Source organism: Flavobacterium sp. CG_9.1, assembly GCF_015751645.1.
Taxonomy (GTDB): domain Bacteria; phylum Bacteroidota; class Bacteroidia; order Flavobacteriales; family Flavobacteriaceae; genus Flavobacterium; species Flavobacterium xanthum.
In genome coordinates, this window is sequence record NZ_JADOVC010000004.1 from 115,344 (window position 1) to 173,014 (window position 57,671).

The window sequence follows — 57,671 nt, forward strand, 5'->3', positions numbered from 1 at the left end:
GATCCCTTACCGATAACATGAAACGTTTTTTTATTATTTATCGTAGCATCTTTTACCTCCAGCGTGGCATAACCAGCATTTACTATTCCGTAATGGATTCTAAATTTGAACCACTCGCCAACAGCATAAGCATCTTCCTGGGGAGAATCAAAGCTACTTACAGTTATAATCAATAAAAAGAATAAGAATAGTTTTTTCATTATTTGATTTGTCTATTTATGGACTGTACTAGCAAATTTTATTCCAAATATATCAAAACAAAAAAACTCAGTCAAATAATGACTGAGTTTTTATGCTATTAACTAACCAAAAAACTATAAACTATGAAATTTATATGAAATCAGGAAGGAAACCACCCCTTCCCTTTTTGCGAGTGCAAAGGTAGTTAACAAAACTAGTTATATTTGTTAAAAATAAAGTTTAACACAACATTTACAAAAATACAGGTTGTTCATCGGTTATTTTTTCACAATGTGTAAAAATAACACCTATTTACAACGTTCCTCGCAATTGCTGTTCTCGTTCAATTGATTCAAAAAGCGCTTTGAAGTTCCCTGCACCAAAACCTTTGGCACCCATTCTTTGAATAATTTCAAAAAACAAGGTAGGCCTATCTTGTACCGGTTTAGTGAAAATCTGCAGTAAATAGCCCTCTTCATCCGCATCAACCATAATGGCTAATTTCTCGATTTCATTCAGGTCTTCTTTCATCATTTTCATGTGGTCACCCAATCGTTCTGGAATAGCTTGGTAATAAGTGTGCGGTGGAGCAGATAAAAATTCGATTCCTCTTGCTTTTAATTGCGACACTGTTTTGATAATATCATCCGTAGCAATAGCGATGTGCTGAATTCCAGGTCCACCATAAAAATCTAAATATTCTTCAATTTGTGATTTCTTCTTTCCTTCAGCTGGTTCGTTGATTGGAAATTTGATTCTACCATTTCCATTAGACATTACTTTACTCATCAAGGCCGAATATTCGGTATTGATTTGCTTGTCATCAAAAGATAGGAAATTCACAAATCCCATCACGTCTTCATAGAATTTCACCCAAGTATTCATTTCATTCCAACCTACATTTCCCACCATGTGGTCGATATATTTTAATCCTGTTGGCTCTGGATTGTAATCGGATTTCCATTCTTTGTAGCCCGGTAAGAAGACACCCGTATAGTTTTTACGCTCCACAAAAATATGTACCGTTTCTCCGTAGGTATAAATTCCGGAACGTACTACTTCTCCAAATTCATCTTTCTCAACCGTTGGCTCCATAAAAGAGCGCGCTCCACGTTTCATAGTTTCTTCGTAAGCGCTTGTAGCGTCTTCAACCCAAAGAGCCGCCACTTTCACTCCATCACCGTGTTTTTGCAAATGGTCATGAATAGGAGAATCCTGTGTTAAAGGCGTTGTTAATACAATACGAATCTTATCTTGCTTTAACACATACGAGGTTCTGTCTCGAACTCCGGTTTCTAATCCGGCGTACGCCAATGACTGATAACCGAAAGCGGTTTTGTAATAATGTGCCGATTGTTTTGCGTTTCCTACGTAGAATTCTACATAATCGGTTCCTAGTAAAGGAAGGAAATCTTGTGCTCCTTCAAATATTTTTTCTAGTCCGTATTCTACTGATTTTACTTCTTTGCTCATTGTAATTTATTTTTTGATTCGGCACTTCTAGTTTTGGAACGCGGATACCGCGGATAAAACTGATGTACACGGATTTATTAATTTAAAATTATGTTGTTGTTTACTCTAAATCCATAGCCCTGATAGCAGTGAAAATCCTTTTTTGAGGTTTTTTAACCGAAAAAAAGATTGCAACGAATAGCAGGAAATAGCTCCTTCCTTCGACTACGCTCAGGATGACAATTGTAATGCGATTACTTCGTCCCTTGCAATGAATTATTCTACCCAAGATTTATAGTACTGACCATCGTCTAGTCCCATCGCTTCTTCGGTGACCATCAACGGGCGAAACGTATCGACCATTACAGCTAATTCGTGCGTTTCTGTATGACCTATACTGCGTTCCATGGCTCCTGGTGCGGGTCCGTGGGGAATGCCTTTTGGGTGCAATGTAATGTGACCTTGCTCAATATTATTACGACTCATGAAATCGCCATCTACATAATACAAAACCTCATCACTGTCGATATTGCTATGATTGTAAGGCGCTGGAATAGATTTTGGGTGGTAATCGTACAACCTTGGAACAAAAGAACAAACCACAAAAGTTGCTGTTTCGAAAGTTTGATGCACCGGTGGCGGCTGATGAACGCGCCCCGTTATAGGCTCAAAATTATGAATGCTAAATCCGTAAGGGAAATTATATCCGTCCCAACCCACAACGTCAAAAGGATGCGTGGCATAAACCACTTCATGCATCATTCCTTCTTTCTTGATTTTGATCAGGAAATCGCCTTTTTCATCATGTGTTTCTAACTCGTTTGGCAAAATAAAATCGCGTTCGCAAAAAGGAGAATGCTCTAAATGTTGCCCTGATTCGTTTTTATAACGTTTTGGCGTGTAAAAAGGCGCAAAGGATTCGACGTAGAACAATCTGTTTTCCGAAGTTTCAAAATCAATTTGGTAAATCATTCCGCGAGGAATAATCAGATAATCTCCATATTCAAAAGGAATATTTCCCATCATGGTGCGCAATTTTCCTTTTCCTTTATGAATGAAAATCATTTCATCCGCATCGGCATTTTTATAGAAATAGTTGCGTAATGATTGTCTTGGAGCGGCTAATCCTATCGTACAATCCTTGTTGACCAACATCGCTTTCCGACTGTCTAGAAAATCATCTTCTGGTTTTAACTCAAAACCTTTTAACAGTAGTGATTTAATGTTTTTTCCAATGGCAATTTTAGGTTCAACCGAATAAGATTTTAGAATTTCTTTTACCTGTGTTGGTCTGTGAACGTGATACAACAATGAAGAATGACCATGAAAACCTTCTGTTCCAAAGAGTTGTTCGTAGTACAAACCGCCGTTTGGTTTTTCGAATTGTGTGTGTCTTTTTTGGGGAAAACTCCCTAATTTATGATATAAAGGCATGATTTTTTTTTTAAAGTGTAACAAATTAAAGTTTAGATTACTTTATTAAGTGCTATGCTAAATCAAAAAAAAGAGTCCTTATTCCGGATTTCTCTTGATAAGGAATTGAAGATACTCTAATAAACCTAGCCATTTTGTTTTCATTATAACAAATATCGGAATTATTATTGAAATAAATTAAATTTAAAACAAAAAGCCAATACTGAACCAGGTAAATCCTTTAGGCTGTTCTGGGGACCACGAATATTTTATTTCTACTGGTCCAATTACCGTTTCTAAACCGTATCCAACGGCATATCCAGAATATTTTGGGATAGAAATCCAATCCACGGTCTCAAAAATTCGATCTCCAATATTAGCAAAATTTGCTGAAAAGTTGATGTGATTCTTTTTATAAAACTCATAATCGACCGTGCCTGTTGATTTTATATAACTATTAGCGACCAAACTCAAATAATCATAACCATATAAATATTTGAAATTATTAAGTGGATTGTATCCGTAACCGCCCAGAATAAAGTTGAAAAAAGCAACACTTTCCTGACCAAAAGAAAAACCTGCATCAGTTTGGAATTTGACAGTAGCATTTTTAAATAAGGTTGCTGCTACTGCAAAGTCCCCTTTAGCAATAGAGAAGGGTTGAAAATCGCCCGTATAGTTAGAAGAAACCAAATAGGATTGGACATCACCTGCAAAATACCACCCTTTTTTGGGGAAATATTTGTTATCAAAAGAATCAAATTTCAAATAACCAAAAAGACTTAAATAGTTACTATTGTCAATTGTTGGATTCACATTGGCCAATGTTTCCGATTTTATCTTTAAATATTTGAGTTCCACGCCACCTCCAATCAAAAATTTCTGAACAAACAAAGACTGGAAATACACTTGATTAGTCATGTCGCTAAAATCAACATTGACAGCGTTGATATTGGGATTATTAAAAGCGATACTGCTTATTTCTTTCGCTACATTTCTATTAAACTGGTTGTAATGTGATTTAAAACCAAAACTCAAATTAAATCCGTTTTCAATGTAATAGTCTAAATTGTACCTGAAATTATCTCCCAAAATAATATCCAAAGAGGCGATGTCGTTTTTAAAAAGTGTTTTTTTACGAGTTAAATTTACTAGTACACCGCTTTTAAACAAATTATCATAGTGCATTCCGAATTTCAGATAAGTCTTTGTCTCGTTTTCCTTTAAATTAATATTTAAGTCTACCGCTCCTTGATTAGTTTCCAAGGAATAAGAGATAGCGCTAAAATTTTGTGAGGCATTGATATTATTAATCCCCTTTAATAAGTCATCATAAACAATTTTTGCTCCTGGCTTAAATCTTAATTTTCCACTGATATATTCTTTCGTATAATTATCTAAATCATTGCTGTTTATAGCACTAATTTGTAGGCTATCAGAATGTAGCTTCAGTTTAGGCTTGATGTAAGGATTAGATTCATCAACTAGTTTTTTTAGCTCCTCAAAAACAGCAAATGTAGCCTCTTCTCCTTTTTTAATTATTTCTTTGCCTTTATCAAATGAAATCACACCATATTGTGAAATATCGGGTTTTATGTAAATATCCGTATTCGCAATATTTTTCGTCATTCGTTCTATAGAATGAAGATTAGTGATTTGGACTAAAATTTTAGTAGCATCTTTAAGCTGCGTTCGATCTAGCAAACCATCTTGAACGTCAACACCTATAATGATGTCTGCGCCTAGTTTTCGTACCTCTTCAATGGGATAATTATTGACTACTCCACCATCTACCAAAATTTTTCCATTAATTTCCACAGGGGAAAATAAAGAAGGAAAAGCAGAACTGGTTATCATAGCCTGAGCCAAATTCCCTTTGTTTAAGAGTACTTCTTCACCGGTTTCAACATTGGTGGCAATACACAAAAAAGGAATGGACAGTTGGTTAAAATCCTTAACATCCCTCACGTTTCTGGTAATCCTACTTAATAAATTATAATTGTACATCCCTTTAGACAAGGCTTCCGGAATCCCAATTTTCATTTTGTTAAACGGTAAAACTAAAGCGTACAGCTCATCATTTCTTCTTTCGTAAAAATTCTTTGAAGATCTGGGAATAAAATCGTTGATTAACTCATTGAAATTTGTAGCTTGAAAAATAGAATCTATTTGGGATGCATTATATCCCGAGGCATAAAGACCCCCAACAACCGCGCCCATACTGGTCCCGCCAATGTAATCGATCTTGACTCCTGCTTCTTCTAGTACTTTTAAAACACCTATGTGAGCAAATCCCTTTGCACCACCACCACTTAAAACTAAACCTATTTTAGGTCTTTTTTGCTCTTGCGAAAATACCGTCAGACTGGTAAAAACAATCAATAATAATGCGATTTTCTTCATAAGCAGCAATTTGTCTCTTAGCAGAATTAGGTAGTATTAAATTTCATTTGTTGTCTTGTAAAATTCGACAATTTTTTTGGCTTTTGACATACCTATAACGTCCGAAATTTCTTTTTCTGTTGCTAATTTTAATCTTTTAACACTTTTAAAGTGCTGAATCAAAGCCAGCATTGTTTTTTCTCCAATTCCCGGAATAGACTCAATCGACGAATTCAATGCCGTTTTACTCCTTTTATCGCGGTGATGCGTGATCCCAAAACGGTGTGCCTCGTTTCGTAATTGTTGAATTATTTTTAAGGTTTCCGATCTTTTATCCAAATACAACGGAACAGAATCGCCGGGATAGAATAACTCTTCTAACCTTTTGGCAATCCCAATAACGGTGATTTTCCCTCTTAAACCCAATGCGTCTATACTCTTCAACGCGGATGACAGTTGCCCTTTTCCTCCATCAATAATAATCAATTGAGGCAAAGGCTGTTCTTCTTCTACTAATCGTTTGTATCTTCGGTAAACCACTTCGGTCATCGAAGCAAAATCATCTGGTCCTTCAACCGTTTTAATATTAAAATGACGGTAATCTTTCTTGCTTGGTTTTCCATCTTTAAAAACTACACAAGCAGCGACTGGATTCGTTCCTTGAATATTCGAATTATCAAAACATTCTATGTGTCTTGGCTCAACAGGCAACCTCAAGTCTTTTTGCATTTGTGCCATAATTCTTTTGGTATGGCGATCAGGATCTACAATTTGCAGTTGTTTGAGTTGTTCAATTCGATAAAACTTAGCGTTGCGAACGGACAAGTCCAGAATTTGTTTTTTATCTCCCAATTGCGGGATTGTAATTTTGATGTTTTCGCCCAAATCCACATGAAACGGAACAATCACCTCTCGAGACAACAATTGAAAACGTTCTCTCAGTTCTATTATCGCCAATTCTAGTAATTCCTCGTCACTTTCATCCAATTTCTTTTTGATTTCCATCGTATGAGAACGAATAATCGAACCATGGGAAATTTGCAAAAAGTTTACGTATGCCGCACTTTCATCCGAGACAATTGAAAACACATCGATATTGGTGATTTTTGGATTTACAATTGTGGATCGCGATTGGTAATTCTCCAGGATTTCTATTTTTTCTTTTATTTTCTGCGCTTCTTCAAAATGCATGTCGGCTGCCAGATTCGTCATGACTCGCTTAAAATCCTTCATACTTTCCTTGAAGTTCCCTTTCAAGATTTCACGAATCGCATCTACTTGTTTTTGGTAATTTTCCAAAGTCTCATGACCTTCACAAGGCCCCATGCAATTGCCAATATGGTATTCGAGACAAACCTTGAATTTCCCACTTTCAATATTGCTTTTACTCAAATCATAATTACAAGTTCGGAGTGGATACAACTCTTTAATCAGATCCAGAATAGTACTTACGGTTTTGAAACTGGTATACGGCCCAAAATATTCCGATCCATCTTTGACCATTCTGCGTGTGGCAAAAATTCGGGAAAAAGGTTCTTTCTTAATACACAACCAAGGGTAACTTTTGTCATCTCGCAGCAAAACGTTATAGCGCGGTTGCAGCGTTTTTATCAGGTTATTTTCTAACAAAAGCGCATCCGTTTCTGTAGGAACAACGATGTGTCTGATGGTTACAATTTTCTTTACGAGCACATTGGTTTTCGCCGTATCATGAATTTTATTAAAATAAGAGGAAACTCTTTTTTTAAGATTTTTGGCTTTGCCCACATATAAAATTTTCCCTTCCTTATCATAATACTGGTATACTCCAGGATTGTCTGGTAAAGTTTGGATTTGAAGTTCAAGAGTTGGGTTTTGCATGGTTTATTTATTTCAAAAAAAGTGTCGTTTTATGCGACTTTCCTTAGCAAGGCTGTTAATTTTACAAACCGTTACTTATTTCGTTTCAAATTTACGAATTCAAAATAATTATTTCTATTTTTAGCTTTTAATTCAATATGAAAAACTCAAAAACCATTAGTATTTTAGGAGAAACTATTTTGCCTGGACAAAGTAAAACTATTTACATGGAAATTGCGAAACTACACAATGCTACAAAACTCAAAATCCCTATAGTTGTTCAACGGTCAAAAATTGAAGGACCTACCATACTCTTTTCAGCAGGAATTCATGGTGATGAAATAAATGGAGTTGAAATTGTAAGGCAGTTAATCACCAAAAAAATAAATAAACCAAAAATAGGCACTATCATCTGTATTCCCGTAATCAATATGTTTGGTTTTGTAAATCAATCTAGGGAATTTCCAGACGGCAGAGACTTGAATAGAGTTTTTCCAGGAAGCAAAAAAGGTTCTTTAGCGAGTCGATTTGCCTATCACATTCTAACTGAAATAATGCCAATTATAGATTATGCCGTTGATTTTCATGCTGGTGGCGCCAGTCGATTTAATGCTCCGCAAATCAGGTTAGCTCCAAATAACGAAGCGCTTAAAGATTTAGCCGATGTCTTTAATGCTCCCTTCACTTTGTTTTCTAATAATATTGCTGGAAGTTTTAGAAATGCCAGTCAAAAGCTAGATGTAAAAATGCTCCTTTTTGAAGGTGGAAAATCACTAAATATCGATTATCCAGTAGCCCATGCTGGGGTTGAAGGCGCTAAACGCATTCTATCACATCTTAACATGTTAGCTGAGAATCATGTTGTCAAGAGTCCAGAAAAAAAGACCATTTACATTCAAAAATCAGCCTGGATCCGTGCAAAATGTTCAGGCTTACTGCACGACAACGGTTTTATAGGTTTATTTGTTGCAAAAGGCACTGTATTGGCAACAATAACAGATCCATTTGGGAAATTTGAACGCAAAATAAAAGCTCCAAATGACGGGTTTATCATCAACGGAAACCAAGCTCCAATCGTGTATCAAGGCGATGCCATTTATCATATTTCAAAGACCATTTTAAATGCAAAGCACTAAAAAAGAATTAAGAATAAAATACAAAAATCTTCGACAAAACCTTTCGGAAGATGAAGTGGAAGAAATGAGCTTGGCTGTTGCCAATAAACTGCTTACCATTCCGATTTGGGAAAAAAACTATTTTCATATTTTCCTGCCCATTTCCGAACACAAAGAAGTCAACACCGAATTTATTTTACACTTGCTATCTGGAAAAGACAAGGACATTATTATTTCTAAAAGTGATTTTACGACGAGAAACATGAGTCATTTTCTTCTGACAGACAACACAAAAATCAAGAAAAATGAATATAATATCCCAGAGCCTATCGATGGAATAGAAATTCCGTCAACTAAAATCGACGTTGTATTTGTCCCCCTTCTAACATTCGACAAAAAAGGACATCGTGTGGGTTATGGAAAAGGATTTTATGATAAATTTCTATCCGAATGCAAACCCGACACTATCAAAATAGGCCTTTCTTTTTTTGAAGCTGAAGAACTGATTGAAGGTATTTTTGAAGGTGATATAGCCCTAAATTATTGTGTTACTCCAGATAGAGTTTACTCGTTTTAACTTTTAATCTGTACTTTCGCACCAGATAAAATTTAATCAAGTTATGAGAACATTTAAAAATTCAAGAGTAGCGGTAAGTATCATGGTACTTCTTTTTGCAGTTTCCTTTTCAAACTGCAGCATTCACACTGGAACGAGCAGATCTACCTACAAAGCTAAAAGACTTCCACCAGGTCAGGCTAAAAAAATATACGGAGGAAAAAGCGCAAAACGTTACGCCCCGGGACATAATAAAAATTAACCAAAAAAGACCTGTTCAAATCATGAACAGGTCTTTTTTTGTATGTTATAAAAAACGTTGAATCTATTCGTGATGAAATGCTTTTTTATTAAAGAAAATCAAGATTCCAACTCCGGTAGAAATTGCCATATCGGCAATATTGAAGATGGCGTTGAAAAAAGTAAATTCTTTTCCGCCCCAAATTGGCAACCAACTTGGTAAAGTTCCGTGCCAAAAAGGAAAGTAAAACATATCTACTACTTGACCATGAAACCAAGTTCCATACGGTTGATCTGAGAACAAGGTAGCCAGTTGTTGTTGACTGTCATCAAAAATGACACCGTAAAAAACAGAATCGATAATATTACCAAAAGCACCTGCAAAAATTAAAGATATTGCTACAATTAAGTAATTGGAGCTGTGTTTTTTCTCCACAGAATCCCACAACCAATACCCAATTCCGCCTACGGCCACTAATCTAAAAAGCGTCAGGAACAATTTACCATAAGTTCCCGGGATTTTAGTTCCCCAGGCCATTCCCTCATTTTCAATGAATAGAATTTTGAACCATCTGAAGACTTCTACTTCTTCTCCTAAAATAAAATTGGTTTTGATATAAATTTTAGAAACTTGATCAACAAGCAATAAGATAAAAATAAGGAGATACGCTTTTCGTAATGACATTTTATAAATTTTAATGGCGCAAAAATAGCAATTTAATCAAAAAAAACGCTCCCAAAGGAGCGTTAAATCTTGTTTAACAGAAGGTTTATCGTTGCAAGTTCTTTGCTTCAATACTCATGGTAGCATGAGGAACGATTTTTAATCTTTCTTTCCCTATCAATTTTCCGGTCACTTTACAAACGCCGTAGGTCTTATTCTCTACACGGAATAGGGCGTTTTTCAAATCACGAATAAACTTCTCCTGACGAATCGCCAGTTGTGAGTTTGCCTCTTTTGACATGGTTTCACTACCTTCTTCGAACGCTTTGAATGTTGGAGACGTATCATCGGTACCATTATTCAAATCATTCATATAAGCACTTTTAATCAAATCTAAATCGGATTGTGCTTTTTGTATTTTACTCAGTATTATCACTTTAAACTCCGCTAAATCAGCATCAGAGTATCTTGTAGCTTCATCTACCATTTTATATTATTTAGAAATTAATAGCATTGTTTTTATATCGTCAAATTCTATTTCAGTACCCAATTCTAAGACATCAACAAAAACTAAATCACTCGTTAATGTTTCCGATTTAATATAGTCTTCATTTTTAAGAATCGCTTCTTCCAAGAGTCCATTTCTTTTCAATTGAACCTTGATTTTATCCGTAACTTCAAATCCAGAATCTTTACGGATATTCTGAATTCTATTTACCAATTCTCTAGCAATTCCCTCTTGTTTCAAGGCTTCTGAAATTGTAATGTCAAGCGCAACCGTTATTCCATTTGAGTTGGCAACCAGCCAACCTTCAATATCCTGTGACGTAATTTCTACATCTTCTACGGTTAAAGTTACGTTATTTCCTGCAATAACAATATCCAGGCTTCCTTCCTTATCTAATTGAGCAATTTGCTCTTTCGAAAAACCTTGTATTTCCTTAGAAATCAAGCCCATATCCTTTCCAAAACGGGGCCCGAGCGCTTTAAAATTAGGTTTAATCTGTTTTACTAAAATACCCGAAGCATCATCCAAAAGTACGATTTCTTTCACGTTTACTTCAGCTTTTATAAGCTCAGAAATGGCTTCAATTTCAGCTCTTTGATTGTTGTCAAGTACCGGAATCATTACCTTTTGCAACGGTTGACGCACCTTTATCATTTCCTTTTTTCGGAGTGATAAAACCAATGATGAAATGGTTTGCGCTTTCTCCATTTTACTCTCTAACATTTTATTAACATAGTTTTCAACCGAAATTGGAAACTCTGCCAAATGTACACTGTCGTACTTTTCTGACCGTGTTGTTAACGTTAAGTCTCTGTAAAGTTTGTCCATGAAGAACGGAGCAATAGGTGCACCGAGTTTACTTATGGTCAACAAACAGGTATATAAAGTTTGATACGCGGCGATTTTGTCCTGTGCATATTCCCCTTTCCAGAAGCGTCTTCTACACAAACGAACGTACCAGTTACTCAAGTTTTCCTGAACAAATTCAGAGATGGCACGAGCCGCTTTTGTTGGTTCGTAATCCGCATAAAAACCATCTACTTCTTTAATCAACGTATTCAATTCTGAGATAATCCACTGGTCAATTTCCGGTCTTTCGTTTACTGGAATCTCCGCTTCTTCAAATTTAAAACCGTCAATATTAGCATACAAACTAAAGAACGAATAGGTGTTGTATAATGTACCGAAAAATTTTCTACGGACCTCAGCTATTCCCTCTAAGTCAAACTTCAAGTTATCCCAAGGATTGGCATTGGAAATCATATACCACCGCGTCGCATCAGGACCGTATTCTTTTAATGTTTCAAATGGATCTGCGGCATTTCCTAGACGTTTAGACATTTTTTGTCCGTTTTTATCTAAAACCAATCCGTTTGAAACTACATTTTTGTACGCAACTTTATCAAAAACCAAAGTTCCAATGGCATGCAACGTATAAAACCATCCTCGTGTCTGATCTACCCCTTCAGCAATGAAATCAGCTGGGAAATCTTTGTTTTGGTCAATTTTATCTTTATTTTCAAAAGGATAATGCCATTGTGCATACGGCATGGAACCTGAATCAAACCAAACATCAATTAGATCAGCTTCCCGAGTCATCGGTTTTCCAGAAGGAGAAACCAAAATAATTTCATCCACTACATTTTTATGTAAATCAACCAAATCATAATTTGATTCGGCCATATTTCCAATTTCGAAGCCTTTAAAAGGATTTTCTTTTTGGAAGCCAGCAGTGATTGATTTTTCTATTTCGTTGTATAATTCTTCGACCGAACCTATTAGAATTTCTTCGGTCCCTTCTTCGGTTCTCCAAATTGGTAATGGAATTCCCCAGAATCTAGATCGGGATAAATTCCAATCATTGGCATTTTTCAACCAATTCCCAAAACGGCCTTCTCCAGTAGCTTTTGGTTTCCAGTTGATGGTTTCGTTCAAATCGAACATTCTATCTCTTACTTCGGTAATTTTTATAAACCAAGAATCTAAAGGATAATATAAAATAGGCTTATCTGTTCTCCAGCAATGCGGATAACTGTGCACGTATTTTTCTACCTTAAACGCTTTATTTTCTTCTTTTAACTGAATGGCAATTTCAACATCTACTGACCTTTCTGGAGCTTCTCCTTCGTTATAATATTCATTTTTTACGTATTTCCCAGACAAACCCCCAAGTCCTTGAACAAATTTACCTTGCAAGTCTACTAGAGGAACCGGAGTTCCATTTACGTCTAAAACTAACATTGGTGGGATTTCTGGTGATGCTTCTTTTGCCACTTTAGCATCATCTGCACCAAAAGTAGGCGAAGTGTGTACAATTCCTGTTCCATCTTCCGTAGTAACAAAATCACCTGCTATTACTCTAAAAGCATTTTCAGCATTCTGATATGGAAGTACCAATGGCATCAGTTGTTCGTATTTAATTCCAACTAAATCCGCTCCTTTGCATTCTGCTAAAACTTGATAAGGAATTTTTTTGTCGCCTTCTTTAAAATTTTCAAAGTCAGCAGGATCTGAACTTTCGAAGAACCCTTTTCCAAATTGTTTTCCAACTAAATTCTTAGCTAAAATCAATGTTGCCGGACGAAACGTATATTGATTAAATGTTTTTACTAATGCATATTCAATTTTTGGACCTACAGTCAAAGCAGTATTACTTGGTAAAGTCCAAGGTGTAGTAGTCCAAGCCAAGATAAAAACTTCGTCTAAATCCAAAGCTTCTAACTTATAATGCAGTAAATTATTCGAACTGATGTAATCGTAAAACTTGGAGAACAATAAGTCTTTGTGCGCATCAATCACTTTAAATTGTGCCACAACAGTCGTATCCGTTACATCACGGTAACTTCCTGGTTGATTCACTTCATGAGAAGACAATCCTGTTCCTGCTTTTGGAGAGTACGGCTGGATAGTGTAGCCTTTGTACATCAAATCCTTGTTATAGATTTGTTTCAAAATCCACCAAACCGTTTCCATGTATTTGGATTTATAAGTCACATACGGATCTTCCATATCTACCCAATATCCCATTTTTTCGGTCAAATCATTCCATACATCGGTATAACGCATCACGGTTTTTTTACACGCTTCGTTATATTCCTCGATAGAAATAGTTTTTCCTATATCTTCTTTAGTAATTCCTAATGCGGCCTCAGTACCTAATTCTACTGGTAAACCATGGGTGTCCCAGCCTGCTTTGCGCTTTACTTGAAACCCTTTTTGCGTTTTATACCGGCAAAAAATATCTTTAATGGCTCGTGCCATTACGTGGTGAATTCCTGGTAATCCATTTGCAGAAGGTGGCCCTTCAAAAAACACAAACGGTTGATTGCCCTCGCGTGTGGTTACACTCTTTTCAAATATATTTTCTTTTTTCCAAAAATCTAGTACTTCTGACGCTACAGTAGGTAAGTCAAGTCCTTTGTATTCAGTAAATTTTGTGCTCATTTTATCCTTTTCTTTAATCGAAGTGCGAAAGTAATAAATTAAAATCGAAAGTCGAAAGTCGTAGGTCGAAAGTTACGCTTTAAGGCAAAATCGATTTATTAAGCTGATAATTCAATGAAATAAAACAACCCGTTGACAGTGACTAGTTTTTAATGATTAGTATCCATAACTTAGATTGATATTTGAAAGAAAATCATATCAAGAACATTAAAAATTATCGCAAAAAACGGTTCTTGATACATTTTTTAACTTAATCTTGTTTCGCAAAAATACTTGAATTGACGTTTCTATCATTTCAGTCCACGCGTTACGATATCCTTCAAATACTTTCTAGGAAAAAACTTCCTTCAAAACATCCAAAGATTTTGGTTTTTTGAAACCATCCAAATGAAAACTATAATAATCAATAAGAATTCGTAAAACAATTTGTCTTTCGAGGACATGAAATGTTTTTTGATTGTTATCGAATTTTAAGTCAATCAGTTTTTTAAACAAATTACTTTCGTGTTCGGTGAGCGAACTGATTGCATGAAAAGGCGTGAAAATACCTTCATTCATTTCGAAAAAAGGCATATCCATATCCGAAGTGTCTGGATAAAAACCTAAATATTTTGTGGTTTCTAACAATAAAATTAAATGAAAATTAGCAATTTCGTCATGGTTGTCTAACCAATTTAAAGCGGCCTCAAGAAAATTAAAAAGTGCCTCATTTGTCTCTTCTTCATGAATGGAATGGTGCAGCATTTCGGAGATAAACATCACAATGGTACTTTTATAAATATCCGAGTGAATGGAATGAAAAGCCGAAGCGATTTTTATCTCCTTGAAATTTTCCAAAGTGCCTTTGTTTTTATGAACTGCCTCGATTTCGAGTATCGTCAATGGCTGGAAATAGGCTATTTTTTGATTGGCTTTTCGGCTCGAAAAAGCATCCCGAACAAAGTACGATTTCAACCCATGAGATAGCGTAAAACATTTTACAATCAAGCTTTTTTCCTGAAATTTTAAGGAGGAGAGAACTATCGCTTTTGTTTTAACTTGCATTTTAATCACGAATTAATAATTACGAAATTACGAATTGGAATTCGTAATTATTAATTCGTAATTTATCTTATTATCATTACTTTTTTTACTTTGGTTTCTACACCGTCTTGCGCCGAAATAAAAATCATATACACACCAGAGGTTACTTTATATTTACCAAAAGCGGTGGTATCCCATTCTATTGTGCCTCCTTGCGAAGTAGTTTCATAAACCAGATTTCCTCCAATATCCGTAATTTTCACATTCGCTCTATCTATTAAACCTGCAATCTTAACGGTTCCTGTATACTCGGGCCTTACTGGATTTGGATACACATACGCCTTACTTAAATCATCATTTGCCGAAGTTGCAGTGCCTTTAAAGGAAACCAAACCTTTAGCAGTTGCAATAAAAACTTCTCCGGTGGTACTGTTGATATCAATATCATTGATAACATTACTAGGCAAAGGAGAATTGTTTATCGTAAAATGGTATTTGGTTTCCTGTCCGTTAGGTGAAACTAAAAACAGCCCTGAGTCAGCGGTGCCTATCCACTTGTTATTGGCTCCATCTACAGCAATATCAGTAATGAACTGTTCGTATAATAATTCTTGAGCCAGATTATCATCTAAAATAATGATTGGATTAGCGGTCATTTGATCTTCCAATTGAAAACTCCCTACATTGGACAAAACCCGTAATCCCTTTGTAGTTCCTATCCACAGTTGGTTTCTGGCATCTACCGCAACTGTTCTGACATTAGATATCGGCAAATTCCCAGCATCTGGACCTGTTGTTATTTTCTTGAATTTAAACGTACTTTCATTAAAACCAATAACACCATCTCCACTAGTAGAGAGCCATTTTGTTCCATTTTTATCAATGGCGATTGTCCCAAAATTATTATCTATGGCTGATTCTAGAATAACGTCCATTGCATAGCTTTGCCATTGTCCATTTGTTTTCAATACTTTCAATCCGTTTTTTATTCGGCTGGTGGTAACCCAGAGATTTCCAGATTTATCAAACACGGTTCCATTGACTCTTATATCAATATAATTGGGACCTACAAACGTCAAAGACTCTAAACCGCTATTCGTTTGGTTATACAAAATTTTAGGTTCATCGTTTTCAATTTTTAATAATCCCGAAAAAAAAGAACTAGCGTACACTTGGTTTTCATCACTTGGATTTATTGTAATTCTGGTAATCGATTGCGCACCAAAAACTTTTTCATACGGAATATTCAACCATCCGCTTTCATTCAACTTACTCACTCCATAACTATTCAAAGGATAGGGATTATAATCAGCTGAATAATCTCCATATACTGCCCAAAGAACGTTAGGTGTAGTTTGAAGGGCAAATATGTTGTTTCTCGAAGGACCAATAGGCGTTATGTTCTCAAAACTTGAAGCTAAAGAAAGTGAGGCTGTAATCAATCCGTTTTCTTTTGTCCCAATAAAAATAGTATCCCCTACTATGGTGGCACAAGTGAATGCCACATTACTTTCCGGGATTTGGCCTGTATTTATCTGGCGCACTAAGTCCATTTGACTGTTGTAAATATAGATACTATTCAAAGTTGTTACAATCAAATATCCTGCTGTTGCTCTCAGGTCTAATGCAGGCTGAGAGAGCTGGATAATTCCACTGAAAGAATTAGAAACCGAATTAAATTTATGAATGAATCCAGAGTTATTTATGGCATATAAATCGGTACCAAAAGTGGTAGCGCTAGACCAGCTTCCTGTTGCTATGGTTGTCCACTGCTTAAAATCGATTAAATTTACATTGGAAACTGACGCTCTCCTTATTCCCTGGTTAGTAGCCGCATAAATAAACCCATTAAAAAGTGTGGTTTGATTTACTATTATTTCTGCACCATTATCCCCTATAAAATAAGTGTCTCCAAATTGCAGCGTATTCAGATTGAATTGAACAATCCCAAAGTCACAAGAAACATAAGCAATGCCTTCAAATTCCATGAAGTGATTGATTTTTTTTATATCTGATGGAAGTTGTTTGCTCACAATATCGACTACATTCAACAGGCTACCATCCAATTCATTAATTACAATTATCAGTCCATTTTCATAACCCACAATTGTTTTATTGAATTTCACGCTGTGGTACACCGCAGAAATGGTTTGCCCTGAAAGTCCATCAATAGTATTCGTTGTTTTAATTCCGTTTGTTGTTGTGTTTTTAGAGAATAATGCATTTTCAGATGCCGCAAAAACTGCGGTTGCTGATTCTGAGACATCTTTGATTTCGGTATAGGAGAAATAACCCTGCCATAACAAATTGTTTTGGCAAAACCCTATTTGCGTAGAAAGGAGCAGTAAAAAATAGAGTACATTATTTTTCATTATTTGCCTAAATATTAGTTTACAAATATAGAACAAACGAAAGTCTTAGCCTTTTGTTACATAATAAAAATGCCTTCGACCAATAACATTGGCTGAAGGCATTTTAAATTATAGATCTTGTTGATTTACACCACTCCTTGCGCTAACATAGCGTCAGCCACTTTTACAAATCCAGCAATATTTGCCCCTTTTACATAGTTCACATATCCTTCCTCGTCTGTACCGTATTTTTTACATTGATTGTGGATTCCAACCATGATTTCTTTTAATCTACCATCCACTTCTTCGCTAGTCCAGTTCAAACGAATCGAGTTTTGAGTCATCTCTAATCCTGAAGCTGCTACACCACCAGCATTTGCTGCTTTACCTGGTGCAAAAAGCACTTTAGCATTCAAGAATTGTTTGATAGCTTCTAACGTACAAGGCATATTTGCAGCTTCAGTTACACAAATAACACCATTTGCAATTAAGTTTATAGCATCTTCTTCGTTTAACTCATTTTGAGTCGCACAAGGAATTGCAATATCTACTTTAACTTCCCATACGCTTTTGCCTCTATGGAAAACTGCTTTTGGATATTTTTCTAAATAAGCTTCCGCTCTATTATCACCTCTTGCTCTCATTTCAAGCATAAAATCAATTTTATCGCCAGAAATTCCTTCTTCGTCATAAATATAACCATCAGGCCCTGAAATAGTAACCACTTTTCCTCCTAAATCGTTTACTTTCAGTGCTACTCCCCATGCTACGTTTCCAAATCCAGAAATAGCAACGGTTTTGCCATTTATACTTTGACCAATAGTTTTTAACATTTGTTCTGCAAAATAAACAACGCCGTATCCTGTAGCTTCCGGTCTAATTAAGGAACCTCCGTATGCCAACCCTTTACCTGTTAGAACTCCAGTAAATTCGTTTTTTATTCTTTTGTATTGACCAAATAAATACCCAATTTCTCTTGCTCCCACTCCGATATCTCCGGCTGGAACGTCTAATTGCGGACCAATATGTCTGCACAATTCTGTCATGAAAGACTGACAGAAACGCATTACTTCCCCATCCGATTTTCCTTGTGGATCAAAATCAGATCCTCCTTTTCCTCCGCCCATTGGCAAAGTGGTCAAACTATTTTTGAATACTTGTTCAAATGCTAAAAATTTAAGTACCGATAAATTTACGGTATGATGAAAACGAATTCCGCCTTTGTAAGGCCCAATTGCAGAGTTCATTTGAATTCTGAAACCTCTATTAACCTGGATTTCACCCATATCGTCTACCCATGGAACACGAAATATAATTGAACGTTCTGGCTCAGTTATTCTTAATAGCAAGTTTTTTCCGTCGTATTTTTTTTGCTCTGCAATAAATGGAATTACAGTTTCTGCAAATTCCCTAACAGCTTGAATAAATTCAGGTTCATTTGGATTCTTGGCTTCAACTTGAGCCATAAAATCATTTACTTTTAGTAACATAGATTATAAATTATTAATTAAGAAAACGATTTCGTTATTATGCACAAAGATACATTTTATAAAAATATTCGGCCGTAGTTTTTTTTATTTATCAATAGAATTATCTTTTTAATATCCATTCACAAACAATTCTGTTTAAGATATACCCTTTTAAAGCGAATTACCACCACTTTCGTAAGTAAATAAGATTTTGTCTGCTTATTTTTAATTTTTATTTTATATAATTAATAAATGATGTTTTTATATATTTGTCGGGATTTGAAAATTTTACCCCTAATGATCAAACAGATAATACCACTTTTACTACTCTTTATTGGGTTTTCTACTGATTCACATGCGCAATTCGGCGGGTTTTCGCATGAAGTTGGAGTAATTGCTGGGCCGGTTGCTTTTCAATCTGATTATGGTGAGCGTTATGACTTGTCAACTAATGCCGGAAATACGGGAATAGGTATTGGACTGATACATTATTTAAACTTTTCCTATAAAGCCAACTGCAATTGCTACACCCCTGAAACGTATTTTAATGACCACTTTAAACTTAGGTCCGAACTATCCTATAATAAAACCGAATTACACCATTTTGGAGAATACGTAGAAGGAAAACCTTCACTAGGAAAAGAGCAATTGAAAGCTATGACTGGAAGTACCGCAGTAACTAATCTTGGTATGCAACTTGAATTTTTCCCATGGAGCATTCGTGATTTTACAGCTAGAACAGGAAGTTTAGGCCCATTTATAAGTCTTGGCGGGCAATTTAGCTATTACAATGCTAAGGCTTCATCAACGCTAGGTCCACTAGGAACTCCTTTAACTACTTTTCCAAAATATTTAACCCCAACTGATGGTAGACCTTATGGTTTTTCTACCGAAAGTAGCACCGTGTGGTCTGTTGTTTCTAGTGTAGGAACCCGTTATAAATTAACTCCATTATCAGATCTAATGGTCGATTTAAGATTCCAATATTTCTTTTCCAATTGGGTTGATGGTTTAAATCCAAATCCGGAGATTTATAAAGAAAACAAAGCAAATGACTGGTTGGTTTGGTTCAATGTAGGTTATATTTATTACTTACAATAGCATTCCCATAATGACATATAAAAAAGCTCCAATCCCTTCCCGACACTTCGGGATAGAATTGGAGCTTTTGCTTAAAAAGATATTCGGTTACGCTAATGCTTGTTTCAAATCTTCGATTAAATCCACAGCATCTTCAATCCCTACGCTTAATCGAACAAGGTCGTCTGTAATACCAATTTCCTTGCGTTTTTCCTCCGGAATAGAGGCATGTGTCATTAAAGCAGGATGGTTTGCTAGTGATTCTACCCCGCCTAAAGATTCAGCCAATGTGAAAACTTTTAGTTTTTCCAGAAAATCAATTGCATCTTCTTTTTTGCCTGAAACAAAAGTAAACGAAACCATTCCACCAAAACCGCTCATTTGTTTTTTGGCAATTTCATGGTACGGATGGCTTGGTAATCCAGGATAGTATACTGTTTTGACTTTTGGATGGTTGTTTAGAAACTCCACCACTTTCCCTCCATTTTCGCAATGTCTTTCCACGCGCAAATGCAAGGTTTTAATTCCTCTCAGCACTAAGAAACTATCCATTGGTCCCAATGTAGCTCCCGTTGCAAATTGTTGAAAATGCAACTGTTCTCCAAGTGCTTCGTCTTTTACAATTAAAGCTCCCGCTATTACATCAGAATGACCTCCTAAATACTTAGTCGCCGAGTGCATTACAATATCAGCTCCTAAGTCTAATGGTTTTTGTAAATAAGGCGTTGCAAAAGTATTATCAACCGCAAAAAGGATTTTCTTTTCCTTAGTAATTTTGGCAATTTCTTGAATATCGGCTAGTTTCATCAAAGGGTTTGTAGGTGTTTCTACCCAAACCAACTTTGTATTTTCGTTGATTAACGACTTGAATTTATCCAAATCATTCATGTCTACAAAATGGAATTTTATTCCGGAATCTTTATAAATACGCGTAAACATTCTGTAAGTTCCACCATATAAATCGTCCATCGCAATGATTTCGTCCCCTGCTTTGAAAGAACGCAAAACACAATCTGTGGCTGCTAATCCTGACGAAAAAGCCAATCCGCGCGTTCCGTTTTCAATACTCGCCAAAGCATTTTCAAGGGCAGTTCTCGTTGGATTTGCTGCTCTACTGTATTCATAATCGGGATTTATCGGTTGGCCCGGACTAGTTTGTACAAATGTTGATGTTTGATATACAGGAGGCATAACCGCTCCTGTGCTTGGATCATGATGCTGTCCACCATGAATAACTTTAGTATTGAATTTCATAAAGGTAAAATTTATTTTTAGCGGTAATTTATCGAATTGCCCTTTTGTTTAAAGGGGCTCGATTCCGCAAAATTAGTACTGGCAATTTCATAGATTGGATTTTCAACTAAAAAATTGTTCTACAAATTTACCCTTTAATTTATTTTAACCAAGCCACAAGTGATACCTTTGTATTTAATTAACAATTTTGAGATGAAACACATTGTAATTTATACGTTACTTCTTTTTTCGGTAGCTCAATGTTCTAATGAATTGGTTTTTGAAGAGGAATCTTTTCAAAAAACGACAAGTTTGCCTTGTAAAGAAGATTGCCCTTCAATTAGTGTAAAAATACCTGTTGCAAATGCCGTCCCAATCGTGGCAGACAGCATTAACAAAAAAGTGTTTTCGGTATTAAAAGAGATTATTTATTTTGGTGAAAAACCTTATACCGCCAAGGATTATAATGGGTTATTAAATTCATTTATTGGTTCCTACGAAAAACTTCAGAAAGATTTTCCAGAGGACAAATTTGGTTGGGAAGCTGACATTCAAGGAAGCGTAAAATACCAATCAGATGCCGTACTGAATATTGAAATCAAACATTACACTTACACCGGAGGCGCACACGGATACCAAGGTCTGCGCTCTTTGCTGTTTGACCCAAGTACAGGCAAGTCGATCTCCAATGACGCATTATTTAATGATAAAGCTGCTTTCAAGGCTTTCGCCGAAAAAAAATTCAGAGCCAAGTATAAAATTCCGGCAAACAAATCCATCAATTCGACCGGACTAATGTTTGAAAAAGAAAAATTCCAATTGCCCCAAAACATTTTTTATAGCGATAAAGGATTGCTGCTTTATTACAATTCCTACGAAGCCGCATCGTATGCTGACGGACCTAAAGAACTATTATTGTCGTACACTGAAGTGAATGATTATTTGCAGTTGAGATAAAGTACGACTCTACCAACGATAATTGAAATCCCCTTTGTCAAAGTGTTGAGCTTTGACAAAGGGGATTTTTTTACTAAAATCGTCTTATTAAAAATATTCCCTAGCCCAGACAGCAGTGAAAATCCTCTTGATCAAAGCGCTATTTTTTCTTGGCAGAAAAGAGCGACCGCAGGAAGCTCCTTTTATGACGTAGAAAAAAAGCGTTTTGATCAAGAGATTGCAACGGATGGCTGGAAATAGCTCCCGATATTCATTAATAAATCCTATATAAACTTACGGATACTCATCATATTCCCAATGTGAATTCCTTCATGGAAATTACTAAAAGCCATGGCATCCTCAGCATTTCTTAAAACGTGATCGCCTGTTGATGTGGTATATTCCATGTAGGTTTTGAAAAGTTGATTGTCATAATCTACTTTGGTTTGCTGAATAGTTTCAAACAATAAGGATTTGATTTCGTCCACTTCGGCTTGGGTTACGATATGTTCCGGCTTGGTTCCCTTTTTGTATTTCTCCACTAATTCATCTGAAACCAACATCGGCAAACCCGAAAGTTTGTAAACCAATAGTTGTTGTGAAACAATAATATGACCAATATTCCAAATCAAATTATTGCTGAATCCTTCCGGAATCGTGTTCAGTTGCTCAAGAGTATATCCTGATAGAAATTTTGAAACCATATTTCTGCTTGTAGTGCTGACGTCAAATAATTGATTCATTTTTATATTTTTTTGATAAAAATAATCATTTTCCGTGTCAAATGAATTTTCTTTGCACAAAGAAATCGCTATTTACATGGACATAATATACTACCTCGCTTCTTGCGACACCTGCAGAAAAATCATAAAATCATTACCGAAAGAACATGATTTTAAATTTCACGACATCAAACAAGACCCAATTACTGTTGCCGAATTAGAAAAAATGCGTGAGCTTTCAGGAAGTTACGAAGCGCTTTTCAGCAAAAAAGCACAGTTGTACAAATCGATGGATTTAAAGAATAAATCGTTGACGGAAGACGATTACAAAAAATACATTTTGGAACAATACACGTTTTTGAGTCGTCCTGTTTTTATTATTAAAGACAAAATTTACATAGGTAATACCCAACAAAACATGTTGCAGGTAATGAAAGCCTTGGCATAATGTCCAAAAGAAATCTCGCACTAATTGGCGCTACTATTGTCTCCATAATTTACGGCGTCACTTTTACCATTGCCAAAGATGTCATGCCTTTGTATATCGACGCTTACGGCTTTATCTTGTTGCGCGTGGGTGGTTCGGTAGTTTTGTTTTGGCTGATTTGGCTTTTTATGCCAAAGGAGAAAATTGCACTCAATGATTTTCCTAGAATCATCGCGGCTGCTTTCTTTGGCGTGGCTTTTAACATGCTTACGTTTTTCAAAGGACTGAGTCTTACTTCTCCCATTAGTGCGGCTGTAATCATGGTTTCCACACCAATGATTGTTTTGACGCTTTCGGCCATTATTATGAAGGAACGCATGCAAAAACGAATGGTTTTTGGGATTATCCTTGGACTCATTGGAACTGCTTTTCTTATTCTGTACGGAAAATCCATTGGCAGCGCCACAAACGCCGGATTAGGAAATTTTCTAGTTTTGGTCAATGCTATCTCGTATGGATTTTACCTGATTATCGTCAAGAAATTAATGGACAAGTACAATGCCTTTACGTTTGTAAAATGGATTTATTTATTCGGTTTTATTATGGTTTTGCCTTTTGGCTGGAGCCAATTTCAAGCTGTTGAATGGAATATTGTTCCAATAAATATTTGCTGGAAAATAGGATTTGTGGTTATTTTTTCGACTTTCCTGACCTATTTGCTGAATTTGCTTTCGATGAAAGAATTAAAACCAACGACTGTTGCCGTTTTTATTTATTTACAACCGCTATTCGCCACTATTTTTGCGATAAGCTTGGGCAAAGACGAATTGAGTTTGGTGAAAATTGGTTCTGCAGTTTTGATATTTGTTGGGGTTTATTTGGTGACGCAGAAAAAAAAATAGTTTGCAGTGTTCAGTGGTAGTTCACAGTATTGGAAAGGAATCTAAAGAATTCGTTAGCAGTTTGTAATAGTACTACAAATTTTTTCGCTGAAAACCGGGACTGAAAACTGTGACTGTGACTGAAAACTGAGTACTGACCACTTTTTTATTATCTTTGACCTCTTTTAGAAAATTATATGATACAATCAATGACGGGTTTTGGGAAAGCTACTTTGCAATTACCAACCAAAAAAATCACGGTAGAAGTAAAATCTTTAAACAGTAAAGGTTTGGATTTGAATGTGAGAATGCCTTCGCTGTACCGCGAAATGGAATTGGGTTTACGCAACCAAATTGCACTGAAACTGGAAAGAGGAAAAGTAGATTTTTCTATTTTTATCGAAAGTACCGCGGAACAAACTTCTACGAAAGTGAACGTGCCGATTGTAAAAGCCTATATCAATCAATTGAGAGAAGTGTATGCTGATGCTGATGAAACGGAACTAATGAAAATGGCGGTTCGCATGCCGGATACCATGAAAATAGAACGTGACGAAATCGATGAAAACGACTGGTTACAAATCCAAACCGTTATCGAAGAAGCGCTACAAAACATCCTGAACTTTAGAAAAGATGAAGGAATGTCGCTTGAGAAAGAATTTCAATTGCGAATTGGAAACATTCGTCAATACATGACCGAAGCTTTGGCACTTGATCCAGAACGCGTTCAAGCGATAAAAGACCGTTTACAAACTGCAATCTCAGAACTTAAAGTGAATGTAGATGAAAATCGTTTCGAGCAGGAATTGATTTATTATTTAGAGAAATTAGACATCACCGAAGAAAAAGTGCGTTTGACAAATCACTTGGATTATTTCCTAGAAACCATCAACGGAACCGAAGCCAATGGTAGAAAATTAGGTTTCATCACCCAAGAAATGGGACGTGAAATCAACACGATGGGTTCTAAATCCAATCACGCACAAATGCAAAAATTAGTCGTTCAGATGAAAGACGAATTAGAAAAAATCAAGGAACAAGTATTAAACGTATTGTAATTATCAACCTGCACTGTTTTTAACTTTGCAGGTTGATTAATTTTATAACATACCTACAAGGTTTTTGAAACTTTGTAGGAAAATATAAACAGATACTGAAATAAATTCAGCATAAAATGAGCACAGGAGGAAAATTAATTGTTTTTTCGGCACCATCCGGATCAGGAAAAACGACCATCGTTAGGCATTTATTAAGCAAAGAAGATTTGAATCTTGAATTTTCTATTTCGGCAGCTTCTCGTGAGCCAAGAGGCGATGAAGTAAACGGAAAGGATTATTATTTCATGTCGACCGAAGAATTTAAAAAGCACATCAAAAACGAAGATTTCCTTGAATGGGAAGAAGTATATCGTGATAACTTTTACGGAACTCTGAAAACTGAAGTGGAACGTATTTGGGCCAAAGGAAAAAACGTGATTTTTGATATTGATGTTTCTGGTGGATTGCGCATCAAGCATAAATTCCCTGAAGAAACTTTAGCCGTTTTCGTGAAACCACCAAGCGTGGATGAACTCAAAAGAAGATTAAAAGAACGCTCTACCGAAAGTGATGACAAAATCAATATGCGGATTGCAAAGGCTTCTGTTGAATTAGCAACAGCACCACAGTTTGATGAGATAATCAAAAATTATGATTTACCGGTTGCTCTTGAAGAAGCGTATCAATTGGTAAAGAATTTTATAGGTAAAAAATAGTGATTAGTAAAGAGTAACGAGTAATTAGCTTAAAAATGGGAGAAATTAAATCGTATAAAGATCTACTGATCTGGCAAAAAGGAATTAAAATTGTCTGTTTAGTTTATCAGTTAGTAAAATCATTTCCCAAAGAAGAGTTATATGCGCTCACAAGTCAATTAAAAAGAGCTTCGGTATCTATTCCGTCTAATATTGCCGAAGGTTATGGAAGAAATACAGAAAAATCATTTAGTCATTTTTTAGATATTTCGAGAGGTTCATTATACGAGATTGAAACTCAATTACTAATCGCTAATGAACTTGGTTTTATAACAAATCAAACTTTGTACAAAGAAATTATAGGGCAAATTGAAGAAGAATCAAAGATGATTAATTCTTTTTCGAAAACGCTGAAAAACTAATGACTTGTCACTAATAACTAGTTACTAATACAATGAAAATCGGACTCTATTTCGGAACGTTTAATCCCATTCATGTTGGACATCTCATTATTGCCAATCACATGGCGGAGCATGCGGATTTAGACCAAATTTGGATGGTGGTTACGCCACACAATCCTTTGAAGAAAAAAAGCACTTTACTTGATGATTACCATCGCTTGCAAATGGTGCATCTTGCCACCGAAGATTTTCCAAAAATCAAACCTTCGGATATTGAGTTTAAGTTGTCACAGCCCAATTATACCGTAAATACCTTAGTTCATTTACAGGAAAAATATCCAAATCATGAGTTCTCCTTAATCATGGGCGAAGACAATTTAAGATCTTTGCACAAATGGAAAAACTACGAAGTGATTCTAGAAAACCATCATATTTATGTGTATCCAAGGCTCGAGACCAAAGGTACTGCTGAAGAAGCAATTTCAACCAGTACGGACAATTTGGATTTGAAAATTTCACAAAAATTCGGTTCAAAAATCCACATGATTGACGCTCCGGTTGTAGAAATATCATCGACATTTATTCGGGATAATATTAAAAAAGGGAAAAACGTACAGCCTTTATTGCCTGCAAAAGTTTGGGAATATATTGATCACAATAATTTTTATAAAAAATAATCACTCCAAAACCCTTTTCAATTCCAATTGAATATTCTCAAAAATAGTACTCAAATTATCGTTTTTACTAGACAATACAAACACTTCTGTACTTGGCATTTGCTTACTATTCCACAACAATTGAATTTTATTTTCTTCGATTAAACTTTTAGCATTGCAATCCCAAACGACAGCTATACCTGAGTTTTTTGAAATTATTTCTAGCATTTCATATTCGGACGGAATGATGTAATTGGGAATCATCGACGGTCTTTTTTTGTTAAAAACATGCAACCAGAATAATTTGATGTGTGGAATTTGCGCATTGTGACTGAACCATTTTTGGTCGTTTAGCCAATTTTCTATAGCAGAGAAATCCTTTGTTTTAATACTCCATTTCAATGGAGAAGCATCAATAGTGTTTGAACCGACAATCACTTGCTTAATTTCTCCGACCTTTTTTTGAATGGTGTCAAACGTATCATATTGTTTGGTGACAACTGCAAAATCAAGTTTTTTAGAATCAACCAATTCAAAAAGCGCATCATTTTCATGAAAGCTAAAATCGATAAAATCAAATTTGGAAACCAAAGCACCTCCCAAACTTCGCATCAAATGCTTTGAGATTCCAATTGAAATTAATCGATTGGCATTGAACGCTTTGGCACGAAAACCATTTTCCACATTTTCCAGTCGGTCTAGCGCTTCTATAATTAAATTATTGAGTAACTTAGCGTATTCAGTTGGTTCGACTCCTTTAGACTTTCGATTGAAAAGTTTATATCCTACATGGGCTTCCAACATTACTATTTGCTGACTAACAGCAGGTTGACTGATGAATAATTCTTTGGCAGCCAAAGAAAAATTACCGTTTTTATAAACGGATTTAAACGTTCGATACCATTCGAGATTAACCATGATATAAATATATTTATCACAAACATAATTTAAATTATTTTTACTAATAACATATTCGCCTTAAATTTGCATAAACAAAATTAGAAATGAAGAAAATAGCATTATTTGCCATTATAGCATTAACCGTAAGTTGTATTACAGCAACTGCACAAAATAAAAAAGGTATGAAAAAAGTATTATTTGTTCTAACTAGTCATTCAGAATTAGGGAACACAGGAGAAAAAACAGGATTTTGGATTGAAGAATTTGCTGCTCCTTATTATGAGTTAGCTGATAAAGGAGTGATCATTGATATTGCATCGCCCCTAGGAGGACAGCCACCAATTGATCCAAAAAGTTCCGATCCATCTGCAGCTACGGAAGACACTAAAAGATTTGACAAAGACACTGAATTACAAGCTAAACTTAGTAAAACTCACAAACTAGCTGATGTTCAACAAGCGGATTATGACGCTGTTTTTTATCCTGGAGGTCATGGACCATTGTGGGATTTAGCAAATGATAAAAACTCAATTGAATTAATTGAAGCTTTTTACACGAATAAAAAACCAGTCGCTTTTGTATGTCATTCCCCTGGAGCGCTTAAAAATGTAAAAGTAAATGGAGAATTTTTAGTAAAAGGTAAAAAAGTAACAGGGTTTTCAAATACCGAAGAAGAAGCGGTACAATTAACGAATGTAGTACCCTTTTTATTAGAAGATGCTTTACAAGCTAATGGCGCGATCTATTCTAAAATTGGAGATTGGCAGCCGTACGCCATAGAAGATGGTTTATTGATAACAGGTCAGAACCCAGCTTCGTCTAAACTCGTTGCGGAAAAATTATTAAACCAATTGAATTCAAAAAAATAAAAAGATGTTAAATTTCGAATTATACAATCCTACCAATTTAATTTTTGGAAAAGGACAAATTGAAAAACTATCCACGTTAGTGCCAACAGGAGCAAAAATCCTTTTGGCGTATGGTGGTGGAAGTATTTTCAAAAATGGAATTCATGAACAAGTAATCAACAATCTAAAAGGTTTTGAAATCGTAGAATTTGGAGGAATTGAACCAAATCCACATTTCGAAACCTTGATGAAAGCGGTTGATGTAATCAAGGAACAAAACATCGATTTTATCCTTGCCGTAGGTGGAGGTTCTGTTATTGACGGGGTAAAATTCATTTCGGCAGCAGCTCATTTTGAAGGAAATCCAATGGATATTCTACAAAAGAGATTACTAATAAAAGATTTGTCTAAAGTGGTTCCTTTTGGGACTGTATTGACTTTACCGGCAACTGGAAGCGAAATGAATTCAGGAGCTGTAGTTACCATTGAAGCTACTCAGGAAAAATTAGCTTTTGGTGGTTCTGCTTTGTTTCCAAAATTTTCTATCTGCGATCCAACGGTAATTGAATCTTTACCAAAAAGACAATTACAAAACGGAGTTGTAGACGCCTACACTCATGTTTTGGAACAATATTTAACATATCCGCACGAAGGATACCTTCAAGATAGAATTGCCGAAAGCATTCTGCAAACTTTAATCCAAGTGGGTCCAGAAGTAGTTGAGAATCCTAAAGATTATGCTCTAGCTTCTAACTTTATGTGGAGTTGCACCATGGCGTTGAATGGATTAATTCAAAAAGGAGTTCCTTCGGATTGGGCAACGCACATGATTGGGCATGAATTAACAGCTTTATACGGAATCGATCACGCCAGAACATTGGCGGTTGTGGGTCCAAATTTATACCGAGTGATGTTTGAAACCAAAAAAGGAAAATTGGCACAATACGGAAAACGTATTTTCAATTTATCTGGAACGGAGGACGAAATCGCAAATGAAGCCATCAGCAAAACAGTTGCGTTTTTCCATACGATGGGAATGGACACTAAATTATCAGATTACACCAAAGACTTTGATAAAACAGCAGATTTCATTGTGGATCGTTTTAAAGAAAGAGGTTGGTTAGGATTGGGCGAAAAACAAAATATCACTTTAGAAAAAGTTAAATCAATTGTGGAAATGAGTTACTAACTTTAGTACTTCCAATGCTCATATTAGCATAAAATAAAAAGGCGTCTTCCTAATCTATGGAGACGCCTTTTAAAATTCTAAAATATAACTAACTAAATCAATTCTCGAAGTTTTGTTAAAAAAATAAATTAATTATAGACAAAACGAAATACTCCTCCATATATTGCACCTAAAATCAAAAATAATTCTTTTAACTTCAAAATAGTTACATAATTAAATTTCAAAACCGAGCAGACACTGGGTTTCACGTTTTAATTTAATTTGTTCGATTAATAGTTTTTTAAGTACTTTTGATTAAATTCAATAAAAAAATGGCCGAAAATATAAAATTTGCAGTAATTGGTGGTGGAAGTTGGGCGACAGCGATAGCAAAAATGTTATGTGTAAACCTTACCGAAATTTCATGGTATATGCGCAACGAAGCTGCAATAGAGCACATTAAAACTTTTAAACACAATCCAAATTATTTAAGTTCAGTTGAATTTGATACCACAAAACTAAAACTGACTAACGATATCAATGAAGCTGTAGCATATGCTGATTATATAATATTTGCTATTCCATCCGCTTTTTTAGATGCCGAACTAGAAAAACTAACTGTTTCGCTACAAGATAAAATTATTTTTTCAGCAATAAAGGGTATCGTTCCCGAAACAAGTTTGATTGTCGGGGAACATTTTCATGTAAAGTATGATATTCCTTATTATAATATTGGTGTCATTACTGGCCCTTGCCATGCTGAAGAAGTAGCGATGGAGCGTCTGTCCTACCTTACGATTGCTTGTGGTGATCCCGATAAAGCTAAAATTGTTGCAAAGAATTTATCTGGAAACTATATTAAGACCAAAATTACTGACGATATTATAGGAACGGAATATGCCGCCATGTTAAAAAACATTTACGCTATTGCCGCAGGTATGGCGCATGGTTTGGGTTATGGCGATAACTTCCAGTCGGTTTTGATGAGTAATGGGATTCGGGAGATGAAAAAATTCATCAAGAAAGTGCATAAAATGAAACGTAACATTAATGACTCAGCCTATTTAGGCGATTTATTGGTGACGGGTTATTCTATTTTCTCCAGAAACAGAATGTTTGGGAATATGATAGGAAAAGGCTATACCGTTAAATCAGCAATGATGGAAATGAGCATGGTTGCCGAAGGATACTACGCAGTGAAAAGCGCTTATAAACTCAATCAGGCGTATGGTGCCAAAACTCCTATTATTGATGCTGTATATACAATTCTATATGAAGGAAAAGATGCTAAAACTGTTTTTAAGAAACTAACGGATCAGCTGGATTAAAGTAAGAAAAAAAAGCTAATTTTAAACCCAACCCACTACTATTATGAGCGAAAGATGGAAATATCAGATTAAAACAGGTTTACCATGGGGTATTTTTATGACTGTTTTTATGATTTTATTTGAAATTAAAGAGGTCACTTTTATGGATCAAGTTAGTAAACCTTTTTTTTATTTTAAAGCAGTTGCTTATATCCTATTAGGAATACTTGTTTTGGGGTACTCTTCTTGGAAGTCCAAAATAAAAAGAGAAACTAAATAAATTATTATGAGCGAAAGATGGCAATTTCAGATTAAGAATGGTGGAATTTGGGGATTAATCGTTTCCCTTTGCATTGCCATTATTGATCTATTCGAAATGTCTTTTGAAGATGCTTTTTTATCCCAAGAAAAATTACTCCGAACGCTTTATTTTGTTTTGGCAGGAATATTTATTGTAGGATATTCAAATTGGAAGAAAAAAACTAGACGAGAACGTAGTGCAGAACTACCTCACAATAACCCCATCAACGAATAAAATTGGCACTTCTTCAACGTTAGTTTCATTGATTGAATTTGCTTTGAAAGTAAACTTTTTATCGTATAATTTGTCTCTAATAAAAAAGGTAGTCATGAAAGAAATAAAATTCAGACCACTAAAAAAAGTAATTGACATTTCTTTTAGTAAAAAAATAGTCTTAAAAATATTTATGAAATTTTACTGATGGGTTAAATTATTTTTAATTTTCATCTAAATAAAACAAACTAGTAAAATCTATTTTATATATTTGATTAATGAAATACTCAAATCCCCCAATAAAAGAAGCTGTTTTTGACATTCAGGTTACTGGATTAGAAAACATTACAGAAGAGGACATTGAAAATTTACATATATTATTTGAGGCGAGTTATCCTCAAAAGAAAAAAACCTTAAATATTTTTGGAGATTTTGAAATAAAACAAAACAACGAAATAACTAATAACACAAAAACTCAATTTAGAGGAGTAATTTTTTCTAACGAAAAAAACAACAGACAAGTGCAATTTAGAGTTGATGGATTCACTCTCAATTTCTTATCTCCTTATAGTAATTGGAATGAATTTTATAATGAAGCTTTTTTACTTTGGAAAATATATTTTAATGGTCTTAAGCCAAAAAAAATAAATAGAATAGGATTACGATATATAAATAAGATTAACATCCCATTACCTTTAGTAAGCTTTCAAGAGTACATATTAAATATGCCTCCTATACCCAAAAGCTTGCCACAATTGTATAACAGTTTTTTCATGCAAATTCAAGTACCATGCGATAAAAAAGAGTACAATGCGGTAATAACAGAAACTATAGAAACTCCAACAAAGGACTTAGTTCCTTTTATTTTAGACATTGACATTTTCAAAGAAATCAACAATAATTTTGAATTTACAGATTTCAATTACATGCGTTCAATGAAAAATTCAATTTTTGAAGACTTTATTACCGATAAAACTAGAAATCTACTTAACAAATGAGTCGTCTATATAGCACCGAAATAACTAGAAATACAGGTTTAACTCAAGAAGCTTCTATTTTATCTTGTAATTATTCAAATGCTGTCAATACATTTAAAGGAAACAGTGTGCTTATTTCTGATAGAATTGAAAACCAAGAATTCAAACATTTTTTACAACTAAAAGACAAGTGGAAATCAGAAACTTTGTATTATTCTAGTTCTTCACAAATCTTCAATAATTCTGCATATAGAGAAATTATTGCTCTTGGAAGCAAAACAATTCCATGGATTATAAGAGAATTAAAAAAAACAAATGATCATTGGTTTTATGCTTTAAAAAAAATTAGCGGAGAAAACCCTGTCAACCCTGATCACTATGGCATAATAACCAAAATGAAAGAAGATTGGATAGAATGGGCACAAAAGAATAATTATTAATGGCTTTAATTATTCCAGAATTTCCAAACACGACAATTGATCCATTTGTAATTACAAGCCCTCAAACTTCATCGTATAATTGTATTGCATGGGCATTTGGAGACAATACAAAATGGTATTGGCCTGACCCTGATGAAATGTATTTCTGGCCAGAAAATATTCCTCGGACAATTGAAGTAAATTCTTTTATAGAATTATATAAATTAAAAGGATACTAGGTATGCATTTCTACTTCACTAGAAATAGGTAATGAAAAGATCGCAATATTTTTAGGAAATGATGGACTACCAACTCATGCAGCTAGACAATTAGAAAATGGTCTCTGGACTAGTAAACTTGGTTGCGAATATGATATACAACACAGTATATACTCTATGAATAATAGTGTTTATGGAAATGCTAGTGTTTTCATGTCGAGAAGTCTTTAATTATTTAACAATAACCCCATCAACGAATAAAATTGGCACCTCTTCGACGTTAGTTTCATTGATTGAATTTGCTTTGAAAGTAAACTTTTTATCGTAAAGCTTTCCATCCATGAAAAAGGTAAGCATGAACTCATTGTTGAGCGCCAAAACACTTTGTTCAATCATTTCGATTTTCACGAGCGATACGGGTGGTAATTCTACAAAAGCATGGCGCAACAGCGATGTTTTTTTCATTTCGCCCTCAATTGTTCCAAAAGCTTTTGAAACCACCATAACACTTTCAATTAGAAAATCACTGTCATTTATCAAATACGCGTACCATACTTTTTCCATAAAATCGTCGCTCCATTCTTGAACGGCAGCTAGGAAAACGTTTTCTACTTCGGGGATGATGATGTCTTTTTTCATATCGTTGTGTAGAATGAAGCAATCTCTTCACTCATTAATTGCTATTTAGTATTCAAAAACTTAATTTTCTTGTCAACCTAAATCCCTAGCCCAGATAGCAGTGAAAATCCTTTTTTGAGGCTTTTTGCCTCAAAAAAGGATTTTCACTGCTATCTGGAAATAGCTCCTAAAAATATAATTTATAACTCTTTATATGCTTGATTTGAATTGCTCTAAGAAACGAACGTCATTTTCGTAAAACATGCGGATATCGCCAATTTGATAGAGCAACATTGCAATTCTTTCGATACCCATTCCGAATGCAAAACCGTTGTATTCATCTGGATTGATGCCACAGTTTTTCAAAACATTTGGATCTACCATTCCGCAACCCATGATTTCTAGCCAACCGGTTCCTTTGGTAATTCTATAATCGGTTTCGGTTTTTAAACCCCAATAAATATCAACCTCAGCGCTTGGCTCCGTAAACGGAAAATAAGAAGGACGCAAACGAATCTTTGATTTTCCGAACATTTCCTTAGTAAAATATAAAAGTGTTTGCTTCAAATCAGCAAAAGAAACGTCCTTGTCAATATACAGACCTTCCACTTGGTGAAAAATACAGTGCGAACGCGAGGAAACAGCCTCATTACGGAATACTCTTCCTGGGGAAATCGTACGAATAGGTGGTTTATTATTCTCCATGTAACGGACTTGCACAGATGAAGTGTGCGTACGAAGTAAAATATCTGGATTCGTTTGTATGAAAAACGTGTCTTGCATGTCACGTGCCGGATGGTATTCTGGCAAGTTTAATGCGGTAAAATTATGCCAATCGTCTTCTATTTCTGGACCTTCCGAAACATTGAAACCAATGTTAGAAAAGATATCTATAATTTGGTTTTTTACCAATGAAATAGGGTGACGAGAGCCAATAGTTATAGGTTCAGCCGAACGTGTCAAATCACCATAAAACCCTTTTACTTCCTCTTTACTTTCTAAAGTTTCCTGAATGGTTTTAACTTTTTCTTCGGCAGAGGTTTTCAGCAAATTAATCACTTGTCCGAATTCCTTTTTCTGGTCGTTTGGAACGTTTTTAAATTCCGCAAAAAGGTCTTTTAAAAGTCCTTTGCTTCCCAGGAATTTAATTCGGAATGTTTCTAATTCTGCTGCGTTTTGCGTTGAAAAAGCATGTGCTTCGCCAATATATTCTTTTATCTTATCTATCATTTTCATTCTATATTTGAGAATGCAAATTTAAGAAATTTGTTGGAAGTTTCACGTCTAATGTTTCAAGTTTGTTGCATTAAAAGTTAAACTAAGATAGTTACATCAAATTAACTATTCTATGACTTCCCGTTCCAAGAAATAATTCACAATAGCTTCTTTCATTAAAACAGATTGCTCCCCTGCTTTTAATGGCGGTAATTCCTCTTTTACTTTATAATGTGGCCATCCGTCCTCATCAAAAAACTCGAATTCGTAGAAACCATACGGCTCTAATAATCTGCAAATGGCAATGTGCATCAAGTTTAATTTTTCATCTTTCTTGTATTCACTGTGTACTTTCCCCAGTTCCTGGACTCCAATTAAATATATAATGGCGTCTAAATCTAAGTCTTCTCCTTGTGAAAATTGATTGGAAAGTATATTTACAAGCTGTTCCCAGCGTTCTTTAAGTTGCGTGTCTCTTGACATGTTTAATTTAAGATTTGTGATTTTAGATTTAGGATTTGTGAAAAAACAAATTGCAAAAGTCTTAATCAAAATTATTTTGGTAAAGATAGGCACTCCGTTTTTGAATTTGGAATATTCTTTTATCTTTGTTCTTCTGTCTTTATTCTTTGTTTATGGGGTTTTTGGATATCATTTTGGGTGTATTGCTTGCTTTAGCTTTTTATAAAGGATTACAAAACGGTCTTTTTATTGAATTAGCTTCTTTAGTTTCCTTATTGGCAGGGATTTATTTTGCGATAAAATTTTCTTCATTTGTGAAAGAAGTTTTAGCAGGATTTGTGAAATGGAATCCCAACACGATTCAAATTGTTGCCTTTATACTAACTTTTATCTCCGTGGTGATTGTGGTCTCCTTATTAGGCAAATTCCTCACTGGAATAGCTGATTTTGCTTTTTTGGGATGGTTGAACGCGATTGGCGGTGGCTTCTTCAGGGTATTAAAAACAATTTTGATTACCAGTATTGTCTTTGCAGTTTTCGAAAAAATAAATTACAACCACTTTTTAACCAAAAAAGAAACGTTGGATAATTCTCTTTTTTACAATCCAATTCAAAAAACAGCTGGCTACTTGTATCCTTCTATCGAAAGTTGGTATGATGGTTTGAAGAAAAAATAGTTTTTAGTTAATATTATCAATTATAAATATAAGAGAATAATATTACAAAATTGCAATATATTGATTTATTTATTTTTTAAATCCAGTATCGTCTGCTTTAAATCTTTAATTCTTTCTTCGTATTGTTCAATTAACTTTTCAGAAAGTTGATTAACCACTTCAGCATAACCCACTCCATTGTTTGTGCCAATATTACCAACAATCATCTTTTCACCTCTAACTAATTCCTCTGGAGTTATTTCAAAAACCTCACATAATTTATCAATATGGCTAGCCCAAGAGTGACTTTCTCCACTTTCCATTCTAGCGTATGCAGATTGAGACAGATGCAAATAATCTGCAACTTGCTCCTGTGACATACTTTTACTTTTTCTTAACTGTTTGAGTTTATTACCTACGTTGATATTCATTTTGTATATATTTAAAAACAAATGTAAGAAACTAACTTAAAATATGTGAATTTGGGGTAATAATACCCCAAATATTCATAAGAATACTTTGAATTTTGAAATACTTTTGGATTAAGAAAATTTTAACCAATTAATTATTACTTTTAAGAAAAAAATCAAAATTTCAGCATTAATGTTATTAGTGCTAACGCTATTCACAACTATCTTCATCGCATGTTCTAAAGAAACAGATTCGCAAGAATCTCCTGTTAATGCCAATCTAAGAGAATCGTTCCTGAAAAACAAAGATTATTCAGCTATCAAGAGTGATTTCAATTTATTAAACAAAAAAAGTAAAATTGAATTGTGGAATGAAAAATTAAACCAACTTTTAAATGAAGAATTACCTACAGACAGCAGAAATCTTATTAAAAAATTAATTATTGAATTAAACAAAGAACAAGTTAACCCTCAAAGCATGAGTGAAATAGCTATAGGTTTAGCAAAAAGCATACCAGCTGAAGACTTTTACAAAATGTTTACAGAGTTAAATGATTATCAATATGAAGGTAAATTTAAAGGTAATACAACAGTACCGAAAGAAATAATTACTGATTTATATTCTATGAATTATGACTATAACGCCAATGAAATTGGTTCAGAAATGAATAAAACAACAGTAACAAGAGATTGTAATTGCAATTGGACTTGTGATTCATATGCAGGCGGATCAACATCAAACTGTATATCTACAAGTTCAGGGTGCGGATTCTTATGGGCATTTTCGTGTGAAAGAAGGGTTGGGCCAGTTTTATAATAGTTGAAATAAACAGAAAAAAACCTAGTTAAAACTTAAAAAGTTAAGTTTAGTAGTAAGAACAAAATTGTAATCTTACTACTAAATTTAACTTTTAAAGTTATTGGGGTTATCAAAAATTGATTAATTAAATTAATACTTACCTATCAAGCAGAAATTAATCCTAGTGACCATATGACAAATATTAATCTATGAAATCCTATAAAAAAAACATAATAACAGCTTTAATTTTAATTATCTGTTACATATTATTTGGCACGATAACTTATGGCGACCATCCCTTGATGTTGCTGTTATTTTTGACAACTAATTTTTTCATATCTATCAAAATTTTTCAGACTAATACTTTTAATCAAGCATTGAAGTCAATTCTTATCTTGATATCACCCATAATACTTATTTTTCTTACTTTATTTTTTATCTATAATCAATATTCCCGAACCATATTATACTTGATTTTTTTACCAATTAGTAGTCTTTTGGCTTATGCATATTTTAAGTTTAAACAAAAGATAATTGTATTGTTAGCGATAGGTATTTTCGGAGTTGTAGGATATGTGTTATTTCAAAATGTATTGGTTTTAGTTGAAAATCAAAATGCTGAAATGAATAGCCAATATCCCGAAGTACTATTTACTGACAAAAACAAAACAACTGTAAAATTTAATAAAGACAAAATAATCGTGCTTGATTTTTGGACGACTTCGTGCTCCATTTGTTTTACAAAATTCCCTGATTTAGAACAAACATACTTGAAATACAAAAATAATCCTGACGTGCTAATTTATGCTGTGAATGTTCCTTTGCGTAATGATAAATTTACTAAAACAACAACTATTTTAAAAAAGCTGGGTTATACTTTTCCAAAAATATATGCCGCTTCTGCTAAACAAGTCGAAGACAGCCTCAAAGTTAATGCATTCCCTCACTTACTAATTCTAAAAAACGGAAAAATAAGATTTAGTGGTATTCTTGAAACAGACAAAAAAGTATTTATGTACACTATTGATAGCCAAATAGAAAAATTATTGAATGAAGGTAAAAAGTTAGGAAAAAAATAGGTTGCCTGTTTTTAAAGCGAATTAATCAAGAAAACTACTTCACTTGTCTGATCGTATCGCTTTCAATCCAGCCTTCGGTTCCATCTGTAAGTTGAATTTTTTTCCATCTGCCTATTGTTTCAAACACGAATACTTTTGTTCCTTCGTGGAGCACAAAAATGGGCTTACCCCCATTTCTAGGTTCCGATTTTACATTTGCCATTTCTGCAAAAACTATAGCAGGTTTCTCCGTATCAAAATGGCTTTTTTCAAAAATTGCTGATGAAATACTGATTAGCATCAGAAAAACAGCTACAAACATTCCAAAAAAGAAAATTTGTTTTGAACCTGTAATTTGTGAAAAATAATACCCTATGAAAAAAAGTAAGAAGCCTACCGCTAATCCTACAGAAATCCACGCCCAAGTATTGTAATGATATACTCCGGTAAAATCACGAACCAACTTTGCAAAGCCTACTTTTGGGATTACTTTAATTTCATCTATCGTTCGTTTTTGAGCAAATTTCAAGTTGTTTAGACTTTCCTTATCGCTTGGATTAAGAACCAATGCTTTCTCATAATTATAAATTGAAGGTGCTACTTCATTCAATTTATAATAGGCATTTCCTAAATTGAAATACACTTCAGAGGAGTGCTTATTGTCTTTCAAAACACTTTCATAAGCTGCTATAGCTTCGGTGTACTGTCCTTTTGCATAGTACGCATTCCCTCTTTCGAAGCCATTTTGGGCAAAGAAAATCTGGGTTGAAAGTAAAAGTAGGTATAGTATATTTTTCATAAAAATTTAAACACGAAGGTAACAAGGAAGTCGCAAAGATCACTATTTAAAGCGCTCCATTTATAACTCGTCTTACACCTTCTTTTAGCAATTTTACATTAAAATTAATTAGTAATCCTAATCTGCAATCTGACAATCTCAAATAGGTTAGTAATCATATAAACTTTGTGCACTTTGTGGTTAAGCAAAATATTAAGCAATCTGTTTTTCTAATTCAGAGATTATAAATACCGCTTTATCAAAATCCTGTTGTATCGTAACACTTGACGAAGGTGCATAACGGGCCACTTCACAATTTTCAGTAAGTGCAATAAAATCATTTACTGCTTCTGGTTTTGCATTTCGAGATAACAATAATTCCTGAATATTATTCTTGCTCATTTCTGAAGTTTCAATGTGTAATTTTGCTTTTAGGAAATTGTGCATCGCTTTTTCCAGCGCAATGTAAAACAGTTCTTTGTTGTTGATTTGTTTCTTCGCTTCTGATAAATATTTCTTGGCCAATCTGTTATTCATTCGGATTCTGTTTCCAGAGACATCCCCATCCATAGCCTCTTTCTTCTTTTTGAATAAAATAATTATTGGAACCAGTAAAAAAGGAAGCAATAACAATCCAATAAACAAATTTGATCCAAAGAAACCCTCTTTATCTATAATAACAAGATTAGTTTTTGATTTGATGGTTTTAAATTCCTCAACAACAATTTTATTTTTGTTTCCATCTGTTGTAGTAGAATCAGCCGGTGTAGGTCCATCCAAAACATTGATCATCACCTCCGGAGATTTTATTGTTTTGTAGGTTCCAGAACTCAGGTCAAAATAAGAAAACTCCATTGGTTTAACCGGATAATTGCCTCTGTATTGTGGAATTATAGTATAACTATCCGACGATTTTCCAGCCATTCCAGAAAGTGGTGTACTGATATCTTCGCTGTGAACAGCATCATACATTTCCAGTGCATTTGGCACTACAGGTTTTGGCAAAGTGAATAGTTTTAAATTCCCTTTTCCGGTTACACTGACAACCAAATCCAGGCTTTCACCGTGTTTCAAATTAGTTTTTGAAGGCATCACTTTGAAGTCAAAGTTTCCAACTGCACCATTAAAATTTTCTGGTTTTCCTGCTTCTGGCAGAGGTTTAACATTTATAGTCTTTCCTCCTGCTGAAACTCTTTTACTGGTTTCTGTGAGCACCATTCTACCAAACATATCCCTGCGATTCGTTGGCAATTGCACATCGATTTCTAAGGATAACGGTTCTATTTTAAGTCTTCCCGATTTTTGTGGATACAGCACTACTTTCTTTAGTACTATATACCTGTAATTCTGCCCTTTGAACTGTCCTTCTTCTGCTACAAGTTGTTTTATTTCTATATTTTGACTCCAAAAATCATTGTATTTTGGTTTACTTAATTCTCTAAAATTTGAGATTCCAATATTTGCAAAATACAATTTATAGACTACTGTTGTTGGCTCGTTGACATAAGGGTTAGCTTTAGAGACATCAGCAACTAGATACAGGTTTTCATCGGCCGATATTGGTGAGTCGTTAGGATCTCGTGGTTGCTCTTGTGCGTCAGTAACATTGATTTTTACAGGCGCCGTTTTGTAAATTTGACCATTGTATTCTATAGCTGCCGACTTGATCACTAATGTACCTTTTTTATTTGGCAAAAGAATATAAGAATAGGCTTTTTCAAAGGAACTTCTTCCGTTTACCCACGATTGACTTACCTGCTGACTGGGTCCAGCAACAATTCGGAAACCATCAAAAGAAGGCTGCACAAAATTATCACCATCTACATTCATCATAAAATCAATACGCAATCTTTCATTCAAGCCCAGCGTACTTTTACTCACTCTGGCCTCAAACTGAACCTGAGCACCGAGTGTGCTGCACACCAATAAAACAATCGCCGCTATATATTTTTTCATTTTCAAACTCTCTAATTGAATTACCAATCCTTCTCGGTTTTAACTGGTTTTCCTTGTACTTTTTGGGCATTCACTTTATCCTGAACTTTCTTCTCCTCTTTATTTACGGCATTTAAAAGATTTTCTAGACGTTCTTTAGAAATTCCTACTGGCGCTGGTTTTGGTTCTCCCTTGTCATTGGGTTTCGGATCTTTATTTTGTTTGTCCTGATCGCCTTTGTCGTCTTTTTTATCTTTTTCGTCCTTTTTATCTTTTTCGCTGTCTTTTTTATCTTCCTTCTTTTCTTGATCTTTTTTCTCGTCTTTTTTCTTGTCGTCTTTTGGAGGATTATCTTTAAGCATTTTTTTGGCCAAAGCATAATTATAACGGGTCTCTTCATCCGTCGGATCATTTCTCAATGCATTTTTATACGCTTCTACCGCTTGTGCATAATCTTTTTCATTCATGAACACATTACCTAAATTATGAAAAGCACGGTGTTGCTGAGGTCTTGTTTTTGAATTTTTCAACGCCTTGGCATACGCAAACTTCGCTTCGGATGACTGTTTTTGCTTGTAAATACTATTTCCAAGATTAAAAGGAGCAGCGGCTTTATTAGGGAATTTTGAATCCGAAATTCGGTAATTAGCTTCGGCTTCTACAAATTTATTTTCCGCATAATCTTGGTTTCCTTTGGGCAAAATGCGATCTTTTTGTTGCGCATACAATCCAGCTGTCCCGGAGAGAGCAACGATTAAAAAGGCAATTATGATAATTTTAAATCTTTTCATTTATGGTATCTATACATCCAAAAGGCTTCAAAACCTTCTCGAAATAATTATTTATTCTCGTTAAATAAATCTAATTTTTTAACCCAACTTGTTTTTCTTTCCAACAGAAAAACATCCACAAATAACAGCAAAAAAGCAAACCCCAAAAACCATTGAAATTGCGATTGAAAATCGGCCATTTCGGTCGCTTCAAATTCGGTTTTTTGAATATTATCTAAAGCATTCTTGATGTATTCCATCACTTCTTTGGTGTTATTCCCACTTATATATCCCCCTTTAGTCGTTTTTGCAATCACTTCTAAACTGGCTTTATTCAATTTAGTGATCACCACCTCATTGTTATTGTCTCTTTGAAAACTCTCCACAACCCCATTCCTTTTTAAGGGAATTGTCCCTCCTTTTTCAGTTCCAATTCCTATGGTGATAATTTTCATTCCCAGTTTATTGGCTTCTTCGGCAGCGCTTTCGGCTCCTTCCGAATGATCTTCACCATCCGAAATCAGAATCAATAATTTACTAGTTTTACTTTTATCATCAAAATAGGTGGACGATAATTTTATAGCTTCATCCAGCGACGTTCCCTGTGAGGAAACCATACCCGTGTTCATGCTTTGCAAAAACATTTTGGCCACTCCATAATCTGTGGTGATAGGCAATACTGGAAAAGCGCTTCCTGCATACGCCACAATTCCTATACGATCACTTCCTAACTGATTAATGATTTGGGAAACAATCTGCTTGCTTTTATCCAATCGATTTGGCGCTACATCTTCGGCCAACATACTTTTGGAGACATCAATAGCAAAAACAATGTCGATTCCTTCTCGCTTTACGGTTTCCATTTTGGTACCAATCTTTGGATTGACCAAACCAAGAATCAGTCCAAGCAAAGCCAAAATCAGTACTGATACTTTCAAAACGGGTTTAAAAACTGAACTTTCAGGACTCAGTTTTTTTACCATTTCTAAATCCCCAAACTCGCGTTGTTTTTTTCTTTTCCAATATAAATTGAACAGAAAAACCAACACCACCAAAGGCAATATAATGAGAAGATATAAATATATTTTTTCGTCTAATTCCATAATTTTTCTTAACCGCTAAGTTCACAAAGAAGGCGCAAAGTTCACAAGGCTTACTAACCTCTAAACTACTCACTTGATGACTTGTTTGTATATTATATAAAGCTTTTAAAAACTGTATTCCTTAATCCTATTTCCAGCAACAATAAAAAACCGGCAAACCAAATAAATGGTCTGAATTTTTCATCGTAATCATAGAATTTTAATTCTTCAATTTCAGTCGTTTCCAGTTTATTGATGGAAGCATAAATCTCCGCTAATTTGCTGTTGCTTGTTGCTCTAAAATATTTCCCATCTGTTTTTCTGGCGATATTTTTCATCAACTGCTCGTCAATTTCCACTTTCATCATTTGGAACAAAAATTTTCCGTTTGGCGCAATAGCATAAGGAAACATGGCCATTCCATTGGTTCCAATACCAACAGTATACACTTTGATTCCGTATTGTTTGGCAATATCCGATGCTGTTTCTGGCTCAATAAATCCGGCATTATTCACTCCATCTGTCAAAAGAATAATCACCTTGCTCTTGGCCTGACTGTCTTTCAATCTATTCACAGCAGTCGCTAATCCCATTCCTATTCCGGTTCCGTCCTGTAAAACATTATCATATTTAATGCTGTTGATAGCATCCAGAATAACTGCTTTATCGCTGGTTACCGGGGTTTTTGTGTACGCTTCAGAGGCATAAACCACAAGTCCAATTCTGTCATTTGGTCGTTCTTCAACAAAATCAGCGGCCACTCGTTTCAGGGCTTCCATTCTGTTCGGTTTCAAATCTTTGGCCAGCATACTTCCGGAAACGTCTATCGCCATGACGATATCAATACCTTTCGTAGTTTTTGTTTTATTACTGATATCTACCGTTCTTGGTCTTGCCATTGCAATTATCAGAGAGCATAAAGCCAAAACCCGAAGCACATTCAACATTGGTTTTAACTTGGTCAAATACGATCCTGTTCCTTTAAATCCTTCTAACGAGCTTATCTTTAACGTGGCTGATTGATGGTTCTTTTTTCGCATGAACCAGACAATTACAACTGGAATCAGCAGAAACAACCAAAAAAATTCTGGGTTTAAAAAAGTTATTTTCTCCATTATTTACTTGCTTGTTTTAATTCGACAGCATTCAAAACGCGTTCTGAAATTTCGTTGCCATACTTGTCTCCTTCTTCATGAAAAAGTAAAATTTGTTGTAATCCGCCTTCTTGACTGAACAATATGGCTTCATAATACATTTTTGCCGTGGTCTTATTTTCACCATCAACTTGAGAAAAAGTTCCGTAGGCTTTCAATCCTTTGACTCCTTCATTGGTTTCAAAATCTTCTTGTTTTACAATCATGTTTTGAGCTCCTTGCGCTTCCAGTGATTGCAACGCGCCATCCATAGATTTTGCCAAATCAATTTGTGTTTCCGCTTTGAATTTTAACGTAGAAACCATCACATAAAAACGGTCCAAAACACTTCCATACGCAAAGGATTGCATTTCTTTAATTAAGGCCATTCCGTCTTTAGGGAGTGTCTTTGTCAAATCTACTCTCTTGAGCACTTTTGGTGTTTCTATGATAATTCCTGGATTTCCGTATTCACTTTTAACCCATTCGCCTTCCAATAATTCTTTTGTAGGATGACCAATAATATTATCTTTTACATAGTCAAACCCTTTGGTAACAATGAAAAAAGTGGTGGTCGCTGCCAATAAAAAAACAACCGAAGCCACCGCAGTCACGATGCGTTTGTTCCTTTGCTTGCGCAACTGAATTTGGATTTGTTTTTGTCTTTGCGCCTCATTCAACAACGTGTCTTCCTCTACAGGAATTTCCACAGGAATTGAATTGTCTAAGGTCAAAATTACTTTTTGAATTTTATTGCGGTCTTCGGTAATTTCAAAATCCAATGGTTTTGACTTGGCAAATTTCACTAAATCGGCTTGTTTTAAAACACGTTCCAGATTTTCAATTATTTCCTGAGAAAGCGTCATTTTCTTTTTGACAGAAGCTGCTCTAAGTCCTTGAATCAGCTCCGAAGTTGTACTTTCCATTGCCGGAATTTCTATCGCTTCTTCAATATAGTTTCTGGCGATATCAGTCAATTCGCTATAATACGCTTTGACTTCTCCTTTTTGCCAAAGTTCCTTTTTCTCCAAAGTATCCAACAAAGTAGTCGCTTTCTCGATTGGCGTTTTATAAATTTCTTCCTGTAGTTTCTTTTCCTGGCGTTTTTTAATAAACCAATAAATAAAGGCTCCAATACCTATGATCAACGCAATGATCAACAGGTATTTCCACCAGTTTCCAATTGGGTTATCCGCTGGAGCAATATCCTTAATGTCGAACATTTTTTGTTTCAAAGTATCTACTTGAACATTCGCCACCTCTACCAAAAGCGAATCCGTAAGAAACGGTTTGCTGTTGATGAAAATCTTGATACTGGGAACCACGTATCTACCCGAATCAAATTGGGTTAAACCGTATTTTTTGATTAATTCGTAACGCCCGTCCATTTTGACAGTATCAATAGGATAGGACTGAATTACCTCTAAAGCCCCCAAGTTTTTTAGTCTAGGGAAAATCACTTTAGCCGAAGTATCAACAGTAGTTTTAATAGACAGTTTAAATTCGGCGCCAATTTTATTTTTAGTAGTATCAATGCTAGTAACCACTTGCTTTTGTTGTGCAAAAACAGCCGTAGAAAGCAGTAATAATAGTAGGTATAATTGTTTTTTCATCTTTTATTATTGAACCTCTTTCGATTTTTGATTGAGGATTAACGATTTTTGATTTCAGATTTGACCCAGAAACTTCGATTCGTTTTTCATCAAAAATCTAAATTTATTTCAGATTTGTTTTAGCTGTTTTAATACTTGATACGAAAATAGAAATTAGCTCATTAGCCTCAGTTTTTGCAATAGTTAGATTTGTTAAATCGGACGTTAAACTTGATTTTTCAATAATTTTTAAACAAACAAAGCTTTCTCTTAACTCTTTTAAACAAATGCCCATTTTATGAATAAAATCTTTACTGCTTTCTGCACTTTGTGCCTCTCCATAATTTAAAGCGGGAGAAGTTCCAGATCTAATTATTTGCCCAGCAAGATGATTTTCAGCATAGTTTTTTTCAAATTTGCTTGCAACGATTATTATTGTTGATGCAAAATCTATCAATCTATTTTCTAATTCTTGCTTGTTCACTTATTAAGTTTATATTTTTATTTTACCAATCTAAAATCCATTTTCCACTTCTACAAAATCTGAAATCAAAAATCGTTAATCAAAAATCCAAAATCATTATCTCGATTTGAAATAACTTAATAATTTCGTCACATAACTTTCGTCAACTCTAGTGTTTACTACTCCCGAGCCTGATTTACTGAATGTTTCTTTGAAATAGTTTACTTTATCGTGGTACTGTTTTTCATAATTCATTCGCACTGCTTTCGAACCGGTATTTATCAATTCTATTGCTCCAGTTTCAGCATCAAGCATAGAAACCATTCCTAAATCCGGCATTTTTTCTTCCCGAATGTCATACACGCGAATCCCCGTTATGTCGTGTTTTTTTGCAGCAATTTTTAATGTATGCTCGTAATCTTCCGACATGAAATCAGAAATTACAAATACAATTGCTTTCTTTTTTTGGGTTCCCGATAAAAATTTTAAGGCTTGCCCAATATCTGTTTTACGGCTTTTAGGCTGAAATTCTATCAATTCCCGAATGATACGCAACACGTGAGATCTTCCTTTTTTTGGCGGAATATACAATTCGATTTCATCCGAAAACAAAATCAAACCAATTTTATCATTGTTTTGAGTTGCTGAAAAAGCCATTGTTGCAGCAATTTCCGTAACAATATCTTTCTTAAATTGGTTTTTCGAACCAAAACTTTCTGAACCTGAAATATCAACCATTAACATCATGGTCAGTTCACGCTCTTCCTCAAAAACTTTTACGTGTGCTTCGTTGTATCGTGCAGTTACATTCCAATCAATTGCACGAATATCATCGCCATACTGGTATTGACGCACTTCACTGAACGTCATTCCACGTCCTTTGAAAGACGTGTGATACTCTCCCGAAAAGATGTGATCACTCAATCTTCGGGTTTTGATTTCTATTTTTCGTACTTTTTTTAAGAGGTCTTTTGTATCCATTTTTTTAGTAATTAGTGAATAGTGAATAGTGACTAGCAATTAACCACGGCTAATTACTAGTCACTTATTACTAATCACTTTATGGAACTTCTACTTCGTTTACGATTTTGTTGATGATGTCTACTGAAGTAATATTTTCGGCTTCGGCTTCGTAAGTAACGCCAATTCTGTGACGCAATACATCATGCACTACCGCACGAACATCTTCTGGAATTACATATCCACGACGTTTGATAAAAGCGTAGCATTTTGCGGCAGTCGCCAAATTGATACTTCCACGTGGTGACGCTCCAAAACTGATTAATGGTTTCAAATCAGCCAATTTATATTTCTCTGGGTAACGCGTGGCAAAAATGATATCAAGTATGTATTTTTCTATTTTTTCATCCATGTACACCTCACGAACTGCTTCTTGAGCACGCAAAATTTGTTCTACTGAAACAACAGCATTTACTTTTTCGTAACTTCCTTTTAGGTTTTGACGAATTACTAAACGCTCGTCTTCCATTTTTGGATAATCAATAACGGTTTTCAACATGAAACGATCGACTTGCGCTTCAGGTAATTGATAAGTTCCTTCTTGCTCAATTGGATTTTGCGTAGCCAAAACTAAGAATGGTCTATCTAACTTGAAAGTAGTATCCCCAATAGTTACTTGCTTTTCCTGCATGGCTTCCAATAATGCCGATTGCACTTTGGCTGGCGCACGATTAATCTCATCCGCAAGAACGAAATTAGCGAAAATTGGTCCTTTTTTTATCGAAAATTCATTTGACTTAATGTTATAAATCATAGTTCCCACTACATCGGCTGGCAATAAATCCGGCGTAAATTGAATTCTACTGAAAGATCCCTGAATGGCCTGCGAAAGAGTATTTATCGCTAAAGTTTTTGCTAATCCGGGCACCCCTTCTAATAAAATATGTCCCTGACCCAAAAGCCCAATTAACAAACGCTCGACCATGTGCTTTTGACCCACAATAACCTTGTTCATTTCCATCGTGAGAAGGTCTATAAATGCACTCTCTCTTTCAATTTTTTCATTGATTGCTCTGATGTCTAAAGTCGCCGTATTTTCTTCCATTTTATTATTTTTAAAACCTTGAATTTAATGCCTTCGTTTTGAAGGTGCAAATTGAATTTTTTTTTAGAAGTAAGATGTTAATAAATGGTTAAAACTTCGGCAAAAACCCTAATTTTAAGGACTAATTGTGATACAATTTTTATATTTTTAAGAACTTTGAAAAATATACTTTGAATTACAAGATTTACGCATTTCAATAAAAAATAAAAACCATGAGCAAAACAAAATTATCGCCCATTGTAGCGGGTGTAATGAATTGGGGAATTTGGGATAAAAATCTCAATACCAAAGAAATGGAAAACATGATTAATGTGTGTTTAGAAAACAAAATCAGCACCTTTGATCATGCCGATATATATGGAGATTACACCACTGAAACTGATTTTGGAAAAGCATTCGCTTCCAGCAAACTTGCAAGGGAAAAGATGCAATTAATTTCGAAATGTGGCATCCAAATGGTTACTGAAAACCGTAAAAACAACATAAAACATTACGAATATTCCAAAGAATACATCATCTGGTCTGTCGAGAACTCGTTAAAAAATTTACAGACGGATTATCTGGATGTGCTATTACTCCATAGACCTAGCCCACTGATGCATGCTGATGAAATTGCCGAAGCGGTTTTAAAATTAAAATCAGACGGAAAAATCATCGATTTTGGGCTTTCTAATTTCACGTCTTCACAAACAGAATTAATTCGTCAAAAAACAGAAGTTTTGTACAATCAGGTGCAGTTTTCGGCAACGAATTTTGAACCAATGGTGGACGGAAGTTTTGATTACATGCAAGCCAATACCATTCGTCCGATGTCATGGAATCCGCTGGGATCAGTTTTTAGAGAAGATATTCCACAAACCAGACGATTGAAAAAATTACTGGCGACCTTAGTTTCAAAATACCATTTTGGTTCTGATACTATTTTGCTTTCTTGGATTTTAAAACATCCGGCGCAAGTTATTCCTATTGCAGGAACAGTAAACGTAGCCCGAATTCAATCCTTGATGAAAGCTGTCGAATTAGAATTAGACCAAGAAGATTGGTTTGCCATTTGGTCCGCGAGCATGGGCAGTGATGTAGCCTAAATATAAATATCCAATATAATAAATTTAGAAAAAACAGAAAAAAATCATGAGTAAAACAGCCTTAGTGACTGGAGCCACCAGCGGAATTGGAAAAGCAACAGCACAAATATTAGCTAAAAACAACTATAAAATTATTCTTTGTGGACGCCGTGACGATCGCTTACTGGAACTAAAAAATGAACTTTCAGCATTCACTGAAGTACACACCTTATCCTTTGATGTACGCGATAAAAAAGCAGTTTTCGAAAGCATCAATTCTTTACCAGAGGCCTTTTCCACAATTGATGTTTTGGTTAACAATGCCGGAAACGCACATGGTTTAGATCCCATTCAAAACGGAAATTTAGACGATTGGGATGCCATGATTGACATCAATGTAAAAGGGCTTTTATATGTTTCGAAAGCTGTAATACCACAAATGATTGAGCGAAAATCGGGACATATTATCAACATTGGCTCCATCGCGGGAAAAGAAGTATACCCTAACGGAAATGTGTATTGTGCCTCTAAACATGCTGTTGACGCCTTAAACCAAGCGATGCGAATGGACTTGAATCCGTATGGAATTCGCGTTGGTGCCATTCATCCTGGTGCTGTTGAAACGGAGTTTAGCGAAGTGCGTTTCAAAGGAGATGTTGACAAAGCCGCCAATGTTTACAAAGGTTTTGAACCATTGCATCCAGAGGACATCGCTGATATCATTCACTTTGTTGTCTCCAGACCCTATCACGTAAACATTGCCGATTTGATGGTTTTACCTACTGCACAGGCATCTGCAACTATTTTAAAAAGAGATTAAATTATTATTTATTTCTATTAATTATTTTTAAATTTTTGAAAATCGCGAATTACAATTTGTTTTTAAAATGAATCAACAAGAAATTTTAATGAATAAAAAATTTACCGCAGATTTGCAGATTTTTAATTAATTTTAAATCTGTGAATCCGCGGTAATTTATTTTTTAAAAAGGATCGAAATAGTATTACTTCCTGAATGACAATAAAAAAGTAAATAGTAATGATCAACAAACGCATTCTTATCAAGAACTTGCTTGCTCACAATGATGAGAGCAGTTTTTATGATAAAAAGCGGCAGTTGAATTTACACACTCGCGAAGGAAAAGCCAAATTTTTAAAACACATCTGTGCCCTCTCTAATTCAAATCCTTCTAACAACTCCTATATTGTGGTGGGTGTGGAAGATCATGACAATCTTATTGTAGGCGACGATTTTTTTGACGACAGTCGGATTCAGAATTTAGTGAACGCCTATCTGGAAAATCCTCCCAAGATTCAATACGAAAATGTGCCTTTCCCAAATTTGCCAAAAGATAAAGTTATAGGATTAGTTACGGTCAAGCCAAAAAGCAAAACGTCCCATTTCAAAAAAGGAATTCACACGATTCCAGCCAACAGTATTTTTATACGACGCGGCAGCAACACGATGCCGGTTGAAGGAGAAATTGAAAAAAATTACCAGAATACGGAGACTGTAATTGGCATCGAAAACAATTCCCGAAACAGCATCGAATACACACTCGATGGCGTGATTGATTTCATGAATTTTCGGCACAAGGATATGGCGCCAAAATACAAAGTATTCAAAGAGTTATTTGTAATTTGCTGGGCAGGAATTGCCAAGAAATCACGGGAAAAAACCTATTTGTCGCGTGTAGATATTGAGTTAATAAACGAACAAATCAAGCTATTTTACTCGGCGCAGGATGTTGTCGAAATTACTTTTGACGAAGATACTTTTACTATAATTGAATACGTACCCTTAGGTTTGAATGACAAAACGAGCTACTATCCTTTAGAAAAGCAAACGATTCATTTTCATGATAACGGATATTACAAAATTGAAAGTGAAATGCTTTTTAAGCCGCCAGAATTCAACAAGAAAATGCTTTTTCACATTTATAATTCCAATATTGCTTTGCTAAAAAAGCTCCAAAAAGAAATTTCGCTATCCGAGCGGGAAAGGAAAGACTTAGAAAACTTACCCTCTACTTTTATGATTTGTTACCTCAACGGGTTTGATGAGGCAAAACAAAGATTGATTGATGCCAAAGCATTATTAAAGCCATTCAACCAAGTATATCTATCTTTTAAAGAAGCGTTGCGAATTTTGAGGAAAATGAAATATGATGTGCAGTAAATTAAAAACTCTTTCTCAATCTATAGGTAGAATATCCAAAAAACAGTAAAAGTAGTATCTTTCCAAAAAGGAATCCAAAACCAAAGTTATTTAGTTTTTGATAATGATATATAAAAATGTTCACTAAAATAAACAATAAATAGAGTGTGATTATACCGGAGATAAAAAACAATATTTTTTTCATTTTTTTAAAATTTGGCGATGGTTAATAAAAACCATCGCCATTTTATTTAATTATTTAGTTACGGTAGTGGTTGTTGGCGTGTAAATACTAAAAGTAATTGCAGCAATAAGACCATTTACAAATGATTGTCTTGTGAAAACAGTATAATCTGTTGCTCCTGCAGCCATTTCTTTAGAGTCTGACACTCCAACTGGTGCTAATCCACCAATAACATAGTGATTCCATTTTGTAACGCTTGAATTTCCTTGAGCTCCTTTACCCACAACACTTGTGTAAGAGAAACAAGATGTCAACATTACAGAAACTGCAAAAACTACCGATAACTTTTTAATTGTTTTTTTCATTCTTTTTCTTTTTTAAAAAATTAATATATTTAATTACTCTTATGGAGTCCATTTTAAAAACATGCTGTGCAATCTTAATTAAATAATGATTTTACTTAACGAAAGATACAATGTGTTTTTTTACTGTTGCCTGCATGGAAAACTGTTATAAGTACACTGATTGAAAACCTCAAGATTTAAAACATTCTTTGTATTAGAAAGTGATTTCAATTTTTACAAATCTATTCTCTTAAGCAAAATCTACGTGCAAGCTATACTCAGGTGAGCTACTACCCAAGTAAAATATCGTTTACCAAACTACAAATCACATGAACAAGGAATACTGTAATATCAATAATTGCGGTCATACTAGCGGTGTTTATTTTTGGTAAATCTAATCTGAAAAATTAAATAAAACAATCACCTAAAACAGTGATATTTCAGTTTCAAAAAAAAATAATCATGTTGTAAAATAATTAAAAAAAACAAACTAAAAAAGTCTGCTTCATCGCTCTTTTACTTAATTTTATAAACTGAAAAATAGTGCTTATTTTCTGCTATTTTTGCATTAATAAAAAGAACAATTTGTAGATGAGAACACTTGTTATAGGCGATATCCACGGTGGTTTGCGAGCGCTGCACCAAATTATGGAAAGAGCTAAAGTTACTAAAAGCGACACCCTGGTTTTTCTAGGAGATTATGTTGACGGATGGAGTCAATCCCCTCAGGTGCTTGACTTTATAATTGATTTAAAAACCAAGCAGAACTGTATTTGCATTCGCGGGAATCATGATGATCTCTTACTCGAATGGCTTGATGAAAGTAAAGACAACTTATTGTGGTACAAACATGGCGGGGAAGCGACCCTACTTGCTTATGAGTCCGTAAGTGCAGAAACCAAGCAGCAGCATATTGATTTTCTAAAATCGTTAGACAATTATTATCTGGATGCGCAACGGCGTTTGTTTGTTCACGCTGGTTTTACCAATATGAATGGGGTTGATTTTGAATATTTTCCAGGTCTTTTCTATTGGGACAGAACTTTATGGGAAACGGCTTTGGCATTAGATACAACAATGAAAAGCAATCACCCGTTTTATCCAAAGCGTTTTACTTTGTATGACGAAATCTACATTGGTCACACACCCGTTACTCGAATAGGGGAAACAACGCCTGTACAAAAGGCAAATATTTGGAATGTGGATACTGGAGCCGCTTTCAAAGGCCCATTAACCATTATGGATGTTGACACCAAGGAATTTTGGCAAAGTGAACCATTAGATCAATTGTATTTTGACGAGAGAGGTAGAAATTAGAATTATTAAACTACTTTTGACGCCATTTAAAAAATAAAAGCATAAAAAAGATTACTACATTACTCGTATTATTAACAGTCGGTTTAATCAATGCACAAGCATTCAAAGGAAAAGGCGATGTGAAATTTGACATAGGAGCGAACTTTCAAGATGGAGGATCTGGAATTCGTGTTTCTTCTGGTTTTGGTCTGGGAGAAAATATGTCATTTGGATTTGCCGCTTCGTACTTGTTATCTGTCTCCAACGATGATTTGGGAAACAAACCTGATTTTGGTGATAGAGTGGACATAAAAGGACGGTTTAATGCCAACTTGGGGAATGTTTTTAAATTAGATCCAAAAATGGATTTGTACCCAGGATTGGATTTAGGATTGCGTAATTTTGGTGCGCATTTAGGATTCCGATATTTCTTTACGGAAGGTTTTGGATTTTTCACTGAAGCAGGAATTCCAATTGCCAGTTACAAAACAAATCCAATAGGTTTTGATAAATTAAACAACCAATTCACGTTTAACATTGGTGCTTCGTTTAATTTGTAAAATACTTTTCACAACAATTTTTGAAGTAATTTGAAATAAAAAAAGGCAATTTGAATATTTCAAATTGCCTTTTTTAGTTTATTATATTTTGGTTCTACAAATCAAATTTGATTCCTTGTGCCAATGGCAGACTTGTAGTATAGTTGATTCTGAGAATATAAATTAAAGACTTGCTTTAACGAAAATTCGTTTTAATACACCATTTTTTTCAGTTCCTTGAACGATTAACTCAAATTGCTTACTTGTTTTATGGAATACACTACAGTGAATTAGTTTAATACGCCCAAGATATAAATTTTCTTTGAAGACTTTTACAGCTTTATTATCGTATTGATTATTCGGTTCTAATTCATATCTTAAAACATCTCCAACCGCAACCTTATCTGAAGGTATTTGACTTTCCAATAAATTAGTTATTTCCGTAACAAAGGATAAATTTTCTACAGGGTTAAAATGAGCCAAAAACTCAAAATTATCTGTCGGTAATAGTCCTTGAGTAAAAGCTAACATGTAATATTTATCTTCTTTTTTACTTAAATCAATATTCCAAAAATCATAAAAATCTTGTAAATCAGGTCTCTCACTACGCATTAATCTTTGACCAAAAATTTCAATTACATTTTCCGTATAAATTTTATCTTTAGTTGTATCCGGAAAGCCTTCAAAATGCACAAAACCTAACTTCTTAGCTTCTTCAACTCCATCCTGATTATATTGAAAGCGGATTCCTTCTGAGGCACTTTTTTTAATAGTACCAACAGAAATTCTTCTACTGCCTTTACCTGGTCTCCAGATAAGGTGTATGTTTCCTATTGCTTTCATAAATATTTGATTAATTTTTCAATGCGCAAAGTTACCAATTTAAACATCAATTGTTTTCTTGCAACCGATAATTTAAAGTTAATTAAATCCGTTGGAACATTTATATCAATTTTTTCAATTATATCTTCTATTGCATCGGAGTTATATTTCTCCATAACTCTACCTATAAACCTTTTCGTTTCAGCTGGATAGTATTCTAGCAATAATTCTATAAGTTCAAAATGCTTCCTTTTTTTAGTATTCCCTTCCCAATGAATCTCAGACTCACCCTTTCTAACATATGCTTCTATCATTTGAGAATCACCAAGCATTTTTACAACTTTTTCATCTGTATGTTCTCTTCCTAAACAACAACCACTATCATAAATGGGTGCAAATTTATGAGGGGCTAAATCTGCCTGTGCAATTAAATCTGATTTACTAAGTTTATTGTTGGTATCGTGTTTTTGGACTAACATTTCTCCCAATAATTTATTGAAGTTGTTTTTGATTTTTCCAAAAAAACCTATTTTATTACTTTTAAAATCTCTTTCAATAGTGTCAAATATTTCTTGATAGTAAGCAATTGTTCCCCAATTTTCTTGATGCCTGTCAGAATTTCCAATTATACAATCAAAAACAATAATTTCAATAATATTATCAATATGACTTCCTAAATAAAATTTATTCAACGCATTACAAATAAATTGAAATGTATAACCCTTTTTATCCTGACTTGGAATGTATTTTGAATTAAAACCAGTCAAATAAGCAACCCCTTCGGTCAATTTATTTTTCGAATTTAAAACCATTGACTTTGAAATACAACCTATTTTTTGTTTATGCTTAGTGTCATAAGCAATATTATAATCTAACATTGGAAAACCTAAAAATTGACCAATTTTAGAAGAAACAATTTCAGACCAAAACTCTGTTGGATAGCGAATTTCTCCTTGAGGTGTTTCTTTTGATCCTTTAAAAAAATACTCTTCATTTGTGTCGGGGTGCAAAGCAATGTATTTACTTCGAGTACCTCCAGTACTGTAATGAACATTTTTATGCCAACCTGAAATATCTGTAAATGTTGCTGCTAAATTGGCCATTAATATTTTTTTTGTCTAATTTATAAAAAAACGCTTTATCTAAATAAGACAAAGCGTTTAAATATAAATTTATTGTTAACTAAATTACTACAAATCAAATTTGATTCCTTGTGCCAATGGCAATTGGGTTCCGTAATTGATCGTATTCGTTTGTCTTCTCATGTATGCTTTCCAAGCATCTGAACCAGATTCACGTCCGCCACCCGTTTCTTTTTCACCACCAAAAGCGCCACCAATTTCTGCTCCAGAAGTACCGATATTCACATTGGCAATTCCACAATCAGAACCCGATTGAGAAAGGAACAATTCCATTTCTCTCATACTATTGGTAAAAATAGAAGAAGAAAGTCCTTGTGGAACTCCGTTTTGCAAAGCAATGGCTTCTTCAATTGTACTGTATTTCATTACATATAAAATTGGAGCGAAAGTTTCTGTTTGCACTATGTCTAAATGATTCTCCGCTTCAATAATGCAGGGTCTTACATAACAACCACTTTCATATCCTTCGCCTTCAACCAATCCGCCTTCAACAATTATTTTTCCGCCTTCTTTTTTGGCTCTTTCAATCGCATTCAAATAATCCTGAACAGCTCCTTTATCGATAAGCGGCCCAACGTGATTATTCTCATCCAATGGATTTCCTATTTGCAATTGACCATACGCATTTTTCAAAACGCTGATGGTTTTGTCATAGACACTTTCGTGAATAATCAAACGTCTAGTTGACGTACACCTTTGTCCTGCTGTTCCTACCGCTCCAAAAACAGCTCCAACTAGAACCATACTAATATCCGCATGTTCCGAAACAATAATTGCATTGTTTCCTCCTAATTCAAGGATGGTATTTCCAAAACGTTCTGCAACGGTTTTTGATACGTGACGTCCTATTCTAGTTGATCCTGTAAAAGAAACCAACGAAATTCTTTTGTCATTATTGATTAAATCTCCTGATTCGTTTCCTGTTACTAAGCAACTCACTCCTTCAGGAACATTATTTCTTTTTAAAACTGTTTTGATAATATTCTGGCACGCAATTCCACATAAAGGTACTTTTGAACTTGGTTTCCAAATCGCAACATCACCACAAACCCATGCAATCATGGCGTTCCAACTCCAAACCGCTACTGGAAAGTTAAATGCCGAAATGATTCCAACCGTTCCTATTGGATGGTATTGCTCGTACATTCTGTGCAAAGGTCTTTCAGAATGCATGGTTAATCCGTACAATTGACGGGATAAACCCACTGCAAAATCACAGATATCAATCATTTCCTGAACTTCACCATATCCTTCTTGAAGACTTTTTCCCATTTCATACGAAACTAGTCTTCCAAGAGGCTCTTTGAATTTTCTTAATTCATCTCCCATTTGACGTACGATATCACCTCTTTTAGGAGCTGGAACCATGCGCCATTCTAAAAATGCTTCTGATGCTTTTTGCATCGCTTTTTCGTAATCCTCTTTAGAAGACGTTTTTACTTTTCCAATTAAAGTCCCATCTGCTGGTGAATAACTTTCGATGATTTTTCCGTTGGCAAAATTAGCTGCTCCAGTTGATGTTCCTTCATTTATCTCCTCAATCCCTAATTGCTTAAGGGCATCTTTGATTCCGAATTGATCTGCTATTGTTATCATTGTAACTTTTTTATTAAAAATTGTTATATTTTTTTACAAATATATTGATTTAACGTGAAAAAATAAACATCGCTACTTTTATTTTATGCTTTTTAGCCCCGATAGAAGTGGCATCCTTTTGTGGTCTCGTTTTTTTACGAGACCACAAAAGATAGAACGGATAGCGGGATTAGCTCCTAAAACCGATACAAATTCAGCATTGAATTATTTTTTGGCAACAAATCTTGGGTCCGTTTCCATTACGGTTCCACATTTTTCGCAGGTTCTCAAGTGTTCAGAACTATAGAAATGTTCGAAATGAGGTAGAAAATCTTTCTCGATATCATGCAGTTCAAAATAGACTTCATGTAATTTATTATTACAAGTATCGCAAAACCAAAGCAATCCGTCCGTAAATCCTTTTCCGGCTCTTTTTCGTTCGATGACAAGCCCAAT

The 57,671-nt window shown here is 34.7% G+C and carries 61 protein-coding genes (2 of these 61 cut by a window edge); 28 read left to right on the forward strand and 33 right to left on the reverse strand.

The features are described 5' to 3' along the window. From IWX83_RS03560 to uvrC, 5 genes are all read right to left on the reverse strand, one after another. A protein-coding gene (locus tag IWX83_RS03560; protein WP_196827697.1) for a DUF3108 domain-containing protein crosses the window boundary here: on the reverse strand, nucleotides 1-200 show its start. It extends 571 nt beyond the left edge of the window; 200 of the gene's 771 nt are visible here — the first part of the coding sequence; the start codon lies at nucleotides 198-200; its stop codon lies beyond the left edge, outside the window. 292 nt (nucleotides 201-492) lie between these two features. Continuing rightward, nucleotides 493-1,653, reverse strand: coding sequence for a 4-hydroxyphenylpyruvate dioxygenase (hppD, locus tag IWX83_RS03565; RefSeq protein WP_196827699.1), 1,161 nt, complete (start codon nucleotides 1,651-1,653; stop codon nucleotides 493-495). 255 nt (nucleotides 1,654-1,908) lie between these two features. After that, nucleotides 1,909-3,066, reverse strand: a complete 1,158-nt coding sequence (locus IWX83_RS03570; RefSeq protein WP_132066390.1) for a homogentisate 1,2-dioxygenase — start codon at nucleotides 3,064-3,066, stop codon at nucleotides 1,909-1,911. Between the two features lie 183 nt (nucleotides 3,067-3,249). Continuing rightward, a complete protein-coding gene (locus tag IWX83_RS03575) occupies nucleotides 3,250-5,448 on the reverse strand; it encodes a patatin-like phospholipase family protein (protein WP_196827701.1) in 2,199 nt (732 codons plus the stop codon). Nucleotides 5,449-5,484: 36 nt separating this feature from the next. Continuing rightward, complete coding sequence (gene uvrC / locus IWX83_RS03580) at nucleotides 5,485-7,287, reverse strand: excinuclease ABC subunit UvrC (protein ID WP_196827703.1); 1,803 nt, start codon at nucleotides 7,285-7,287, stop codon at nucleotides 5,485-5,487. Between the two features lie 137 nt (nucleotides 7,288-7,424). Here uvrC and IWX83_RS03585 point away from each other — a divergent pair, with 137 nt between their 5' ends. From IWX83_RS03585 to IWX83_RS03595, 3 genes are read left to right on the forward strand one after another with little or no spacing between them, the layout of a single operon-like run. Beyond that, on the forward strand, nucleotides 7,425-8,402 hold the full coding sequence (locus tag IWX83_RS03585; protein ID WP_084129542.1) for a succinylglutamate desuccinylase/aspartoacylase family protein: 978 nt from the start codon (nucleotides 7,425-7,427) through the stop codon (nucleotides 8,400-8,402). Then, nucleotides 8,389-8,958, forward strand: a complete 570-nt coding sequence (locus IWX83_RS03590) for a 5-formyltetrahydrofolate cyclo-ligase (RefSeq protein WP_196827705.1) — start codon at nucleotides 8,389-8,391, stop codon at nucleotides 8,956-8,958. The genes IWX83_RS03585 and IWX83_RS03590 overlap by 14 nt, the downstream gene beginning before the upstream one ends. A gap of 43 nt (nucleotides 8,959-9,001) precedes the next feature. Continuing rightward, on the forward strand, nucleotides 9,002-9,199 hold the full coding sequence (locus tag IWX83_RS03595; RefSeq protein ID WP_073352846.1) for a hypothetical protein: 198 nt from the start codon (nucleotides 9,002-9,004) through the stop codon (nucleotides 9,197-9,199). A gap of 63 nt (nucleotides 9,200-9,262) precedes the next feature. Here the strand turns inward: IWX83_RS03595 and IWX83_RS03600 are convergent, their stop codons facing one another. From IWX83_RS03600 to gdhA, 6 genes are all read right to left on the reverse strand, one after another. Beyond that, the gene (locus IWX83_RS03600; protein WP_073352845.1) at nucleotides 9,263-9,862 is read right to left on the reverse strand and encodes a lipoprotein signal peptidase; all 600 of its coding nucleotides are present in this window, start codon (nucleotides 9,860-9,862) and stop codon (nucleotides 9,263-9,265) included. Between the two features lie 85 nt (nucleotides 9,863-9,947). Then, nucleotides 9,948-10,328 carry a TraR/DksA C4-type zinc finger protein gene (locus tag IWX83_RS03605; protein ID WP_196827707.1) on the reverse strand — a complete coding sequence of 127 codons (381 nt, stop codon included), beginning with the start codon at nucleotides 10,326-10,328 and terminating at the stop codon, nucleotides 9,948-9,950. Between the two features lie 6 nt (nucleotides 10,329-10,334). Then, nucleotides 10,335-13,793 (reverse strand): isoleucine--tRNA ligase, encoded by a 3,459-nt coding sequence (gene ileS / locus IWX83_RS03610; protein WP_196827709.1) that lies wholly within the window; start codon nucleotides 13,791-13,793, stop codon nucleotides 10,335-10,337. 330 nt (nucleotides 13,794-14,123) lie between these two features. Beyond that, nucleotides 14,124-14,837, reverse strand: coding sequence for a DNA repair protein RecO (gene recO / locus IWX83_RS03615; protein WP_196827711.1), 714 nt, complete (start codon nucleotides 14,835-14,837; stop codon nucleotides 14,124-14,126). A gap of 62 nt (nucleotides 14,838-14,899) precedes the next feature. Next, nucleotides 14,900-17,188, reverse strand: a complete 2,289-nt coding sequence (locus IWX83_RS03620) for a T9SS type A sorting domain-containing protein (protein ID WP_196827713.1) — start codon at nucleotides 17,186-17,188, stop codon at nucleotides 14,900-14,902. 125 nt (nucleotides 17,189-17,313) lie between these two features. After that, nucleotides 17,314-18,657: an NADP-specific glutamate dehydrogenase gene (gene gdhA, locus IWX83_RS03625; protein WP_073352836.1), complete on the reverse strand. Its 1,344-nt coding sequence runs from the start codon at nucleotides 18,655-18,657 to the stop codon at nucleotides 17,314-17,316. Nucleotides 18,658-18,933: 276 nt separating this feature from the next. Here gdhA and IWX83_RS03630 point away from each other — a divergent pair, with 276 nt between their 5' ends. Further along, the gene (locus tag IWX83_RS03630; protein WP_196827715.1) at nucleotides 18,934-19,737 is read left to right on the forward strand and encodes a glutamate dehydrogenase; all 804 of its coding nucleotides are present in this window, start codon (nucleotides 18,934-18,936) and stop codon (nucleotides 19,735-19,737) included. A gap of 87 nt (nucleotides 19,738-19,824) precedes the next feature. Here the strand turns inward: IWX83_RS03630 and IWX83_RS03635 are convergent, their stop codons facing one another. Then, nucleotides 19,825-20,970, reverse strand: coding sequence for a cystathionine gamma-synthase (locus IWX83_RS03635; protein WP_196827717.1), 1,146 nt, complete (start codon nucleotides 20,968-20,970; stop codon nucleotides 19,825-19,827). 192 nt (nucleotides 20,971-21,162) lie between these two features. Here IWX83_RS03635 and IWX83_RS03640 point away from each other — a divergent pair, with 192 nt between their 5' ends. Both IWX83_RS03640 and IWX83_RS03645 read left to right on the forward strand, forming a co-directional pair. Further along, on the forward strand, nucleotides 21,163-21,906 hold the full coding sequence (locus IWX83_RS03640) for a DUF3298 and DUF4163 domain-containing protein (RefSeq protein ID WP_196827719.1): 744 nt from the start codon (nucleotides 21,163-21,165) through the stop codon (nucleotides 21,904-21,906). A 45-nt stretch (nucleotides 21,907-21,951) separates the two neighbouring features. Further along, nucleotides 21,952-22,146 (forward strand): hypothetical protein, encoded by a 195-nt coding sequence (locus IWX83_RS03645; RefSeq protein WP_196827721.1) that lies wholly within the window; start codon nucleotides 21,952-21,954, stop codon nucleotides 22,144-22,146. Between the two features lie 23 nt (nucleotides 22,147-22,169). On the opposite strand, the gene IWX83_RS03650 is transcribed toward IWX83_RS03645, so the two are convergent. After that, on the reverse strand, nucleotides 22,170-22,628 hold the full coding sequence (locus IWX83_RS03650; protein ID WP_073352831.1) for a DinB family protein: 459 nt from the start codon (nucleotides 22,626-22,628) through the stop codon (nucleotides 22,170-22,172). 76 nt (nucleotides 22,629-22,704) lie between these two features. Here IWX83_RS03650 and IWX83_RS03655 point away from each other — a divergent pair, with 76 nt between their 5' ends. From IWX83_RS03655 to nadD, 6 genes are all read left to right on the forward strand, one after another. After that, entirely contained in the window at nucleotides 22,705-23,055 is a 351-nt protein-coding gene (locus IWX83_RS03655; protein WP_196827723.1) for an arsenate reductase family protein, read from the forward strand. After that, a complete protein-coding gene (locus tag IWX83_RS03660; RefSeq protein WP_196827725.1) occupies nucleotides 23,055-23,936 on the forward strand; it encodes a DMT family transporter in 882 nt (293 codons plus the stop codon). Before IWX83_RS03655 ends, IWX83_RS03660 begins: the two co-directional genes overlap by 1 nt. Nucleotides 23,937-24,112: 176 nt before the next feature. Next, the gene (locus IWX83_RS03665) at nucleotides 24,113-24,973 is read left to right on the forward strand and encodes a YicC/YloC family endoribonuclease (RefSeq protein ID WP_196827727.1); all 861 of its coding nucleotides are present in this window, start codon (nucleotides 24,113-24,115) and stop codon (nucleotides 24,971-24,973) included. 116 nt (nucleotides 24,974-25,089) lie between these two features. After that, on the forward strand, nucleotides 25,090-25,668 hold the full coding sequence (gmk, locus tag IWX83_RS03670; RefSeq protein ID WP_196827729.1) for a guanylate kinase: 579 nt from the start codon (nucleotides 25,090-25,092) through the stop codon (nucleotides 25,666-25,668). 35 nt (nucleotides 25,669-25,703) lie between these two features. Further along, entirely contained in the window at nucleotides 25,704-26,069 is a 366-nt protein-coding gene (locus IWX83_RS03675; RefSeq protein ID WP_073352827.1) for a four helix bundle protein, read from the forward strand. A gap of 32 nt (nucleotides 26,070-26,101) precedes the next feature. Next, entirely contained in the window at nucleotides 26,102-26,725 is a 624-nt protein-coding gene (gene nadD / locus IWX83_RS03680) for a nicotinate (nicotinamide) nucleotide adenylyltransferase (protein WP_073352826.1), read from the forward strand. Here the strand turns inward: nadD and IWX83_RS03685 are convergent, their stop codons facing one another. Beyond that, entirely contained in the window at nucleotides 26,726-27,622 is an 897-nt protein-coding gene (locus tag IWX83_RS03685) for a LysR family transcriptional regulator (RefSeq protein WP_073352825.1), read from the reverse strand. 86 nt (nucleotides 27,623-27,708) lie between these two features. On the opposite strand from IWX83_RS03685, the gene IWX83_RS03690 reads away from it, so the two are divergent. The 8 genes from IWX83_RS03690 (at nucleotide 27,709) to IWX83_RS03725 (ending at nucleotide 33,076) form a co-directional block, all read left to right on the forward strand. Beyond that, complete coding sequence (locus tag IWX83_RS03690; RefSeq protein ID WP_073352824.1) at nucleotides 27,709-28,473, forward strand: type 1 glutamine amidotransferase domain-containing protein; 765 nt, start codon at nucleotides 27,709-27,711, stop codon at nucleotides 28,471-28,473. A 4-nt stretch (nucleotides 28,474-28,477) separates the two neighbouring features. After that, complete coding sequence (locus IWX83_RS03695) at nucleotides 28,478-29,641, forward strand: iron-containing alcohol dehydrogenase (protein WP_196827731.1); 1,164 nt, start codon at nucleotides 28,478-28,480, stop codon at nucleotides 29,639-29,641. Nucleotides 29,642-29,952: 311 nt separating this feature from the next. After that, nucleotides 29,953-30,948: an NAD(P)H-dependent glycerol-3-phosphate dehydrogenase gene (locus IWX83_RS03700; RefSeq protein WP_196827733.1), complete on the forward strand. Its 996-nt coding sequence runs from the start codon at nucleotides 29,953-29,955 to the stop codon at nucleotides 30,946-30,948. Nucleotides 30,949-30,991: 43 nt separating this feature from the next. Continuing rightward, entirely contained in the window at nucleotides 30,992-31,207 is a 216-nt protein-coding gene (locus IWX83_RS03705) for a hypothetical protein (protein ID WP_196827735.1), read from the forward strand. Nucleotides 31,208-31,213: 6 nt separating this feature from the next. Next, nucleotides 31,214-31,462 carry a hypothetical protein gene (locus IWX83_RS03710; RefSeq protein ID WP_196827737.1) on the forward strand — a complete coding sequence of 83 codons (249 nt, stop codon included), beginning with the start codon at nucleotides 31,214-31,216 and terminating at the stop codon, nucleotides 31,460-31,462. Nucleotides 31,463-31,719: 257 nt separating this feature from the next. Then, complete coding sequence (locus IWX83_RS03715; RefSeq protein WP_073354490.1) at nucleotides 31,720-32,439, forward strand: TIGR04255 family protein; 720 nt, start codon at nucleotides 31,720-31,722, stop codon at nucleotides 32,437-32,439. Further along, nucleotides 32,436-32,858, forward strand: a complete 423-nt coding sequence (locus tag IWX83_RS03720) for a hypothetical protein (RefSeq protein WP_196827739.1) — start codon at nucleotides 32,436-32,438, stop codon at nucleotides 32,856-32,858. Before IWX83_RS03715 ends, IWX83_RS03720 begins: the two co-directional genes overlap by 4 nt. Then, entirely contained in the window at nucleotides 32,858-33,076 is a 219-nt protein-coding gene (locus tag IWX83_RS03725) for a hypothetical protein (protein ID WP_196827741.1), read from the forward strand. Before IWX83_RS03720 ends, IWX83_RS03725 begins: the two co-directional genes overlap by 1 nt. A gap of 210 nt (nucleotides 33,077-33,286) precedes the next feature. Here IWX83_RS03725 and IWX83_RS03730 read toward each other — a convergent pair whose 3' ends face one another. The 3 genes from IWX83_RS03730 to IWX83_RS03740 form a co-directional block, all read right to left on the reverse strand. After that, nucleotides 33,287-33,694 carry a hypothetical protein gene (locus IWX83_RS03730; RefSeq protein ID WP_196827743.1) on the reverse strand — a complete coding sequence of 136 codons (408 nt, stop codon included), beginning with the start codon at nucleotides 33,692-33,694 and terminating at the stop codon, nucleotides 33,287-33,289. A gap of 189 nt (nucleotides 33,695-33,883) precedes the next feature. Further along, a complete protein-coding gene (gene pheS, locus IWX83_RS03735) occupies nucleotides 33,884-34,903 on the reverse strand; it encodes a phenylalanine--tRNA ligase subunit alpha (protein ID WP_196827745.1) in 1,020 nt (339 codons plus the stop codon). 111 nt (nucleotides 34,904-35,014) lie between these two features. Further along, a complete protein-coding gene (locus IWX83_RS03740) occupies nucleotides 35,015-35,371 on the reverse strand; it encodes a hypothetical protein (RefSeq protein ID WP_066075565.1) in 357 nt (118 codons plus the stop codon). Between the two features lie 152 nt (nucleotides 35,372-35,523). Between IWX83_RS03740 and IWX83_RS03745 the strand changes: the two genes are divergently transcribed. After that, nucleotides 35,524-36,027, forward strand: a complete 504-nt coding sequence (locus tag IWX83_RS03745; RefSeq protein ID WP_196827747.1) for a CvpA family protein — start codon at nucleotides 35,524-35,526, stop codon at nucleotides 36,025-36,027. 65 nt (nucleotides 36,028-36,092) lie between these two features. Here IWX83_RS03745 and IWX83_RS03750 read toward each other — a convergent pair whose 3' ends face one another. Next, nucleotides 36,093-36,437: a helix-turn-helix domain-containing protein gene (locus IWX83_RS03750; protein WP_196827749.1), complete on the reverse strand. Its 345-nt coding sequence runs from the start codon at nucleotides 36,435-36,437 to the stop codon at nucleotides 36,093-36,095. A 172-nt stretch (nucleotides 36,438-36,609) separates the two neighbouring features. On the opposite strand from IWX83_RS03750, the gene IWX83_RS03755 reads away from it, so the two are divergent. Then, nucleotides 36,610-37,233 (forward strand): bacteriocin fulvocin C-related protein, encoded by a 624-nt coding sequence (locus IWX83_RS03755; protein WP_196827751.1) that lies wholly within the window; start codon nucleotides 36,610-36,612, stop codon nucleotides 37,231-37,233. A 521-nt stretch (nucleotides 37,234-37,754) separates the two neighbouring features. Further along, complete coding sequence (locus IWX83_RS03760) at nucleotides 37,755-38,294, forward strand: TlpA disulfide reductase family protein (RefSeq protein ID WP_196827753.1); 540 nt, start codon at nucleotides 37,755-37,757, stop codon at nucleotides 38,292-38,294. 34 nt (nucleotides 38,295-38,328) lie between these two features. Here the strand turns inward: IWX83_RS03760 and IWX83_RS03765 are convergent, their stop codons facing one another. From IWX83_RS03765 to IWX83_RS03810, 10 genes are all read right to left on the reverse strand, one after another. Next, a complete protein-coding gene (locus tag IWX83_RS03765; protein WP_196827755.1) occupies nucleotides 38,329-39,072 on the reverse strand; it encodes a tetratricopeptide repeat protein in 744 nt (247 codons plus the stop codon). Between the two features lie 46 nt (nucleotides 39,073-39,118). After that, nucleotides 39,119-39,214 carry a hypothetical protein gene (locus tag IWX83_RS17365; protein ID WP_084129643.1) on the reverse strand — a complete coding sequence of 32 codons (96 nt, stop codon included), beginning with the start codon at nucleotides 39,212-39,214 and terminating at the stop codon, nucleotides 39,119-39,121. 50 nt (nucleotides 39,215-39,264) lie between these two features. After that, nucleotides 39,265-41,007 carry a BatD family protein gene (locus tag IWX83_RS03775; protein ID WP_196827757.1) on the reverse strand — a complete coding sequence of 581 codons (1,743 nt, stop codon included), beginning with the start codon at nucleotides 41,005-41,007 and terminating at the stop codon, nucleotides 39,265-39,267. 20 nt (nucleotides 41,008-41,027) lie between these two features. Continuing rightward, nucleotides 41,028-41,777, reverse strand: coding sequence for a tetratricopeptide repeat protein (locus tag IWX83_RS03780; RefSeq protein ID WP_196827759.1), 750 nt, complete (start codon nucleotides 41,775-41,777; stop codon nucleotides 41,028-41,030). Between the two features lie 47 nt (nucleotides 41,778-41,824). Continuing rightward, on the reverse strand, nucleotides 41,825-42,859 hold the full coding sequence (locus IWX83_RS03785; protein ID WP_196827761.1) for a VWA domain-containing protein: 1,035 nt from the start codon (nucleotides 42,857-42,859) through the stop codon (nucleotides 41,825-41,827). Nucleotides 42,860-42,951: 92 nt separating this feature from the next. Further along, nucleotides 42,952-43,953 carry a VWA domain-containing protein gene (locus IWX83_RS03790; protein ID WP_073354468.1) on the reverse strand — a complete coding sequence of 334 codons (1,002 nt, stop codon included), beginning with the start codon at nucleotides 43,951-43,953 and terminating at the stop codon, nucleotides 42,952-42,954. Beyond that, on the reverse strand, nucleotides 43,953-45,584 hold the full coding sequence (locus IWX83_RS03795) for a hypothetical protein (RefSeq protein WP_196827763.1): 1,632 nt from the start codon (nucleotides 45,582-45,584) through the stop codon (nucleotides 43,953-43,955). Before IWX83_RS03795 ends, IWX83_RS03790 begins: the two co-directional genes overlap by 1 nt. Before the next feature lie 103 nt (nucleotides 45,585-45,687). Then, entirely contained in the window at nucleotides 45,688-46,047 is a 360-nt protein-coding gene (locus tag IWX83_RS03800; RefSeq protein ID WP_073354462.1) for a four helix bundle protein, read from the reverse strand. Nucleotides 46,048-46,143: 96 nt separating this feature from the next. Continuing rightward, nucleotides 46,144-47,007, reverse strand: a complete 864-nt coding sequence (locus IWX83_RS03805) for a DUF58 domain-containing protein (protein ID WP_132066334.1) — start codon at nucleotides 47,005-47,007, stop codon at nucleotides 46,144-46,146. Nucleotides 47,008-47,086: 79 nt separating this feature from the next. Continuing rightward, nucleotides 47,087-48,091 (reverse strand): MoxR family ATPase, encoded by a 1,005-nt coding sequence (locus IWX83_RS03810; protein ID WP_073354459.1) that lies wholly within the window; start codon nucleotides 48,089-48,091, stop codon nucleotides 47,087-47,089. A gap of 212 nt (nucleotides 48,092-48,303) precedes the next feature. Here IWX83_RS03810 and IWX83_RS03815 point away from each other — a divergent pair, with 212 nt between their 5' ends. From IWX83_RS03815 to IWX83_RS03825, 3 genes are all read left to right on the forward strand, one after another. After that, a complete protein-coding gene (locus tag IWX83_RS03815) occupies nucleotides 48,304-49,176 on the forward strand; it encodes an aldo/keto reductase family oxidoreductase (protein WP_196827765.1) in 873 nt (290 codons plus the stop codon). A 46-nt stretch (nucleotides 49,177-49,222) separates the two neighbouring features. Further along, nucleotides 49,223-49,975 carry an SDR family NAD(P)-dependent oxidoreductase gene (locus tag IWX83_RS03820; RefSeq protein WP_196827767.1) on the forward strand — a complete coding sequence of 251 codons (753 nt, stop codon included), beginning with the start codon at nucleotides 49,223-49,225 and terminating at the stop codon, nucleotides 49,973-49,975. Between the two features lie 219 nt (nucleotides 49,976-50,194). Beyond that, a complete protein-coding gene (locus IWX83_RS03825) occupies nucleotides 50,195-51,334 on the forward strand; it encodes an ATP-binding protein (protein ID WP_196827769.1) in 1,140 nt (379 codons plus the stop codon). A gap of 234 nt (nucleotides 51,335-51,568) precedes the next feature. On the opposite strand, the gene IWX83_RS03830 is transcribed toward IWX83_RS03825, so the two are convergent. Then, entirely contained in the window at nucleotides 51,569-51,862 is a 294-nt protein-coding gene (locus IWX83_RS03830) for a Bor family protein (RefSeq protein WP_073354450.1), read from the reverse strand. 570 nt (nucleotides 51,863-52,432) lie between these two features. Here IWX83_RS03830 and IWX83_RS03835 point away from each other — a divergent pair. Both IWX83_RS03835 and IWX83_RS03840 read left to right on the forward strand, forming a co-directional pair. Then, nucleotides 52,433-53,158: a metallophosphoesterase family protein gene (locus IWX83_RS03835; RefSeq protein WP_196827771.1), complete on the forward strand. Its 726-nt coding sequence runs from the start codon at nucleotides 52,433-52,435 to the stop codon at nucleotides 53,156-53,158. A 41-nt stretch (nucleotides 53,159-53,199) separates the two neighbouring features. Further along, nucleotides 53,200-53,697, forward strand: a complete 498-nt coding sequence (locus tag IWX83_RS03840) for a DUF6646 family protein (RefSeq protein WP_196827803.1) — start codon at nucleotides 53,200-53,202, stop codon at nucleotides 53,695-53,697. Between the two features lie 162 nt (nucleotides 53,698-53,859). On the opposite strand, the gene IWX83_RS03845 is transcribed toward IWX83_RS03840, so the two are convergent. The 4 genes from IWX83_RS03845 to IWX83_RS03860 form a co-directional block, all read right to left on the reverse strand. Further along, nucleotides 53,860-54,519 carry a hypothetical protein gene (locus IWX83_RS03845; protein ID WP_073354444.1) on the reverse strand — a complete coding sequence of 220 codons (660 nt, stop codon included), beginning with the start codon at nucleotides 54,517-54,519 and terminating at the stop codon, nucleotides 53,860-53,862. Then, nucleotides 54,516-55,601, reverse strand: a complete 1,086-nt coding sequence (locus IWX83_RS03850; protein ID WP_196827773.1) for a hypothetical protein — start codon at nucleotides 55,599-55,601, stop codon at nucleotides 54,516-54,518. The genes IWX83_RS03845 and IWX83_RS03850 overlap by 4 nt, the downstream gene beginning before the upstream one ends. 87 nt (nucleotides 55,602-55,688) lie before the next feature. Then, nucleotides 55,689-57,236 carry an aldehyde dehydrogenase family protein gene (locus tag IWX83_RS03855; RefSeq protein ID WP_196827775.1) on the reverse strand — a complete coding sequence of 516 codons (1,548 nt, stop codon included), beginning with the start codon at nucleotides 57,234-57,236 and terminating at the stop codon, nucleotides 55,689-55,691. Nucleotides 57,237-57,440: 204 nt separating this feature from the next. Beyond that, nucleotides 57,441-57,671, reverse strand: partial view of a 3-hydroxyanthranilate 3,4-dioxygenase gene (locus IWX83_RS03860; RefSeq protein WP_073354438.1) — the 3' end only. It continues 309 nt past the right edge of the window; only the last 231 of its 540 coding nucleotides appear in the window; its start codon lies beyond the right edge, outside the window; the stop codon is at nucleotides 57,441-57,443.

Coding starts and splice junctions, on each gene's coding strand:
- IWX83_RS03705 (WP_196827735.1), top strand. CDS start 30,992: ATGAGCGAAAGATGGAAATATCAGATTAAAACAGGTTTACCATGGGGT.
- gdhA (WP_073352836.1), bottom strand. CDS start 18,657: ATGTTACTAAAAGTAAATGATTTTATGGCTCAAGTTGAAGCCAAGAAT.
- IWX83_RS03745 (WP_196827747.1), top strand. CDS start 35,524: ATGGGGTTTTTGGATATCATTTTGGGTGTATTGCTTGCTTTAGCTTTT.
- IWX83_RS03720 (WP_196827739.1), top strand. CDS start 32,436: ATGAGTCGTCTATATAGCACCGAAATAACTAGAAATACAGGTTTAACT.
- IWX83_RS03795 (WP_196827763.1), bottom strand. CDS start 45,584: ATGAAAAAACAATTATACCTACTATTATTACTGCTTTCTACGGCTGTT.
- IWX83_RS03725 (WP_196827741.1), top strand. CDS start 32,858: ATGGCTTTAATTATTCCAGAATTTCCAAACACGACAATTGATCCATTT.
- IWX83_RS03700 (WP_196827733.1), top strand. CDS start 29,953: ATGGCCGAAAATATAAAATTTGCAGTAATTGGTGGTGGAAGTTGGGCG.
- IWX83_RS03650 (WP_073352831.1), bottom strand. CDS start 22,628: ATGAATCAATTATTTGACGTCAGCACTACAAGCAGAAATATGGTTTCA.
- IWX83_RS03790 (WP_073354468.1), bottom strand. CDS start 43,953: ATGGAGAAAATAACTTTTTTAAACCCAGAATTTTTTTGGTTGTTTCTG.
- IWX83_RS03740 (WP_066075565.1), bottom strand. CDS start 35,371: ATGTCAAGAGACACGCAACTTAAAGAACGCTGGGAACAGCTTGTAAAT.
- IWX83_RS03595 (WP_073352846.1), top strand. CDS start 9,002: ATGAGAACATTTAAAAATTCAAGAGTAGCGGTAAGTATCATGGTACTT.
- IWX83_RS03805 (WP_132066334.1), bottom strand. CDS start 47,007: ATGGATACAAAAGACCTCTTAAAAAAAGTACGAAAAATAGAAATCAAA.
- IWX83_RS03845 (WP_073354444.1), bottom strand. CDS start 54,519: ATGAAAGCAATAGGAAACATACACCTTATCTGGAGACCAGGTAAAGGC.
- pheS (WP_196827745.1), bottom strand. CDS start 34,903: ATGATAGATAAGATAAAAGAATATATTGGCGAAGCACATGCTTTTTCA.
- IWX83_RS03855 (WP_196827775.1), bottom strand. CDS start 57,236: ATGATAACAATAGCAGATCAATTCGGAATCAAAGATGCCCTTAAGCAA.
- IWX83_RS03730 (WP_196827743.1), bottom strand. CDS start 33,694: ATGAAAAAAGACATCATCATCCCCGAAGTAGAAAACGTTTTCCTAGCT.
- IWX83_RS03600 (WP_073352845.1), bottom strand. CDS start 9,862: ATGTCATTACGAAAAGCGTATCTCCTTATTTTTATCTTATTGCTTGTT.
- IWX83_RS03690 (WP_073352824.1), top strand. CDS start 27,709: ATGAAGAAAATAGCATTATTTGCCATTATAGCATTAACCGTAAGTTGT.
- IWX83_RS03590 (WP_196827705.1), top strand. CDS start 8,389: ATGCAAAGCACTAAAAAAGAATTAAGAATAAAATACAAAAATCTTCGA.
- IWX83_RS03635 (WP_196827717.1), bottom strand. CDS start 20,970: ATGAAATTCAATACTAAAGTTATTCATGGTGGACAGCATCATGATCCA.
- IWX83_RS03750 (WP_196827749.1), bottom strand. CDS start 36,437: ATGAATATCAACGTAGGTAATAAACTCAAACAGTTAAGAAAAAGTAAA.
- IWX83_RS03665 (WP_196827727.1), top strand. CDS start 24,113: ATGATACAATCAATGACGGGTTTTGGGAAAGCTACTTTGCAATTACCA.
- IWX83_RS03655 (WP_196827723.1), top strand. CDS start 22,705: ATGGACATAATATACTACCTCGCTTCTTGCGACACCTGCAGAAAAATC.
- IWX83_RS03820 (WP_196827767.1), top strand. CDS start 49,223: ATGAGTAAAACAGCCTTAGTGACTGGAGCCACCAGCGGAATTGGAAAA.
- IWX83_RS03620 (WP_196827713.1), bottom strand. CDS start 17,188: ATGAAAAATAATGTACTCTATTTTTTACTGCTCCTTTCTACGCAAATA.
- IWX83_RS03630 (WP_196827715.1), top strand. CDS start 18,934: ATGATCAAACAGATAATACCACTTTTACTACTCTTTATTGGGTTTTCT.
- IWX83_RS03810 (WP_073354459.1), bottom strand. CDS start 48,091: ATGGAAGAAAATACGGCGACTTTAGACATCAGAGCAATCAATGAAAAA.
- IWX83_RS03775 (WP_196827757.1), bottom strand. CDS start 41,007: ATGAAAAAATATATAGCGGCGATTGTTTTATTGGTGTGCAGCACACTC.
- IWX83_RS03825 (WP_196827769.1), top strand. CDS start 50,195: ATGATCAACAAACGCATTCTTATCAAGAACTTGCTTGCTCACAATGAT.
- IWX83_RS03570 (WP_132066390.1), bottom strand. CDS start 3,066: ATGCCTTTATATCATAAATTAGGGAGTTTTCCCCAAAAAAGACACACA.
- IWX83_RS03765 (WP_196827755.1), bottom strand. CDS start 39,072: ATGAAAAATATACTATACCTACTTTTACTTTCAACCCAGATTTTCTTT.
- IWX83_RS03685 (WP_073352825.1), bottom strand. CDS start 27,622: ATGGTTAATCTCGAATGGTATCGAACGTTTAAATCCGTTTATAAAAAC.
- recO (WP_196827711.1), bottom strand. CDS start 14,837: ATGCAAGTTAAAACAAAAGCGATAGTTCTCTCCTCCTTAAAATTTCAG.
- IWX83_RS03710 (WP_196827737.1), top strand. CDS start 31,214: ATGAGCGAAAGATGGCAATTTCAGATTAAGAATGGTGGAATTTGGGGA.
- IWX83_RS03605 (WP_196827707.1), bottom strand. CDS start 10,328: ATGGTAGATGAAGCTACAAGATACTCTGATGCTGATTTAGCGGAGTTT.
- IWX83_RS03815 (WP_196827765.1), top strand. CDS start 48,304: ATGAGCAAAACAAAATTATCGCCCATTGTAGCGGGTGTAATGAATTGG.
- IWX83_RS03785 (WP_196827761.1), bottom strand. CDS start 42,859: ATGGAATTAGACGAAAAAATATATTTATATCTTCTCATTATATTGCCT.
- ileS (WP_196827709.1), bottom strand. CDS start 13,793: ATGAGCACAAAATTTACTGAATACAAAGGACTTGACTTACCTACTGTA.
- IWX83_RS03585 (WP_084129542.1), top strand. CDS start 7,425: ATGAAAAACTCAAAAACCATTAGTATTTTAGGAGAAACTATTTTGCCT.
- IWX83_RS03695 (WP_196827731.1), top strand. CDS start 28,478: ATGTTAAATTTCGAATTATACAATCCTACCAATTTAATTTTTGGAAAA.
- IWX83_RS03575 (WP_196827701.1), bottom strand. CDS start 5,448: ATGAAGAAAATCGCATTATTATTGATTGTTTTTACCAGTCTGACGGTA.
- IWX83_RS03755 (WP_196827751.1), top strand. CDS start 36,610: ATGTTATTAGTGCTAACGCTATTCACAACTATCTTCATCGCATGTTCT.
- gmk (WP_196827729.1), top strand. CDS start 25,090: ATGAGCACAGGAGGAAAATTAATTGTTTTTTCGGCACCATCCGGATCA.
- uvrC (WP_196827703.1), bottom strand. CDS start 7,287: ATGCAAAACCCAACTCTTGAACTTCAAATCCAAACTTTACCAGACAAT.
- IWX83_RS03660 (WP_196827725.1), top strand. CDS start 23,055: ATGTCCAAAAGAAATCTCGCACTAATTGGCGCTACTATTGTCTCCATA.
- IWX83_RS03675 (WP_073352827.1), top strand. CDS start 25,704: ATGGGAGAAATTAAATCGTATAAAGATCTACTGATCTGGCAAAAAGGA.
- nadD (WP_073352826.1), top strand. CDS start 26,102: ATGAAAATCGGACTCTATTTCGGAACGTTTAATCCCATTCATGTTGGA.
- IWX83_RS03715 (WP_073354490.1), top strand. CDS start 31,720: ATGAAATACTCAAATCCCCCAATAAAAGAAGCTGTTTTTGACATTCAG.
- IWX83_RS03850 (WP_196827773.1), bottom strand. CDS start 55,601: ATGGCCAATTTAGCAGCAACATTTACAGATATTTCAGGTTGGCATAAA.
- IWX83_RS03640 (WP_196827719.1), top strand. CDS start 21,163: ATGAAACACATTGTAATTTATACGTTACTTCTTTTTTCGGTAGCTCAA.
- IWX83_RS03835 (WP_196827771.1), top strand. CDS start 52,433: ATGAGAACACTTGTTATAGGCGATATCCACGGTGGTTTGCGAGCGCTG.
- IWX83_RS03780 (WP_196827759.1), bottom strand. CDS start 41,777: ATGAAAAGATTTAAAATTATCATAATTGCCTTTTTAATCGTTGCTCTC.
- IWX83_RS03830 (WP_073354450.1), bottom strand. CDS start 51,862: ATGAAAAAAACAATTAAAAAGTTATCGGTAGTTTTTGCAGTTTCTGTA.
- hppD (WP_196827699.1), bottom strand. CDS start 1,653: ATGAGCAAAGAAGTAAAATCAGTAGAATACGGACTAGAAAAAATATTT.